The following is a 54,060-nucleotide window of genomic DNA, read 5'->3' on the forward strand; positions in this document are numbered from 1 at the left end:
ACAAGACCATGATGGTGTTCGGCGACGCTAAAAAGGTCATCGAAGACATGGTTAAAGCCGTCGAGTAACCCTCTGCGGCACACGGAACGCCCCGACTCGTCGGGGCGTTTTTGTTTGCGCAAATCGTCGGACAAACTATCCTTTTGTTACCGATCCGGTAACGGTGTTTTGCTTGAAAGGCCCGGAATAGACGCCTCGATTGCGACCTTGGTAGCGGGACAGAAGCCGGCGCAATTCACTAGACTGCACGTCCTGCTACCTGTTACCCGAGATAACAATCCATGTACCGTGACCGTATTCGCCTGCCTTCGTTGTTGGACAAAGTGATGAGCGCTGCCGACGCTGCCGCTCTGATTGAGGACGGCATGACCGTCGGCATGAGTGGCTTTACTCGCGCAGGCGAAGCCAAGGCCGTTCCCCAGGCGCTGGCCGAGCGTGCCAAGGTCACGCCGCTCAAGATCAGCCTGATGACCGGCGCAAGCCTGGGCAACGACCTCGACAAGCAGTTGACCGAAGCTGGCGTGCTGTCGCGGCGCATGCCGTTTCAGGTCGACAGCACTCTGCGCAAGGCGATCAATGCCGGCGAAGTCATGTTCATCGACCAGCACTTGTCGGAAACCGTGGAGCAATTGCGCAACCAGCAATTGAAGCTGCCGGACATTGCCGTGATTGAAGCCGTGGCGATCACCGAGCAAGGGCATATCGTGCCAACCACCTCGGTCGGCAACTCGGCCAGCTTCGCGATTTTCGCCAAGCACGTGATCGTCGAAATCAACATGGCGCACAACCCGAATCTCGAAGGTCTGCACGACATCTACATTCCGACCTACCGTCCGACCCGTACACCGATTCCGCTGGTCAAGGTCGACGATCGCATTGGCAGCACCGCCATCCCGATTCCACCGGAAAAAATCGTCGCCATCGTGGTCACCAACCAGGCTGACTCGCCCTCCACTGTGCTGGCGCCGGACGTCGAGACCCAAGCCATTGCCGACCACCTGATCGACTTCTTCAAACAGGAAGTGGCAGCAGGGCGCATGACCAACAAGCTCGGCCCGCTACAAGCCGGTATCGGCACCATCGCCAACTCGGTGATGTGTGGCCTGATCGACTCGCCGTTCGAAGACCTGACAATGTATTCCGAGGTGCTGCAGGACTCGACCTTCGACCTGATCGACGCGGGCAAGCTGAGTTTTGCCTCGGGCAGTTCGATCACCCTGTCGAGCCGGCGCAATGCCGACGTGTTCGGCAATCTGGAGCGCTACAAGGACAAACTGGTTCTGCGTCCGCAGGAGATCTCCAACCACCCTGAAGTCGTGCGTCGCCTTGGCATCATCGGCATCAACACGGCACTGGAGTTCGACATCTATGGCAACGTCAACTCCACTCACGTCTGCGGCACGCGGATGATGAACGGCATCGGCGGCTCGGGCGACTTCGCGCGCAACGCGCACCTGTCCGTGTTCGTGACCAAGTCGATCGCCAAAGGCGGTGCGATTTCCAGCGTGGTGCCGATGGTCAGCCATGTTGACCACACCGAACATGACGTCGACATCCTCGTGACCGAAGTGGGCCTGGCAGACTTGCGCGGCCTGGCACCCCGGGAGCGTGCCCGGGTCATCATCGACAAGTGCGTGCACCCGGATTACCGCCAGGCGCTAAATGATTACTTCACCACCGCGTGCGGCATCGGCGGGCACACCCCGCACATCCTGCGTGATGCCCTGAGCTGGCACATCAACCTGGAAGAAACCGGGCAAATGCTGAAGAAGTAATTGGTACAGATAGCAGCTGGCGCAAACACAGTTTCGTCAGCTTGCTCTTGCTACTTCACACTCTGAAAAAAACTGTACTACTGTACCGGTAATTTCCTAGGGGAAATTCCTACCTCATCGAGTCAAAACAGCAATTTTGCACCTTAACAGTGCAGATAGGTACAGTTGCCTCAAATTCGACCAGTACACCCCCTATAAACAGTTAACTGAGCTCGCACAATACAGATGAACTGTATCTACAGAGACTAGGCAAACGAGAGGATCATGGGCACCAGTTAAGCCACTACCTAATCCCGCCATAAGCGGAAGGATGAAAACCATGGAACGTACACTCAGTTCCGAACTGTTCTTCGAAGACACCGCTGCAAAAACCCAGGCTTCCCTGCCTCTGCGCGTTATCGCCAACTTGATGCTGTGGCAGCGCCGCATCACCAGCCGCCATCAACTGGCTCGTCTGGATTCGCGCCTGCTGGCTGACGCCGGGATTAGCGAAGCACAACGCTACGAAGAGCTGAGCAAGCCGTTCTGGCGCTAAGTTAGCGTCGCTGGCTCTGACCTGAAGGTCCACCGCCAGCAACCCGAATTGAAAAAACAAAACCCGTCGTGGGAAGCCACGACGGGTTTTGTCGTTTTGGCCTGTCAAATCCGCTTTTACAGTAGGGAACCCTGAACACCAGTACAGTTTGCAAAAACCACAAACTGGATGAGTACAATATCGTCGCAGTGTGTCTGCATCGGAGATTCGACCGGTGTCAGCATGGAGCCCTCCACTTATCAGGACAGGGAACGCGCCATGAGTTCTTTACAGGATGTTTCGACCCCATCATTTCGATCAAGACCTTGCCTGCACTGGGTCAGAGATCTGCTGACAGGATTCTTCGCTAGCCTGGAAAGGGCGAGAACACGACGTTTACTGGCTCAACTCGATGATCGTCAGCTATCGGATCTTGGCATCAGCGACGCTGAGCGCATCAATGAACTGGATAAACCGTTCTGGCGCTGACTGCCTGTTTGCATGACGGGCTGTTCGAACTGACACACTCAGGCCTAATATCAAGTCAGAACGTGGCGAGCGCCAAGCGCCTGGCGTCTGACTTTGCAGACACTGCGCCATTTTTCAACTGGTTTACCCAAAGGAGTTACCCATGTCCCGTCTCCGCCTGCTCAGCGCTGCAGCCCTGTTTGCCGTGGCAGCCAATGCCAGCGCAACCAGCTTCATCGTGACCACCGACGCTGTAGTTAACGCGCTCAAAGCCACATCCGATGCGACCTCCGACGTCATATCGTCGTCCTTCAAGGATGACAAGATCGTCCTCGCGGCCCGTGATGACGCCGCCAGTTTCGTCGCCAGCGAAGGTTCCATTCGCGGAGTGAAACTGGAAAGCGCCATCGACCACATTCACCGCCAGGCGCCACAGCTGAACGCAACCGACGCACAACTGGCGCAGGCGATCCTGACGATCTAAACGACTGCACAAGACATGGGGCACGCCCGACGTGCCCCAATGTTTCGGCGCTGGCTCTAGAACGGGCCTTGCGCTAGCCTTGGGACTCACTTTCAACTGTCGAGTCTCATGCGTTTTCCTTCAAGTTTCTTGATCGCCCCAGCCTTTCTTACCCTTGGTTACTGCGGATCGGCCCACGCTTATGACGCCTTCAACCTGTCCACCCAAGGCATCGTCGCCAGCGGTTACGCCACAAGTTTGGTGACCTCCGCCCCCTTCGACCATAAACTGCTGCTCGCTGCCCATGATGACGCCGCGGCATTCATTGCCAGTGACGGCCAACTGAGAGGCGCACGACTGGAGTCGGCCTTGCGGTATCTGCGTCGAACCCAGGCAAAACTTCGTGCCAACGACCTTGAACTGGCACAAGCAATTCTCGTCCAATAGTTATCCCTGTTTTTTCTGGAGTCATTCCATGCGTAACCCGCTGATTGCTGCCACCTTAGGTCTGCTGCTGTTGGCCGATGTGGCCCAGGCACATACTCTGGTTGCCACCAGTAATATTCTGATCCGTGCTACCCAGCGCACCCTCGATTTCACCTCCGACACCACCACGTCCATTCGCGATTCGAAAATCGTGCGCGAAGCCCAGGACGATGCCGCCAGTTTCGTTGCCAGCAATGGCGACATTCGTGGCGCTCACCTGGAATCCGCCTTCGATTTACTGCGTACCCGTGTGCCGGAAGCTCGTGACGCCAGTGACCAGGATCTCGCCGAAGCCATCCTCGCACTGTGAAGCGTCAAGGTGCCTGGCTGCTGGCCGGGGCCATGTTGCTGCTCGGCAACATGGCCCACGCTGGCCTTCAATTACAGCTCAAGACCGAAGGTCTGACTCCCGCGCAACAGCAAGCCAGCCAGGCGTTGCTCGATGAAGCCATGCAGGCACTGCCGCCACGCTTTATCGAGCAACTCGATCGACGCATCGACGTCGACTGGACGGATGACATGCCGGGCAACGCCTACGGTCAGGCGTCACTGGTGTCCGAACTCGATCTGAACCGCAACCTGCTGGCCAGCCTCACCGATGGCAGCGCCGCGACCAAGAAAACCCTTCGCCCCCATGGCACCGTGCGCCGGGAAATGCTGGCCACGGTGGTGCACGAGCTGACTCACATCTATGATCGCTCGCGCCTGTGGTCGGATGCCGAACGCAAGCTGATTCAGCGCTGCACCCAGCGCAACAACAGCTCAGGGCTGGTTGGCATTCCCGACCAATGCCGGGGCCAGTCCGATCGGCGTTTTACCCTCAGTGACGATCCGCGTCTGCTCGACCTCGCCGGCTGGCAGCAATACGTAGGCCGTCGCGGTGAACGCGAACAGCACAATCGCCAGATTGCCCGCAGCCCGGACATCTACGAGACCAGCAGTCCAAAGGAGTTCGTCGCGGTCAACATGGAGTATTTCCTCCTCGACCCGAGCTACGCCTGCCGCCGTCCCTCGCTGTATCGCTACTACCAGGAACATTTCGGCTGGGCGCCTGCCGCCAAAGACGCCTGCAGCAAGACCTTCGCGTTCCTCAATGCCGGCAGCGACTTCGCCAAGACACCTTTGGGCCAGGTCGATCCGGAGCGAGTCTATGCCGTTGACTATCTGCTGGCCGAGGCCAACCAGAACCTGTTCAGCCGCTGGGGTCACAGCATGTTGCGCCTGGTGATCTGCGCGCCAGGCCGACCACGCGGACCGGATTGCCGATTGGATCTGGACCAGCATCTGGTGCTGTCTTACCGCGCCTTCGTCGGCGACGTGCAGCTGTCGAGCTGGGATGGCCTGGTCGGTAAATACCCGTCGCGACTGTTTATCCTGCCGCTATCCCAGGTCATCGACGAATACACCAAAACCGAACTGCGCAGCCTGGCCTCCGTGCCCCTGAACCTGTCGCGCAGAGAGATTGAAGACGTGGTCGGACGTGCCGCCGAGATGCACTGGAGCTACGACGGCAACTACTTCTTCCTGTCGAACAACTGCGCGGTGGAAGAGCTGAAGTTACTGCGTGGCGGCACCAATAACCCGCAATTGGTGGGACTCGACAACATCATGCCCAACGGTTTGCTCGAAGTGCTGAAGGGCCGCGGACTGGCGGACGCCAGTGTGCTGGACGATCCACGAGAAGCCTTGCGCCTGGGTTATCGTTTCGACTCCTTTCGCGAGCGTTATCAGGCGATGTTCGAGATCCTGAAAAAGCACTTGCCGATCAAACAGGAAACCGTCGAAGACTGGCTCGAATTGAAAGCGGCAGAGCGTCGGCAATGGTTCGAGCAGGCCAATTTGCGCACCAGCGCGGCGTTGTTGCTATTGGAACAAGCCAGCTTCCGTCAGCAGTTGCTGCTGGCCCAGGATGAAGTGAAGCAGCGCTATCTTGGCGCCCGAGAACTAAAGAATGGCGGCATGGACAAGGCCAACGAGACGCTCAAGGACATTCTGGCCAACAGTGGTTTCCTCAGCCGACCGGCAGAACTGCTGGGCACCAAGGGTTATGGCCTGCCGCAACCGAGCGAGTGGGAGCATCTGGAATCGGAAAGCAGCCAGCGCCAGAAGCAGCTCCTGGCGCTGTCCGGGGATCTGGACAAGGAAGTGAGGGCATTGCTTGAACCAGGCCGCGCCGCCGAAATGGCCGCCAACGAGGCCAACGTGAAGCAGATTGGTGAACACCTGCGCAAACTGCACAAGGCATCAGGCGGGATAGAGTTGCCTTGATACCGCAACCTGTGGGAACGAGCTCGCTCCCAAAAAGATTTACAGCGTTTAGCCACACATAGCAAAAAGGGCTTCAGAACTCAGTCCTGAAGCCCTTTTTGCTGTTCAGCCTGTGCCGCGCGGCACTAATTCCTCTGTATCAGGAACTTTACCTTCAGCTGACGCGAGCTTTGCGCACGCCTTCGGCCAACGCTGAGCACAAGCTCAGCACGCCATCCACGGCTTGTTCCGAGGAGGTGGCATTGGCGATGTGATCAATCAAAGCCGAGCCCACCACAACACCGTCGGCCAGACGCGCGATGGACGCCGCCTGTTCCGGAGTCCGGATACCGAAACCGATGCTGATCGGCAGGTCGGTATGGCGACGCAGACGGGCGACCGCTTCCTCGACATGCTCCAGCGTGGCGGCACCGGCGCCGGTCACACCGGCCACCGATACGTAGTAGACGAAGCCGGAACTGCCGTTGAGAACGGTCGGCAGGCGCACATCGTCGGTGGTTGGCGTGGTCAGGCGAATGAAGTCCAGGCCCGCGGCCTGCGCCGGGTCGCACAGTTCGCCGTTATGCTCTGGCGGCAGGTCGACCACGATCAGGCCGTCAACGCCGGCTTCCTTGGCTTCGGCGATGAAGCGCGGTACGCCGTACATGTGGATCGGGTTGAAGTACCCCATCAGCACCAGCGGTGTTTCGTTGTTGTCCTGGCGGAACTCGCGAACCATTTGCAGAGTTTTCGCCAGATTCTGCTTGGCACCCAACGCACGGATGTTGGCGAGCTGGATTGCCGGGCCGTCAGCCATCGGATCGGTGAAGGGCATGCCCAGTTCGATCACATCGGCGCCAGCCGCCGGCAAGCCCTTGAGGATAGCCAGGGACGTGTCATAGCCCGGGTCGCCGGCTGTCACGAAGGTCACCAGAGCGGCACGGTTCTGTTCCTTGAGTTCGGCAAAACGCGTTTGCAGGCGGCTCATCAGTGTTTCTCCTGCTTTGATTGTTCCATGTGGTGCATCACGGTCTGCATGTCTTTATCGCCACGGCCGGACAGGTTGACCACCATCAGGTGATCCTTTGGCAGGGTCGGGGCGCGCTTGAATACTTCAGCCAGGGCATGGGCGCTTTCCAGGGCAGGGATGATCCCTTCCAGGCGGCAGCACTGGTGGAACGCAGCGAGGGCTTCGTCGTCGGTCACCGAGGTGTACTGAACTCGGCCGATGTCATGCAACCAGGCGTGTTCCGGGCCGATGCCCGGGTAGTCCAGGCCGGCGGAGATCGAGTGGGCATCGATGATCTGGCCATCGTCGTCCTGCAGCAGGAAGGTGCGGTTGCCGTGCAACACACCGGGTACGCCGCCGTTCAGACTGGCCGCATGCTTGCCGGTCTCGATGCCATAGCCGGCGGCTTCAACGCCGATGATCTCGACACTCTTGTCGTCGAGGAACGGGTGGAACAGGCCCATGGCGTTGGAACCACCGCCGATGCACGCCACCAGGCTGTCCGGCAGGCGACCTTCCTGGGCTTGCAGCTGCTCGCGGGTTTCCTTGCCGATTACGGCCTGGAAGTCGCGAACCATCGCCGGGTAAGGGTGCGGACCAGCCACGGTACCGATCAGGTAGAAGGTGCTGTCGACGTTGGTCACCCAGTCACGCAGGGCTTCGTTCATCGCGTCTTTCAGCGTGCCGGTACCGGCTACCACCGGGATCACTTCGGCACCCAGCAGCTTCATGCGGAACACGTTGGCCTGCTGACGCTCGATGTCAGTGGTGCCCATGTAGATCACGCAATCCAGACCGAAACGCGCAGCAACAGTGGCCGTGGCCACACCATGCATGCCGGCGCCAGTCTCGGCGATGATGCGCTTCTTGCCCATGCGCCGCGCCAGCAGGATCTGGCCGATGCAGTTGTTAATCTTGTGCGCGCCGGTGTGGTTCAGCTCTTCACGCTTGAGGTAGATCTTCGCGCCGCCGCAGAACTCGGTCAGACGCTCGGCGAAGTACAGCGGGCTTGGACGTCCGACGTAGTCGCGCTGGAAGTAGGCCAGTTCTTCCTTGAATGCAGGATCTTCCTTGGCCAACTCATATTCGCGGGCCAGGTCGAGGATCAACGGCATCAGGGTTTCGGCAACGTAGCGGCCGCCGAACGCGCCAAACAGGCCGTTGGCATCAGGGCCGTTGCGCAGATTAGTCTGGGTCATGGGGCGCTCCAGTTGAATGCATGAAGTGATGCATAAAGAGATAGTGGGCTTCACTCTACCCCTGACGCCCCGGCCTGAAAACCGATAAGATCGCCACAACCTGTCAGGAAAACTCACAGATCAAATGAGCCATGACCTTCCTCCGCTGAACGCGCTTCGCGCCTTCGAAGCCACTGCCCGCTTGAACAGCGTCAGTCAGGCGGCCGAACAGCTGCACGTCACCCACGGCGCAGTCAGTCGGCAACTCAAGTTACTTGAAGAACACCTCGGCGTAAGCCTGTTCATCAAGGACGGTCGCGGCCTGAAACTCACAGATGCCGGGTTACGCCTGCGTGACGCCAGCAGCGAAGCCTTCGAGCGCCTGCGCGGCGTATGCGCCGAACTCACACAAAGCTCCGCCGATGCGCCATTCGTGCTCGGTTGCTCTGGAAGTCTGCTGGCGCGCTGGTTTATCCCAAGACTGGGGAGACTCAATGCCGACCTGCCGGACTTGCGCTTGCACCTGTCGGCCGGAGAAGGCGATCTGGATCCGCGAAAACCGGGGCTGGATGCCTTGCTCGTATTTGCCGAGCCACCCTGGCCGGCGGACATGCAGGTTTTTGAGCTGGCCAGCGAACGTATCGGCCCGGTCATGAGCCCGCGGTTCGCCGGCTATGAACGGCTCAAGCAGGCGCCTGAAACTGCACTGCTGAACGAACCCTTGCTGCACACCACCTCACGCCCGCAAGCCTGGCCGAACTGGGCGCAACCACGCGGGCTCGACGCCAGGGCGCTGAAGTACGGTCAGGGATTTGAACATTTGTATTACTTGCTGGAAGCCGCCGTCGCAGGTCTGGGCGTGGCGATTGCCCCCGAACCCTTGGTGACGGAGGACTTGAAGGCCGGCCGCCTGGTTGCGCCTTGGGGCTTCAGTGAAACCCCGGCGCAACTGGCGTTGTGGCTACCCAAGCGCGCCGCGGACGGACGCGCCCGGCAACTGGCGCAGTGGCTCAAGAACGAGCTGCGTCGCGCGGATTAATCACGCTTGCACAACAGATAAGCGGCCAGCAAGCCTAATGCACCCACGGCGACACCAGCTGTTGTCCAAGGATGTTCCTGGGCGTAGTCCCGGGTGGCAATCCCGGTTTCACGGGTTTTGACCTTGACCTCTTCATAGGCATCGCCAAGCAAATGGCGCGAGTGCTTCAAGGCATTCTCGGCGTTGCTTTTCAGGGTCTTGAGGGTTTTACGCGACTCGTCCGAGGCGTCGTCCTTCAGGCTTTCCAAAGACTTGAGCAGACTCTCGATCTCGGCTTCCATGCTTTGCAATGAGGCTTTGCGTAACGAGTTGTTGGCCATGGTGGCTCTCCTGCATTGGTGATGAGTGGCGTGTGTTGGTTGGGACTTCATGGGTTCGAGAAAGTGCAGAAAATCTGAACTTCACCCTCAGAACGACCAACAGAAGAAATAGGAAAAATCACTGCTAGTCTGTAATTCACACGCCGAGGAGAACGCCATGTCTGACCATCACACCTACAAGAAAATCGAGCTGATCGGCTCGTCCACCAGCAGTATCGAAGATGCGATCAACAACGCGCTGGCCGAAGCCAGCAAAAGCATCAAGTACATGGAATGGTTTGAAGTGACCGAGACCCGTGGGCACATAAGGGACGGCAAGGCTGCGCACTTTCAAGTGACCTTGAAAGTCGGGTTCCGGATTGCCAGCAGCTGACTTTGGGCTAGTCTTCTGAACTTGCACGCCGGTCGAATGCCATAGGGAATGGCAAAGCACTACATGAGTGCGTCCGGCTGACGGCTGGTTACCCCCTATGATCCGACCAGGGAATGCAACCGATGAAGAAGTTTATGTTGGCAGTAGGTTTGTTGAGCCTTGCGGGGAGCGCGTTGGCGGGCGGCAAGCCATGCGAAGAGCTGAAAGCCGAAATCGCAGCGAAACTTGATGCCAAGGGCGTTTCCGGTTACTCGCTGGAGATTGTCGACAAAGGTGCCGCTGGCGGCGGAAAAGTTGTTGGCAAATGCGAAGCGGGTGCCAAAGTGATCGTCTATAAAAAGTAGGCCTATTCTCGCCCGAATGAAAAAGCCGACGCCGTGGCGCCGGCTTTTTTATGCCTGCCGTTTGAGCATCAACCCCGCATGACCTGCGCCAGCAGTTCGTAGGAATGCACGCGATCGGCATGTTCGTACAGGTCACAGGTGAAAATCAGCTCGTCAGCCTGGGTCTGTTCGATCAGGACCTCGAGTTTGGCGCGGATTTTCTGCGGACTGCCGATCATCGCCAGGCCAAGGAAATCGTGCACGGCATCTTTCTCATGGGGCAGCCACAGGCCGTCCATGGTCTTCACCGGCGGACGCTGTACCAGGCTTTGGCCACGCATCAGGGCGAGAATCCGCTGGAACACCGAGGTCGCCAGAAAATCGGCCTGCTCGTCGGTATCGGCGGCCACCAATGGCACGCCGAGCATCACGTAGGGCTTGTCCAAAACGGCTGACGGCTTGAAGTGATTGCGGTAGACCCGAATCGCTTCATGCATGTAGCGTGGTGCGAAATGCGATGCGAAGGCGTAGGGCAAACCGCGCTCACCGGCCAGTTGCGCACTGAACAGGCTCGATCCCAACAACCAGACCGGCACATTGGTCCCGGTCCCCGGCATGGCGATGATGCGTTGGTCCGGGGTACGTGGCCCAAGGTAGCGCACCAGTTCCGCCACGTCTTCCGAGAAATCGTCGGCGCTGCCGGAGCGTTCGCGGCGCAGCGCACGTGCGGTCATCTGGTCGGAACCGGGGGCACGCCCCAGGCCCAGATCGATCCGGCCCGGATAAAGGCTTTCCAGGGTGCCGAACTGTTCGGCGATCACCAACGGTGCGTGGTTGGGCAACATTACCCCGCCCGAACCGACTCGAATAGTCGACGTGCCACCGGCCAGGTAACCGAGTAGCACCGAAGTCGCGGAACTGGCGATGCCATCCATGTTGTGGTGCTCAGCCACCCAGAAGCGGTTGTAACCGAACTTCTCGACATGCTGCGCCAGGTCCAGCGAGTTGCGCAGCGATTGGGCCGCGCTCCCGTTCTCGCGCACGGGCACCAGATCGAGGGTCGAGAACTTGATATCGGACAGTCGTTTCATAAACCTGCTTCTCCAATTGAGGGCGCAGGTTTGTTCTTGCGAACGCAAACCTGCCGAATCCAAAAGCGTATTCATGCAATGTGGGCATATACCCGAGTTTCAATAGCCCGGTAAAAAATCCCGCGAAAAAAGCAGACTGATCGGGCGAGATGAACTTTGCGCCACTGTCTATCCTCACAACCCTGGCAAGTGAAAACCACGAAGGCGCGACGTTTCGCGCCAATCTTGAGGAGACAGGCATGGCTATCGTTAAGAAAGCATCGGCCCATTGGGAAGGTGATCTGAAAACCGGCATCGGCTCGATTTCCACAGAAACCGGCGTGCTCCGGGAAGCACCCTATGGCTTCAAGGCGCGCTTCGAGGGCGGTCGTGGCACCAACCCGGAAGAGTTGATCGGCGCGGCCCACGCCGGCTGTTTCTCCATGGCGTTTTCCATGATTCTCGGTGATGCCGGCCTGAAGGCCGATAGCATCGATACCCAGGCAGAAGTCACTCTGGATCAAGTGGACGGCGGTTTTGCGATCACCGCAGTGAAATTGATTCTGAAAGCGAAAATCCCCGGGGCGACGCAGGCGCAGTTCGAAGAACTCAGCAACAAGGCCAAAGAGGGCTGCCCGGTATCCAAAGTGCTGAATGCGAAGATCAGCCTGGAGGCAACATTGGTCGGCTAGATTTTAATTGAAACGAAAAGATCGCAGCCTTGCGCAACCTGCCGGGATCATTTGGCAAAAGGTGCTCAAGGCTGCGATCTTTTTTGCGTCGCGACAGACTCGCCCGCTAAAACTGTGGTCGAATAAATGACAGCAGCGAAAACCACGATTGTGCGTGCTGCCTCAAAGGAGCTTCAACCATGAAACGTTTTGCCTTGGCGGTTATCTGTTGCGCACTGGCCACTTCGGCCTTGGCGGCACCGAAACCCTGCGAAGAGCTCAAGACCGAGATCGAAGCCAAGATCCAGGCCAGCGGCGTCACTTCCTACACGCTTGAAATCGTCACCAACGACGAGGTCCATGACCAGAACATGGTTGTGGGTTCGTGCGAAAACGGCACCAAGAAAATCATCTACCAGAAAAACGACCGCTGACCGCTCACATCAGGCAGTAGGATTCCCGGTCTTCAGCAACGATTTCGCGCTTGGCATTGTACAGCCGGGCACCGGGGGTAAAGGCGATGGAACGGCCTTCGAGCACATAACGCTGACCGGCTTCGAAATGATCGTAATTGATGGTCAGGTAGCACAGCCGTTCCGAGGGGCCGCCCATCATCCCCAATCCGCCACCGGGTACTTCAAAGTCGAAACGCACGATCAGTTCATGGCTTCCCGGCGTGACCTCGAAAAAACGCCCGTCGCGCAGGCGTTGTTTATCCAGTCGTTCGGCCATCAACAACTTGTCGTTAGGGAAGGGCGTCGAGAATTCGACCCAGGCCATCTGTGGATTGGGTGTCGGCATCGGGCTTTGGCAGCCCGCGACAACACCGACGGCGAGTAACAGCATCAACCTGCGCATGATGGATGTCCCAAGGGATATGCATCCAGCATAACGCCGATCAGGTGTGTTGACAGCCTGCCGGTGTGCCTTGGCCAATCACTTTGCGCTGTTGATCGTAGAGTTTCGCCCAAGGCCGAAAACCGATGTTCCCCGCCTGTAGTTGATAACGCTCACCCGCGTTGAAGTCGCTGAATTTCACGCTCAACTGACAATCGCGCCACAACGGCTCGGCGTCCGGGCCGATATTGGTGGGCTGGACCGCGAATTGGTAGCGGACCGTCAACTCATGGCTACCGGGATGAACCTGGAAATAGCGTTTATCGTCGGTGATTTTGTCATCGACCTCCAGCGCCTGCAGCGCCGTATCTTCCTGCTTCGAATCAAGGTCGATCCAGGCTTGCGCAGGATCATGGCGGGGTATTCCGAAACCAGCACAGCCGGCCAGCATCAGCAGGCCTCCTGACAGTATCAACATGCGCATAGCGGAGCTCCAGTCTGGCGGGATAGTCTTGTGGAAAGACTCTCCAAGGAAGAATTATTGTGATCAGGCCGCTTCCTAGCCTTGGGTTACTTGATCGCGTTTTTCGCGTTTTGTTTCCGAGCCTGTTGTTTTTGTTGCTCAACGGCTGCACCAGCACCGGCTATTACAGCCAACTGGCCAGCGGCCAACTGCAGTTGCTGCGGGCCAGGGAGCCTGTTTCCAGCGTGATTGCCGACCCGGCGCGCGATCAAAAACTGCGCACACACCTGGAGCAATCGCAAAAGGCCCGAACCTTCGCCAGCCAGCAATTGCACCTGCCGGATAACCAGAGCTACCGCCTGTACGCGGACATTGGGCGTCCCTTCGTCGTCTGGAATGTCTTCGCCACACCGGAATTTTCCCTCAAGCCCGTAAACCACTGCTTCCCCATCGCCGGTTGTGTTGCTTATCGCGGTTACTACAGCCAAAGCGCAGCCCGCGGTGCAGCGGCTTTGCAACGCTTGCAAGGCATGGACGTGTCGATTGGCGGCGTCGAGGCCTATTCGACACTTGGCTGGTTCAACGACCCGATCATCAGTTCGATGATGGGCTGGGGGGATGAGCGACTGGCCACGCTGATCTTTCACGAGCTCGCCCATCAGCGTTTCTATGTGAAGGACGACACGGAGTTCAACGAATCCTTCGCCACCTTCGTCGAGCAGGAAGGTACTCGCCAATGGCGCGCCTACCGCCACATGCCACCGGATAACAATGCGCAGGTACGTCAGCGCTACCAGTTCACTGAGTTGGTACTCAAGACCCGCACCCGACTGGAAAAGCTCTACACCTTGCCGTTGCCAACCGAACAAATGCGCCAGCGCAAGGCGGCCGAGTTCGAACGCTTGCGCAGCGAATACCGGCAATTGCGTGACAGTCAGTGGGCCGCAGACAAACGCTACGACGCGTGGATCCATGCCCCCATGAACAACGCCCGGTTATTGCCGTTTGGTTTGTACGACCAATGGGTGCCGGCTTTTGCCGCGCTGTTCCATCAGGAGGGTGGCGACTGGCTCAAATTTTACACCGCCGTGGAAAAGCTCGGCGCCTTGCCGACGGGCGAGCGCAAGGCCGCGCTGAAAGTGTTGGCTGGCGGGGTCGATCAACCAAAGAACCAGTAGCAAACCCCGATAGCCCCCAGCACCCCGGCAAGCTCCGCCAGCAATGCGCAGCCAACCGCATGGCGTGCGCGCTGGATGCCCACGGCACCGAAGTACACCGCCAGCACATAGAACGTCGTTTCGGTACTGCCCTGAATTGTTGCTGCCACCAGCGCCGGGAAGCTGTCCACGCCCGAGGTCTTCATGGTTTCAATCAGCATCGCCCGGGCGGCGCTTCCCGAGAAGGGTTTGACCATCGCCGTCGGCAGCGCATCGACGAAACGCGTGTCCCAACCGGCCCATTCCACCAGATGACGGATCCCGTCCAGACCGAAGTCCAGTGCCCCGGATGCCCGCAGGACACCCACCGCGCAGAGCATCGCCACCAGGTAGGGCAGCAAGTTCTTGGCGACATCGAAACCCTCTTTGGCACCTTCAACGAAGGCCTCGTAGACTTTCACTTGGCGCAGCGCGCCGATCACTAAAAACAGCATGATCAGGCCAAACAGCGTCAGGTTGCCGAGGATCGATGACAGGCCGGCCAGAGCGGTCGCCGAAAGGGTCGCCAGCAACGCCATGAAGCCACCGAGGGCTAGGGCGCCGGGGATCAGGTAGGCCAGCACCACGGGGTCCCAGACGCGCAGGCGCTGCATGAACGCCACCGACAGGAAGCCGACAATGGTCGAGCAACTGGTCGCCAGCAGGATCGGCAGGAACACCAACGTCGGGTCCGGCGCACCTTGCTGGGCGCGATACATGAAGATGGTCACCGGCAGCAGGGTCAGCGAGGAGGCGTTGAGCACCAGGAACAGGATCTGTGCATTGCTGGCGACGGTAGCGCTGGGGTTGAGTTCCTGCAGTGCCTTCATGGCCTTGAGGCCGATCGGTGTGGCAGCGTTGTCCAGGCCCAGGCCGTTGGCCGCGAAGTTAAGGGTGATCAGGCCGATGGCTGGATGACCCGGCGGGACTTCAGGCATCAGGCGCAAAAACAGTGGCCCCAGAGCCCTTGCCAGCCATTCGACGATCCCGGCCTTCTCGGCAATTCGCAGAAAACCCAGCCAGAGGGTGAGGGTGCCGAACAGCAGCACCATGACTTCGACCGACAGCTTGGCCATGGCAAAAATGCTTTCCACCATCGCCGCGAATATCCCGGCGTTGCCACCGATCAGCCACTGGGCCAGCGCCGATACAGCTGCCACGATGAAGAAGCCAAGCCACAGGCCATTGAGCATCAGTCAAATCCCCCCAAAAGATCCGCGAATGATAGCGGGGTAGCCAGAAACGACAAACCCCGGATTTCTCCGGGGTTTGTTGTAGGAGCGAGCTTGCTCGCGATGGACGTCAATGATGATGCGGGCATTCTGGATAAGCCCGGTGCCCCTGCCACCATCGCGAGCAAGCTCGCTCCCGCAGGTTTTGCATCAATTGCTGGAGGTTTCACCAACCGGCAGCTTCTCTTTGCTGCGCCAGTGCGGCAGGGAGTTCCAGTAGCGCTGGCCCTTGGCGTCGTCGTACATGCCTTCCCAACGAGCGATAACCAGAACGGCCAGGGCGTTGCCGATCACGTTCAGTGCGGTACGAGCCATGTCCATGACGCGGTCGACACCAGCGATGAACGCCAGGCCTTCCAGTGGAATACCGACGCTGCCCAGGGTGGCCAGCAGTACCACGAAGGACACGCCCGGTACGCCGGCGATGCCTTTGGAGGTGACCATCAACGTCAGTACCAGCAGCAGTTGCTGGCTGATCGACAGGTCGATGCCATACAGCTGGGCAATGAAGATCGCCGCGATGCTTTGGTACAGGGTCGAACCGTCGAGGTTGAACGAGTAACCGGTCGGCACCACAAAACTGCAAATGGCTTTCGGCGCGCCGTAGGCTTCCATCTTCTCAATCACGCGCGGCAGCACGGTTTCGGAGCTCGCGGTGGAGTAGGCCAGTACCAGCTCATCCTTGAAGATGCGCATCAGCTTGATCACCGAGAACCCGAACAGGCGAGCGATCAGGCCCAGGATCACGAAAGCGAAGAAGGCGATGGCGACGTAAACCAGGATCACCAGTTTGGCCAGCGGTATCAGCGACGCGAAGCCGAAGTTGGCAACGGTCACCGCGATCAGTGCGAACACGCCGATCGGGGCGTAGTTCATGATCATGTGAGTGACCTTGAACATGCTTTCCGATACGCCCTGGAACATCTTCACCAGCGGCTCGCGCAGGTCCGCCTGCAGGCTCGACAAACCGAGACCGAACAATACAGAGAAGAAGATGATCGGCAGCATTTCGCCGCGAACCATGGCCGCAAAGATGTTCGACGGGATCAGGTTGAGGATGGTTTCGATGAACGCATGTTCATGCTGAACCTCGGCCGCCGTGGCCTGGTACTTGGAAATGTCCACAGTGCCCAGGGTGCTCATGTCGATGCCGGCACCCGGATGGAACAGGTTGGCCAGCAGCAGACCGACCACGATGGCGATGGTGGTGACGATTTCGAAGTAGATGATGGTCTTGAAGCCGATGCGCCCCAGCTTCTTGGCGTCACCGACGCCGGCAATGCCGACGATCAAAGAGGAAATGACGATCGGGATCACGATCATCTTGATCAGACGGATAAAGATATCGCCTGCCGGTTGCAGGACGTTGCTGATCCACCAGGCTTTTTCGGCACTGAAATGGTTGAGCAGCGCACCGATTGCAATCCCCAATACCAGACCGATGAGGATCTGCCAGGCGAGGCTAAGCTTTGCCTTCTTCATATCTTTACCCTTACTTGTTGTTTGACTCAGGGAGATGCGCGAACTGGAACGCTTGTGGCGAAAAAGTCCAGTGCATCTGCCCCCCGTATAAGGTGCCCCGGAACGCGTGTTTACGGCTCTCTGGCAGGCGAAAAAAGGCGCAACTATTCCGATGCAAGGAAGCGCCGTCTAATGCCGTAAACGCCTACCCCATGCCGAATCGGCATGAGGTTTTTTTACCGAAACGCGCGTCCCAACCGGTTCGAATACGACATTTCGGCAGGCATAAGTGCCGTGAACCGGCCATCACAGAGCAGATTGAGTATTTTTCGAGCAGTGGCCGAGCGTTGATTTTTCAGCAAAATCGCGCAGGAGGAAGGGAAAAGTCGCGGCCAAAGAAAGGTGATTTTTCTCGATATACGGTCGCAGATGAAACACCGGGAAAAGTATTTTCCGACGTAACACGGACAAGGACGGGATAACACTGATGAAATCGAGACGAGCGCTCTATTTCAATGTGTTGCTTGATCAAGCCCTTGGCAAGTCCGTCGAACCTTGGCGGTCCGACGAACTTGCGCAGCAGCTTTTCCTGACCCGGCCCTTGCGCAGGTACTCCCTGTACCCGTAGGTCACTCCGCCCCTGAAACAGGCAGAACGTCCCGACCCCTTGGTCATGCGCCGGCCTTCCTCAGGTGGCGCAGGTGGAAAGAGGCGCTGTGGCCTCCTTCGTGTACAAATTCTGTCCGGTCAACAAGCCTGCATGGGCAGGTCAGGCATATCGGGGAAACGCCAGCCCTCATGCCATGGCACTACCGCCCAACAGCTGGGCGGCTGCCAAGTCTTGAACAACCCTTCTCATATCAGCCTCGACCGCGACGGCCCAAGAAGAAGGAGACAATGAACATCACCAGGAACACGACAAACAAAATCTTGGCGATACCCGTGGCGGTGCCCGCGATACCACCGAAGCCCAGTACAGCAGCGATGATGGCGATGATCAGGAATGTGATTGCCCAGCTCAACATGGTGATTCTCCTTACGCTTCTGTTTAAAGGTGCTGCGTTTCCTGGCGCATGGTGTGCGGCGGAAGTTTTACCTAGAACACCCAACGCTCTTGATGACGTATCTCACCCACAGGCCCGGCCTGGTCGACATCCATCATGCGCATCGGGGGGCTATCGGCCTGACCGCTGCTGACAGCGCTGAAATGGGTTTGGGTCGGATGCGGAATCGACAAACGTGGCGCTTCCGGCTGCTGGCTCTGCTCCCAGCGCAGAAACTGCTGGCCGCCGATCAGGGTGATCAACAGTGCCAGAACGGCAAACAACCCTTGCTGGATAGACACAGGCGAGAGGTGCAGGTGGGCGGCACGTTGACGGTTCATCCTGGAGCTCCTACCACTGGGGTCGGTATTCGATTGCGGGCGTTTGTTTTTGAATGCCCTGGTTAACCAGACAATTGCAGCCTGCATGCCAGCTTTTATTTTGAATAATTTCTTTTTATATCAATGCTTTACGAACATAAAAAAATTAACTTCGCACGCATCCTGCACGATGCCTCTTGTTCAGTCGTGCGTATTGCACGATTGGTTTGAAGGAAGACGTAAATTTTTTGAATTGAGAGAAGGGCGCGGATGTCAGAAATACACGCTGGCCTTTGCAGGAAACCGGGCATCCATTTAAGACCCACGAAATTAGCCGGCTAAGCGATACATGGGATGAAAGCTACCCTGCCATGACAGGAATGGCTCAGAATCAATCATGCAACATGCCCGATTTCTCCGAGACTAAATAACGATCATTCATTAAGGAGCGTAGGAAAATGGAGTCCGCCACTGAGCATCAAGGCCGCATTCTGCTGGTGGATGACGAATCCGCCATCCTGCGTACTTTCCGTTATTGCCTCGAAGACGAAGGCTACAGCGTGGCCACCGCCACCAGCGCCGCGCAGGCAGAAGCCCTGTTGCAACGGCAGGTCTTCGACCTGTGCTTCCTCGACTTGCGCCTGGGTGAAGACAACGGCCTCGATGTGCTGGCCCAGATGCGTATCCAGGCGCCCTGGATGCGGGTGGTGATCGTCACTGCGCACTCTGCCGTCGACACGGCGGTGGATGCGATTCAGGCTGGCGCCGCCGACTATCTGGTCAAGCCGTGTAGCCCCGATCAATTGCGGCTGGCAACCGCCAAGCAACTGGAAGTGCGGCAATTGTCGGCGCGACTGGAAGCCCTGGAAGGCGAGGTACGCAAGCCCATGGATGGTCTGGACTCCCACAGCCCGGCCATGAAAGTGGTACTCGAAACCGCCCGCCAGGTTGCCACGACCGATGCCAATATCCTGATTCTGGGTGAATCCGGTACCGGCAAGGGCGAACTGTCCCAAGCCATTCACGGCTGGAGCAAACGCGCGAAGAAATCCTGCGTCACGATCAACTGCCCGTCGCTGACCGCCGAGCTCATGGAAAGCGAACTCTTCGGCCACAGCCGCGGCGCCTTCACCGGCGCCAGCGAAAGCACCTTGGGCCGAGTCAACCAAGCTGACGGCGGAACGCTGTTTCTCGACGAGATCGGCGACTTTCCCCTGACATTGCAGCCGAAGTTGCTGCGTTTTATTCAGGACAAGGAATATGAGCGCGTCGGTGATCCGGTGACCCGCCGTGCCGATGTGCGCATCCTTGCGGCCACCAACCTCAACCTTGAGGACATGGTGCGCGACGGTCGTTTCCGTGAAGACCTGCTCTATCGCCTGAATGTCATTACCTTGCACCTGCCACCGCTACGCGAACGCCGCGAAGATATTCTCAACCTGGCCGACCGTTTCCTGGCACGCTTCGTCAAGGAGTACGCCCGTCCCGCGCGCGTCTTCAGCGACGAGGCCCGGGAAGCACTGCTGGGCTATCGCTGGCCGGGCAACATCCGTGAACTGCGCAACGTGATCGAACGGGCGAGTATCATCTGTCCGCAGGAGCGGGTCGAGATCAGTCATCTGGGCATGGCTGAAACCCCGGTCAACAATGCACCTCGCATCGGCGCGGCACTGAGCCTGGATGAGCTGGAGAAGGCCCACATCGGCGCGGTCCTCGCCACCGCCGATACCCTGGATCAAGCGGCGAAAACCCTGGGCATCGACGCCTCGACGCTGTACCGCAAACGCAAGCAGTACAACTTGTGAGCAATCGCCGATGAAACTGGCGATGAAATTGCGGACCCGGCTTTTCCTGAGCATCTCCGCACTGATCACCGTCGCGCTGCTCGGGCTCTTGCTCGGGCTGGTCAGCGTGATGCAGATGGCCGGCAGCCAGGAAGCACTGATCCGCAGTAACTTCATCACCCTGGACCTGGGGCTCAAGCTGCGTCAGACCCTGGGTGATCAACTGATCATCATGCTCAGCGAGAAGCCTGACTCCGCCGCTTTCGCCGCCTCGAAGCAGCGTTACTTCGAACTGCTGGAGGAAGGCATCGCCCAGGAACCGGAGGAAACCGCAAGCGAGCACGGTTTCAGAAAAGCCAAGGCCGACTACGAGCGCTTTATCCAGGCTTATGAAGCGTCCCCGGACCCGTCGAAGGTGCTCAGCAGCCACGACAACCTGACGGAAAAATTCAATGCGCTACGCAATGGCCTGATCGCCGAGCACAAGCGCGCGCTTGATAACATCAGCGATACCGAGCGCCAGGCCCGGGAGCAGGCGCTGCTGTTTGCCGGGTTGCTTGGACTGGTGGGGCTGGCGGTGCTGATCATCGGCTTCGTGACCGCACAAGCCATCGCCCGGCGTTTCGGGGAGCCCATCGAGGCCTTGGCCAAGGCGGCGGACAATATCGGCCAAGGCAATTTCGATGTCACCCTGCCGATTTCCTCGGCGGTGGAACTGAACCAGCTGACCCGGCGTTTCGGGATCATGGCCCAGGCGCTGCGTGAGCATCAGGCCACCAACGTAGATGAGCTGCTGGCCGGTCAGCAGCGCTTGCAGGCCGTGCTCGACAGCATCGACGACGGACTGCTGATGATCGACCGTCAGGGCCATCTGGAACACCTTAACCCTGTAGCCCAGCGTCAGTTGGGCTGGGAGTCCGATCGTCTGGGGCAGGGGTTGGGTACGGCGCTGGAGCGCCCCGAGCTCGATGAGCAGCTGCAACTGGTGCTGCGCGGCGGCACGCTGGAGCGGGCGCCGGAAGACTTGAGTGTCGAAGTCGATGGCGAGTCGAGACTGCTGACCTACAGCCTGACCCCGGTCAGCCATACCCAAGGCCATATTCTGGGTGCCGTGATGGTGCTGCATGACGTCACGGAGCAACGAGCGTTCGAACGGGTACGCAGCGAATTCGTATTGCGAGCCTCCCATGAATTGCGCACACCGGTCACCGGCATGCATATGGCCTTCGGATTGTTCCGTGAGCGCGCTCACTTTGCCCCGGATTCCCGGGAAGCCGACCTGCTCGATACCGTTAACGAAGAGATGCAGCGGCTGATGCAGTTGATCAATGACCTGCTGAATTTCTCCCGTTACCAGAACGGTTTGCAGAAACTCACCCTGACGCCGTGTTCTATCGAGGCGTTGCTGGAACAGGCTCGGTCACGTTTTGCCACATCGGCCGAAGAGAAGGAAATCAATCTGCTGGTGGAAGTGCAAGGGCCTTTGCCGCGGTTGCAGGCCGACCAGCCACAACTGGAGCGGGTACTCGACAATTTGCTCGACAACGCCTTGCGTCACACCGGCTCCGGCGGGCGGATACGCTTGCAGGCCCGGCGTCACGGTGACCGGGTCATCATCAGTGTCGAGGACAACGGCGAAGGTATTGCCTACGGTCAGCAGGGGCGGATCTTCGAGCCCTTCGTGCAGGTTGGACGCAAGAAGGGCGGGGCCGGGCTCGGCCTGGCCTTGTGCAAGGAAATCGTGCAATTGCATGGCGGACGGATGGGTGTCTATTCACGACCGGGGCAAGGAACTCAGTTCTACATGACGCTGACCGTTTAGGTCACCCTCACGCTTCGTCATCCAGGCGCCGGCCGGCCCGACGCCGGCCCCGGGTAATCAATTCCGTGAACTGCACTGCGCTCAACGCGCGGGCGAACAGCCAGCCCTGGCCGAACTTCACGCCTTCACTGCACAGGAACGCGGCCTGGGCCTCATGTTCGATGCCCTCGGCAATCACCTTCAGGTGCAGCGACTGGGCCATATGAATGATATGCGGGGCCACGCCGCTGCTGGCGGCGTCATGGCCCAGCGCATCAATGAACGCCTTGTCGATTTTCAGGCAATCGACCGGCAGGGTTTGCAAATAGGCGAGGCTGCAATAGCCGGTGCCAAAATCATCGATCAACACCTGATGCCCGACATCCCGTAGCGCTTGCAGGTTTTCCCGGGCCACCACCACATCGACCAGCCCGCGCTCGGTGACTTCAAAAGCAATTTGCCGCGCAGCGACGCGATGCAGGGTCAGCAGCCGCGCCATCACCTGGCCAATCCGCGGAACCATCACATCACACGCCGCGAGATTGACCGAGATGTACAGCTGCGGGTTCGCACGCAGCAACTGGCCGAGTTGCTCGAGCAGGCGCTGCAAGACGAAGTCCGTCATCTGGCGAATCTGCCCGGTGTTCTCCGCCATCGGAATGAACAGGTCGGGGCTGGTCAGGGTGCCGTCCGGCCTGCGCCAGCGCAGCAGTGCTTCTGCCCCGACACAGTTGCGGCTATCGAGGTCGAAGATCGGTTGGTACAGCACCTGCAACTCGCCACGGCGAATCGCGCCGGCCAGCTCGGCGTCCAGCGACTGCCGTTGGCGCACCAGCAAAAACACCAGGAACCCAACGCATATGCCCAGCGCAAGGCTGGCCGGCAGCAACCACCACCAGACCGCCGGGATATGCATGCCGGTGCGCGGGCTGATCAACACCAATTGATATTCCGGGTTGTCGGTGGGCATCCGGTATATCAGGCGTGCCTGGGTGATCTGCAGCGCATCACGGTTTTTCGGTGGCCAGGCCTCGGCCGGCGGCCAGACCTGAGAAGCGCCCAGCACCGGAATCGCGCGCGCGCCATGGTCCAGAACTACAAGCAGGCTGCTGCCCGGCGACAGGTCGACCATATCGGTCAAATGCCCGCGAGAGGTCGCCACCCGGAAATTCCCGCGCCCGAGCATCAGCGCGGCACGGTTTTCATCGGGTTCAGTGGTGGTATTGAGCCAATAGCTGTAAGTCGGGCCTTTGATGTCTGGCGATCGACTCAGCGACAGCCCTTCCTGACGAGGGCGATTGGAGCAGATTCGTGAAGAGTCCATGTAGGCGGCTTCGTAGACGAAGCGATAATTGAACGTAACCTGTTGCAAGGTCGCGATCATTTCAGCATCGCAGCCGCGCAACGGTTGCGCTTCAAGGTCATCAAGGCTTTCACGCAGTTGCCCGAAGAGCTGTTCGAGACGGGCGAGGAAGCGTTCGCCCTGAGCATTCATTTCTTCGCTTTCGCTTTGCTCGACCTGGTGTATGGCGACGAACAGGCTGCCGGCCATCAATAATGTTGCGCTCAAGACAGTAGACATCAGCCCCAGGAACCAGGGGCGATGGAACCAACTACGGAAGGTCTCTCGAGCAGCAGTCATTGTGCAATATCCGATGTATTACCAATGAGTTATAGCTGCTGATTGGAAAAAAGCCCTGACCGTCGGGCGGGCGTCATTATTTTGTCTGGTTCAACACCCACAGTAGCGCGGCGGTTTGCGCATCCGGAGTGCCATCGAAACGCGCCGGACGGAAATGCATCTGAAATGCCGCTATCACATGTCGTGTCGCGACATCGAGCTCGCCGGTCTGTGGCGAGGCATAACCCAGGCGGGCCAACTGCGCCTGAAACCAACTGATGCTCGGCAACTGCTCGGCGAACAACATTTGCTGGCGCGCCACCGACTGTTCATTCGGCCAGATGCCCAAGCCTTCGGCGGCCAGATGCTTCCAGGGGAACAGCGGCCCCGGGTCCAGCTTGCGCAAGGGTGCAATATCACTATGGCCAATGATCTCGCGAGGTTTTATGCCGTGACGTTTGCTAATGTCCTTGAGCAATACGATCAGCGACTGGACCTGGTCTTCGGTGTAGGGATACCACACGCGTCCGGTCGGGGTGTCCTCGAAGCCCGGGTTGACGATTTCGATACCGATGGAACTGGAGTTCAGCCAGGTGCGGCCATTCCACTCACTCTCCCCGGCGTGCCAGGCCCGCACATTTTCATCCATCAGCTTGTAGATGGTGGCGCCCTTGTCGTCGCCGATCAGGTAATGGCTGCTGACCTCACCGTGGGTCAGCAATTGCAACGAACGCTCCAGCGAGGCATTGGTGTAATGCACCACCACAAATTGCACGCGGCTGTCGTAATTGGCCGAAGAGTGGCTGGTGTTGAAACGGGGACCGCTGGCACAGCCGGCAAGCACAATCAGCGATAAGATCAGAGCAAAATATTTCATGGCGAAAGGCAGTACACGCAAGACAATAATGCAACAGTGTAACGTAATGCCTTGCGGGCGGACGGCAATCCCATCGAATTAAACAAAATGGAACAGATCACCGTCAGCTCGGTTCCACTCGGTTGCGGCCGGCATTTTTTGCGCGATACAGCGCCTGATCGGCTCTTTTAAGTACCTGATCGCTATGTTCACCCGGCCTGAACGCCGTCATTCCGATAGACACGGTAATGGTCACCGGCTCTCCCTTGAAGTGGAACGGACAGGCTTCGATGGAGGCCCGCAAGCTTTCCAGCATCTTCAGCCCCGCCGCCGGCACCGTGGATGGCATTAACAGCACAAACTCCTCGCCGCCAAACCGTGCAATGAAATCCGTTCCGCGCAGCCGCTTGCGCAACACGCTGGCGATGATTTTCAGCACTTTGTCACCGGCCAGATGCCCGTAGTTGTCATTGATGCGCTTGAAATGATCGAGGTCGAGCATGGCCAGCAACAGCGTGTTGCCATGTTGTTGCCATTGTGTGACTTCATGACCCAGGCGCTCGCTCCAGGCCGCGCGGTTGGGCAGCCCGGTCAACGGGTCGACCAATGCCTTCTGTCGTTGCTCTTCAAGGTGCTCGCGGTAACCCTGGGCCTCCTGCTCCATATGGGCGACCCGCTCGGCCAGGCTGTGCAGGCGCGCAGCGACCTCCTGCTCGCGCTCATCGCGCTGTTTCTGGTGCTGGTCCATGGTGCCCAGCAAGCCTTCGAGATGGTTTTCCAGTACGTGCTTGAGATCTTCCAGGTCCGCGGCTTCTTGCATGCTGCTTTGCAGGCCATCGACCTGTTCGCGGATCTGCGTGTCCATCTGTCGCGCAGCCGAACGGTTGTCGGCGTGTCCCGCGGTGGCGGCCTGCAAGTTGCTCTGGAACGATTCGAGACGTTCGTTCAGTCGTTGCAGATAGGCTTCGAACTCATGCTGGCCGCTGTCGGTAATGGCCAGCATCAATGTGGCGAAGTCGTCGAGAATCGGCAGCAATTCGTACCAGTTCAGACCGTTTTTCAGACGATCGCGCATGGATTCTGCTTGTGGACGATGACGCTCGGGCAGTGTCAGGTCGTCGAGCAGCCCCAGCAACGTGTCTTCGATGTGGCTGGCCACCGAGCTGTAGGAGGGCTCGGGGGAATCCGGGAGTGCGTAGAGAATGTCGTGTTCGGATGACGCCTGATCGACGACGGCCACGTCCTGCATCGGAATCGGAGGTAAGGGCAAGCTATCGGGTGATGCTTGCGCGGTCAGCTCGTCGGGGTTCGCTTGCGACTCAGGTGATATCGCGATGGTTTCCGGGGTCGGTTTCTCGGCCGATTCGATTTCCGCCGCGGCTGCACTGGGTGGTTGAGGCTCCGCAGCCGGAGGTGCAAAAGCCACGGTTGGCTCGGTCGGCGCGAACTCGTCCTCGACTCGCTCAACAGCGGGTACCTCGCAGCTTGCCGCAGGGCTCTCGGCTACAGGGGCAGCCAGCGCAGGAGCAGAGGCCGTTGATGCCTCCGTCTCCTGCGCTTCACGACCGCCGAACAACCGCTGCAGCAAGCCCGGCCGGCCGTTCTCCGTTGGGGTCTCCAGCTGGCTCAGGGCCTTGCCCTGCAAGCCACTCAGCTCGCTGAGCAGCAAGGGCATCTCGCGCGCCTGACTGACCCGCGCATCCAGGTGCTTGGCGAAATTCTTGAGTGGCCGACTCACATCCCGTGGCAATGGCAATGTTTGCAGTTGCGTGACCAGCGCAGTCAAGGCGGCACTGGTCTGGTTGACTCGGGTTTCCCGACGCTGTTCGGAGTCAAGCACGGCTTTTTCCAGGCGTGGAATCAGCGCAGCCAGGCCGGCGTCCATGTCATCGGTACGCACGACTTCGCGCATTTCCTTCATGCATTGGTCAACGGCGCGGTCCGTACCTTCCGCTGCCAGGGTGCTGCGCACCAGCCCGCGACGCAGCAAGTCGAGCCGCGCGTCCCAGCGACGTTCGAGCTTTTCCTGTTGTTCGATGCTTTTGAGGTATTTCTCTTTCCAGCGCTGTGCTTCGTCGCTCATTCATGGGATCCGCGAGGGGCAGGACTCAACGCGGGCAATGCATCGGCCGTGAGCGAACCCGGCAAACGAATCTCTACCGCGACCGGCAGGTGATCGGAAATGGGCTGTGCCAGCACCTCAACCTTTTCCAGGGTCAGGCTCGGGCTCAGCAGGATATGGTCCAGGCAGCGCTGTGGGCGCCAGCTGGGAAACGTCGCTTCCAGTTGCGGCGCAAGCAGGCCGAGATCGCGCAACGGGGAATGTTGCAGCAGGTCACTGGCATGGGTGTTCATGTCGCCCATCAGCACCTGATGCTTGTAGTCGCCGATTAACTCGCGGATGTAGGCCAATTGCAGACTGCGTGCCCGGGCGCCCAACGCCAGGTGCATCATGACCACCACCAGCGCTTCCGGGCCTTCGCCGAACCGTACCAGAATGGCTCCGCGACCCTTTGGTCCCGGCAACGGATGATCCTCAATTGCCCACGGACGCAATCGGCTGAGCACGCCATTGCTGTGCTGGGCCAGGCGACCGAGATTACGATTGAGTTGTTGATACCAGTAGGGAAAGGCGCCGAGCTGGGCCAGGTGTTCGACCTGATTGACGTAACCTGATCGCAGGCTGCCGCCATCGGCCTCTTGCAAGGCGACCAGATCGAAGTCGCCTAGCAGATTGCCGATTTTCTGCAGGTTATCGGCACGCCCCGTGTGCGGCAGCAGGTGCTGCCAGCCCCGGGTCAGGTAATGCCGATAGCGCTCGGTACTGATACCGACCTGGATATTGAAACTGAGCAAGCGCAGACGACTGTCTGCGGGCAGGCCCGTGGATTCCAGATGATGCTCGTTGACCCGCGGATCATGCAGGCCAACGATGCGTTCAGTACCCCATCGGCGCATGGCAGTGACTGCCCTTAGTTGGCGGCAGCCTTGTTAGCCGCTCGCTCTTTGTCGATCAGTTTGTCGGCCAGTTGCAGGGCCTGTTCGGCACCGCCGGCAGAACCCACGTCGAAGCGATACTTGCCGTTGACGACCAGGGTTGGAACGCCGGAGATTTCATACTTCTTGGCCAGTTCACGGGCTTGAACAACCTGGCCCTTGATAGCAAAGGAGTCGAAGGTGGCCAGGAATTTATCCTTGTCTACGCCCTGGGTAGCCAGGAAGTCAGCCATGTCATTCTTGTCGATCAGCTTCATTTTTTTGTTCTGGATCGCGTCGAATACCGCGGCATGAACCTTTTGCTCAACACCCATGGACTCAAGGGTCAAGAACATTTGGCCATGAGCATCCCAAGCTCCGCCGAACATGGCTGGAATACGCTTGAAATTCACATCGGATGGCAGTTTTTCAGCCCAAGGATTGATTGTCGGTTCAAAATGATAGCAATGCGGGCAGCCGTACCAGAACAGCTCCACCACTTCGATCTTGCCAGGCACGGCAACCGGAACCGGATTGGTCAGCTCGACATAAGGGGCGGCTGGGGCGTCGGCGGCCTGGGCAGTCATGCCAAACAGGCTGGCAGCGGCAAAAACGGCACTGATGATCAGATTACGCATGCTTTACTCCTGGACAAATTTTTTCGCCGCGCGCGATTGTTTTCAGACAGATCCTGGCGGGCTTGAGTTCTGTAGTGTAACGGCAGCGGCCACAAAAAAGGGCGGCCAAGGCCACCCTTTTTATACTTGCCGAGACGGATTAATCGAGCGTTAACGTTGCAGGCGATCAGCACGCCGTTCAACGCCCGATCCACCGGCCTTAGTGCAGGCCTTGAATGTAGCTGGACACCGCGGCGATGTCTTCGTCGCTCAGCTTCTTGGCAATGCTCTGCATCGGTTTGGTATCGCCGTCGTTGGTGCGGCCACCTTCTTCCTTGCGGAAATCGACCAGTTGCTTGCCGACGTATTGAGCGTGCTGTCCACCCAGGTGCGGGAAACCGGCAGCCGCGTTACCTGCGCCATTTGGCGAATGGCAACCGGTGCAGGCTGGCAGGCCCTTGGCCAGGTCACCACCACGGAACAGGGCCTCACCGCGAGCGACGATCTTCGGATCGGCGGCACCGACGCTGCCTTTCTGGCTGGCGAAGTAGGCAGAGATGTCCGCCAGGTCCTGATCGCTCAGGTTGGTCAGCAGGCCGGTCATTTCCAGAACGGTGCGCTTGCCCGACTTGATGTCGTGCAATTGCTTGGTCAGGTAGCGTTCACCCTGACCTGCCAGTTTCGGAAAGTTTGGCGCCATGCTGTTGCCATCCGGGCCGTGGCAGGCGCCACAGACGGCGGCTTTGGCCTGGCCGGCTTTTGCATCACCCGGTTGTACTGCCTCACCTGCAGCATGGGCCATGCCGGAGATGCCCACGGTCAACAGCAGACTCACGATCAATTTCTTCATCAGCTAATCCAACTACGGCTAAGGGTTAAGAGTTATGGACCGGGCTTACTCGCTCATCCAAAGGATGATGGCTTGGTAATCCTCGGCACTGCAGTCCATGCACAAACCACGCGGCGGCATCGCCTTGAAACCCTGGGTCACGTGTTGCACCAGCGTCTCCATACCTTTCGCCAACCTCGGCGTCCAAGCTTCCTGATCGCCTTTTTTCGGCGCCATGGGGAGTTGGCCGGAATGACAGGCACCACAAACACGGTTGTACACAGCTTCCGGATCCTGTGTAGCCTGAGCGCTGTAAAGCGGCATCAATACACCGGCAGCTAGCAGCCATTTCGTCATAAAACGACCTTTTCAGGGTTGAGAGCGAGCTGCGTTCTAGTGCGCAATCAAGGTCTGTCGCTCTCGTGAACTTCGTCCTACGCTGGGACAAAGCGCACACAAAATCTGCGGCATTATATACTGGCGTCACTGAAACGGAAGCGACACTGCTTGCCGCACCCATTCCTGGCGCCGCCCACATCGGAAATCCCATGCAACTCAAGAATCCCATCCTCGGTCTGTGCCAACAGTCCACCTTCATGCTCAGCGCCGCCAAAGTCGATCAATGTCCGGATGACGAGGGCTTCGAAGTCGCCTTCGCCGGGCGTTCCAACGCCGGCAAGTCGAGTGCCTTGAACACCCTGACCCACGCCAGCCTGGCGCGCACCTCGAAAACCCCGGGACGCACGCAGCTGTTGAACTTCTTCAAGCTAGACGATGAACGCCGTCTGGTCGACCTGCCGGGCTACGGTTATGCAAAAGTACCGATCCCGCTCAAGCAACACTGGCAGCGTCACCTGGAGGCATATCTGGGTGGTCGCGAGAGTTTGAAGGGGCTGATCCTGATGATGGACATCCGCCATCCGATGACCGATTTCGACCTGCTGATGCTCGACTGGGCCGTGGCTGCAGGCATGCCGATGCACATTCTGCTGACCAAAGCGGACAAGCTGACCTATGGCGCGGCCAAGAACACCCTGCTCAAGGTTCAGGCGGAAATCCGCAAGGGTTGGGGCGATCTGGTGACAATCCAGCTGTTTTCGGCCCCCAAACGCATGGGCCTGGAAGATGCCTACACCGTATTGGCTGGATGGATGGAGCTGGCGGACAAGGGTGCCGAAGCAGAAGCTCAGTAAGTGCCGAAAACTGCCTGCGGCGCACGCAGGCAGTTTTCTCGGGGCAAAAAAAACCCCGGGCTTCATATGGGGAGGGAGAAGTTCCGGGGTTGAAGCTCTAGACCGCTAGGGCGGGGTCCAGATATCTGCCAACACTTAACACAACATAGGAGCATCGAAGGGCTTCACCAGCCATTCAGTAACTCTGAGTGGTGGTGCGCAAGATTAGTTCAGATTTTTTTCAGATAGCTTTGAAATTACTCTGATAGCCCTCCGGACCAAGCTGTTTTTTTTGCGCCCTTCTGCCGCGGCACTATGCCGCAGCAGAACTCGACAATTTTCTGTAGGCGCGAGCTTGCTCGCGATGGAATTTCAGTCGAAATCGATGTGTCTGACACTCCATCGCGAGCAAGCTCGCTCCTACAAGAAGGCTCAGTGAGCCTCATCCCAGTTATTTCCAACACCCACTTCGACCAGCAACGGCACATCCAGCTTCGCCGCTTCGCTCATGTGTACGCGAATTTCATCGCGAACCTGGTCGACCAGGTCTTCACGCACCTCGAGCACCAGTTCATCGTGCACCTGCAAGATGACTTTGGCGTCGAGGCCCGACGCGGTCAGCCAGTTATCCACCGCGACCATGGCTTTCTTGATGATGTCCGCAGCGGTGCCTTGCATCGGTGCGTTGATTGCCGTGCGCTCGGCAGCGGCGCGCTCTTGCGGCTTGTTGGAGTTGATGTCCGGCAGGTACAGACGACGGCCGAAGAACGTCTCGACATAACCTTGCTCGGCGGCCTGGGCACGCGTGCGATCCATGTACTGGCGAACGCCTGGGTACCGGGCAAAGTAGGTATCGATGTAGGCCTTGGCGGTCTTGGTGTCGACGCCGATGTCCTTGCCGAGCTTCTGCGCGCCCATGCCGTAGATCAGGCCGAAGTTGATCGCTTTGGCGCTGCGGCGCTGGTTGGAGGTCACTTCGGCCAGTTCGACCTTGAACACTTCGGCGGCGGTCGCGGTGTGTACGTCCAGATTGTGGCGGAAGGCGTTCATCAGCCCTTCATCCCGGGACAGGTGCGCCATGATCCGCAGTTCGATCTGCGAATAGTCCGCCGCCAGCAGCTTGTAACCGACCGGGGCCACGAAGGCCTGGCGGATGCGACGCCCTTCGGCGGTGCGCACCGGGATGTTCTGCAGGTTCGGATCGCTGGAGGACAGCCGCCCGGTGGACGCCACCGCCTGGTGATACGAGGTATGGATCCGCCCGGTACGCGGGTTGATCTGCTCCGGCAGACGGTCGGTATAGGTGCTTTTCAGCTTGCTCATGGAGCGATATTCCATGAGCACTTTCGGCAATCGATAGTCGTCTTCTGCCAGTTTGGCCAGCACTTCTTCGGCGGTTGATGGCTGGCCCTTGGCGGTTTTCTTCAGTACCGGCAGGCCGAGCTTCTCGTATAGGATCACGCCAAGTTGCTTGGGCGAACCGAGGTTGAATTCCTCGCCGGCAATCTCGAAGGCTTCACGCTCCAGCGCCACCATCTTGTCGCCCAGTTCGATGCTTTGCACGCCCAGCAAGGCGGCGTCGACCAATGCGCCCTGGCGCTCGATACGCGCCAATACCGGCACCAACGGGATTTCGATGTCGGTCAGTACGCTGGCCAGGCTCGGAATAGCCGAGAGTTTTTCGAACAGGGCATGGTGCAGACGCAAGGTGATATCTGCATCTTCGGCGGCGTAAGGCCCGGCCTGCTCCAGGGCGATCTGGTCGAACGTCAGCTGTTTCACGCCTTTGCCGGCGATGTCCTGGAAACTTACCGTGGTGTGGTCCAGATACTTCTGCGCCAGGCTGTCCATGTCATGGCGGGTGGCCGTGGAGTTGAGCACGTAGGACTCAAGCATGGTGTCGAAGGCGATGCCACGCACGGTAATGCCGTTGTCCTGATCGCCGCCGATGGCGCAGTTGGCCAGGATGTTCATGTCGAACTTGGCGTGTTGGCCGACCTTGAGCTTGTTCGGATCTTCCAGAATCGGCTTGAGCGCGCGCAGGACCGTGTCACGATCCAGCTGCTGCGGCACACCGATGTAGGAATGGGTCAACGGGATGTAGGCCGCTTCGTTAGCCTGAACCGCGAACGACAGCCCCACCAGTTGCGCCTGCTGCGCATCGATGCCGGTGGTTTCGGTGTCGAAGGCAAACAGTTTGGCGTTGTTCAGTTTTTCCAGCCAGGCATCGAACCGCGCTTGATCGAGGATGGTTTCATAGGCGGCTTCAGCAGCGACGGCCGGTGCTTCGGCCTCTGGTTCGCTGAACAGATCGGCGGCCGGTGCTGGCTCGGCGGCAGCGCTCAGTTCCAGGCGTTTGGCGTCGCGATCAAGGTCGTTCAGCCAGCTCTTGAACTCCAGCAGGGAGTACAACTCGTAGAGTTTCGCAGGATCTTCCGCGCCCATTTTCAGGTCGTCGAGGCCAACGTCCAGTGGCACGTCAACCTTGATGGTCGCCAGCTGATAGGACAGGAAGGCCATTTCCTTGTGCTCTTCGAGCTTGGCCGGCAAGGTTTTGGCGCCGCGAATCGGCAGGGTCGGTACGATGTCGAGTTGCGCATAGAGCTCGGTCAGACCGCCGTTCACACCGACCAGCAAGCCGGAAGCCGTCTTCGGACCGATGCCTGGAACACCCGGAATGTTGTCGGAAGAATCGCCCATGAGCGCCAGATAATCGATGATCTGCTCCGGAGCGACGCCGAATTTCTCCTTCACGCCCTCCACGTCCATGCTGCTACCGGTCATGGTGTTGACCAAGGTAATGTGACCGTCGACCAGTTGCGCCATGTCCTTGTCACCGGTGGAGATGATCACCGGACGATCCGCCGCCGCACTGCTGCGGGCCAGGGTGCCGATCACGTCATCGGCCTCGACGCCTTCGACGCACAGCAGCGGGAAGCCCAGGGCGATCACGCTCTGGTGCAGCGGCTCGATCTGCACGCGCATATCGTCGGGCATGCTCGGACGGTTGGCCTTGTATTCGGCGAACATCTCATCGCGAAAAGTCCCACCCTTGGCGTCGAACACCACGGCGAACGGACTGTCCGGATATTGCTTGCGCAGGCTCTTGAGCATGTTCAGCACGCCCTTGACCGCACCGGTCGGCAGGCCTTTGGACGTGGTCAGCGGTGGCAGCGCGTGAAAGGCGCGGTACAGGTAAGAAGAACCGTCCACCAGGACGAGGGGGGCTTGGCTCATGAGCAGGATCAACCTTTTCGGCGGGTCCGGCGCTAGAATAGCGGGACCGTTGACGACAAAGGGACAAGGTTATCATGCGCACACTAAATCGCCTGTTGCTGGCTGGCTTGTTTGCAATCGCACCATCGGCCGTGATGGCGGCGGACGATGCGCCATCGGCGGACCCGGATGTCACCATTCGCACGGAAGGCGATAAACTCATTCAGGAATACCGGCAAAACGGCTTTTTGTACGCCATCAAGGTCACCCCAAAGGTTGGCAAACCGTATTTCCTGGTGCGCGCGGATGGCTCGGAGGGAAACTTCGTCCGCTCCGACTACCCGGATATGCTGATTCCGGCGTGGGAAATTTTTAAGTGGTAAGTCGTCCTTAACTTTAATCGGCGCCGGCTCAACAGCGGCGCCCGTACTGGCAGCTTAAACATGTCTGTGTTCACCCCCCTGGCTCGGCCCGAGCTGGAAGCTTTTCTCGCCCCTTATGGCCTCGGCCGCCTGCTTGATTTCCAGGGGATTGCCGCCGGTAGCGAAAATACCAATTTCTTTATCAGCCTGGAGCAGGGCGAATTTGTCTTGACCCTGGTCGAGCGCGGTCCGGTTCAGGAGATGCCATTCTTCATTGAACTGCTCGACGTACTGCACGGCGCTGACCTGCCGGTGCCTTACGCCTTGCGCACCACAGACGGCGTGGCCTTGCGCGAACTGGCGGGCAAACCTGCGTTGCTGCAACCGCGCCTGGCCGGCAAGCACATCAAGCAAGCCAACGCGCAACATTGCGCGCAGGTGGGTGAGTTGCTCGGCCATCTGCACCTGGCGACCCAGGCCAACATGATCAAACGCAAAACCGATCGCGGCCTGGACTGGATGCTGGAAGAGGGCACGCAGTTTCTGTCGCACCTCGGCGCCGAACAGAAAGACCTGCTGCAACGGGCGCTGGAAGAAATCACCCGGCAGAAGGAAAAAATCCTGGCACTGCCGCGGGCGAACATTCACGCCGACCTGTTCCGCGACAACGCGATGTTCGAAGGCACGCACCTGACCGGGCTGATCGACTTCTACAACGCCTGCTCCGGGCCGATGCTCTACGACGTGGCGATTGCCTTGAACGACTGGTGCTCGGACGACAATGGCGTAATCGATGGACCGCGAGCGCGGGCCTTGCTGGGCGCTTACGCGGCCTTGCGACCGTTCACCGCCGCCGAAGCCGAGTTGTGGCCGACCATGCTGCGGGTGGCTTGCGTACGGTTCTGGTTGTCACGCCTGATCGCGGCGGAGTCGTTTGCCGGACAGGATGTGTTGATTCACGATCCGATGGAGTTCCAGTTGCGCCTGGCGCAGCGACAGACAGTCAACACGCCTTTGCCTTTCGCCCTTTAAAGGCTTTGACCTGTGGGAACGAGCTTGCTCGCGATAGCGGCGGGTCAGTCAACATTGATATTGATGTAATGCCGCCTTCGCGAGCAAGCTCGCTCCCACAGGGTCTGGTGTCGGTTACAACGACTCCAGGCACCCCGCCAGATCATTCCCCAATTTCTCCAACACCTGCTCATAGCCCTGGCCAGTCGCCGGCGTGTACCCGCCCAGCGCATCCAGTTCAGCCAGTTTCACCGGCAAACCCGCCACCAGAGTTTCCGCCAGACGGGGCCGCAGCGGCGGTTCGCTGAACACGCAGGTCTTGCCGACTTCCTGCAATCGCGCGCGCATCGCCGCGACATGCTGGGCACCGGGTTGCACTTCGGCCGCGACGCTGAACACACCCACGTGCTTGAGGCCGTAGGCGTCTTCGAAGTAGTCGAAGGCTTCGTGGAAAACGAAGTAGGGCTTGCCCTGAACATCGGCCAGGCGTTTCTTCAGGCGCGCATCCAGTGCATCGAGACGCTCGTCGAAGGCTTTCAGATTGCTCTGATAGCGCGCGGCATTTGCAGGATCTGCGGCACTCAGGTCAGCCGCCATTTTCGTGGCGATGACCCGGGCGTTGACCGGCGACAGCCACAAGTGCGCATCCAGGCTGCCCGGACGGTGATCGTGGTCGTGTTCGTCGGCTTCTTCAGCGTGGGAGTGGTTATCTTCGGCAAAGTGACGCAGTTTCATGCCCGGCAAATCCTGCACGGCGACGTTGGGCAACGTACGACCATTGAGCACACGTGGCAGGAAGCCCTCCATGTCCGGGCCGATCCAGTACAGCAGGTCCACCGATTGCACCTTGCGTACGTCGGAAGGGCGCAACGCATAGTTATGCGGTGAGGCACCCGGTGGCAGCAAAACCTCGGGGATCGCCACGCCATCCTGCACCGCCGCGGCGATCAGTTGCAGAGGCTTGATGCTGGTAAGGACCTTGACCTCGGCCTGCGCCGAACCGATCAGCAGAAAACTTGCGATAAATGCGACAAAAACAGAAAAAAGTCGGGACACGATGACCACTCGAAGAGGCGAGAACGGGTAACATAATAACGTCTCTCACAAACCTCGTCGCCGCTCATGCTAAAAACACCGATCGCCAGCCGTCCCCACGACCACTCACATTGCGTTCACAGCGCTTTGTCCGAGGCCGATGCCCTGTGCGCACGTCAAGGTCTGCGCCTGACCGCGTTGCGCCGGCGAGTGCTGGAGCTGGTGTGGCAAAGCCACAAGCCTTTGGGTGCCTACGACATTCTCGCGGTCCTCAGCGAGCAGGACGGTCGTCGCGCCGCGCCGCCGACGGTGTACCGCGCGCTGGATTTCCTGCTGGAAAACGGCCTGGTCCATCGGATTTCCTCGCTCAACGCCTTCATCGGCTGCAATCACCCGGAACATGCTCACCAGGGTCAGTTCCTGATCTGCCGTGTGTGCCACGCCGCGATCGAACTTGAGCAAAAATCCATCAGCGACGCGATCATCGCCAGCGCCAGGGATGTCGGGTTTGTCGTCGAAGGCCAGACCGTTGAAGTGGTCGGTCTCTGCTCCGGTTGCCAGGGGGCTTGATGAGCAACGCGCTGATCCGTCTTGAGCAGGTTGCCGTCACGTTCGCCGGGCAACCGGTGCTGGACAACATCGAACTGAGCGTCGAGCCGGGGCAGATCGTTACCCTGATCGGCCCCAACGGCGCAGGCAAAACCACCCTGGTGCGTGCCGTGCTCGGCCTGTTGAAACCGGACAGCGGCAGCGTCTGGCGCAAGCCGAAACTGCGGGTCGGTTACATGCCGCAAAAACTCCATGTCGATCCGACCCTCCCGCTGTCGGTCCTGCGTTTCCTGCGCCTTGTACCGGGGGTGGACCGTGCGATGGCCTTGGCTGCACTCAAGGAAGTCGGCGCCGAACAGGTGATCGACAGCCCGGTGCAAAGCGTTTCCGGTGGCGAAATGCAACGTGTGTTACTGGCCCGTGCCTTGTTGCGCGAACCGGAACTGCTGGTACTCGACGAACCGGTACAGGGCGTCGACGTGGCCGGCCAGGCCGAGCTGTACAGCCTGATCACCCGCCTGCGTGACCGTCATGGTTGCGGTGTGCTGATGGTCTCCCACGATTTGCATCTGGTGATGAGCACCACGGACCAGGTGGTTTGCCTCAATCGTCACGTATGCTGTTCCGGCCATCCCGAGCAGGTCAGCGGCGATCCGGCTTTCGTCGAGCTGTTCGGAAAGAACGCACAAAGCCTGGCGATTTATCACCACCATCACGACCACGCCCACGACTTGCATGGCTCGGTGGTCAAGGCGCCCGCGTCGGGCCAACCCCATGTTCACGGAGATAGCTGCAAGCATGGCTGATTTTCTGCTCTACGCCCTGCTTGCAGGCCTGGCCCTGGCCGTCGTCGCAGGCCCGCTGGGGTCTTTCGTGGTCTGGCGGCGCATGGCCTATTTCGGCGACACCCTGTCCCACGCGGCATTGCTCGGCGTGGCCCTGGGTTTTCTGCTGGATGTCAGCCCGACCGTTGCCGTCACTGTTGGCTGCTTGCTGTTGGCGGTGATGCTGGTGACGTTGCAACAACGCCAGCCGCTGGCATCCGACACACTTTTGGGAATTCTCGCACCCAGCACGCTCTCTCTGGGCCTGGTGGTACTAAGCTTCATGCACGAAGTGCGGATCGACCTGATGGCCTATCTGTTCGGTGACCTGCTGGCGATCAGCCCGACCGATCTGGCCTGGATTCTTGGCGGCAGCGCGGCGGTACTGGTCTTGCTGGTTACGTTGTGGCGCCCATTGCTGGCGATCACGGTGCATGAAGAACTGGCCAGGGTCGAAGGTTTGCCCGTGGCGGGATTGCGCCTGGCGTTAATGCTGTTGATCGCCGTGGTAATTGCCGTGGCGATGAAAATCGTTGGCGTATTGCTGATCACTTCGTTGCTGATTATCCCGGCGGCTGCGGCACAACGTCATGCTCGCTCGCCGGAACAGATGGCACTGGGCGCGAGCCTGCTGGGCATACTCGCCGTGTGTGGCGGGCTGGCGCTGTCCTGGTTCAAGGACACCCCGGCCGGCCCGTCGATTGTGGTGACGGCCGCCGCGCTATTTCTGCTGAGTTTTGTTCTGCCCCGTCGAGGGGTGTAGACTTGCTCGTTTTTTGCGCAAATAGAGAGTCGCAGGAATGAAGTCGTTCGCCTCCCGTTATCTGCTCCTTGTCGCATTTTCTTTGCTGCTGGGCGCCTGCCAAAGCACGCCACCGGCGGCCACCGAGGCCGCCGATGCGCGGGCCGCGGCCATCGTACAACTGGAACAAAACATCGCCAGCGATGAACTGGCCATCGCCGAAGACCAATTGGCAGCCTTGCAGGCCGAATCGCCCAACGATGCTTCCCTTGAGCAATACCAGCGGCAGCTGGCCGAAGCCTATCTGCGCCGCAGCCAGATCGTGCTGCAAAAGGGTGACGTGGATGCCGCAGCAACTGCCCTGAGCCGTGCCCGCGCGTTGATGCCCAAGGCTCCGGCACTGACCGGCGGAGTCAACGGCTCGATTGCCCAGGCGCGCAAGGCCGAACTGGAAAGAGCCGAAGCCGCCCTCAAGGCTGCCGAAGCCAAGCCAAAAGCCAAGGTTATCGACCTGACGGCTGAAAGCACCACGGTCGTGCTCAATATCAACGATATGGGCAAACTGCGTCGCCAACTGGATGCCATTGCCGCCGATGTGGTGAATTTTCAGTGCGACGTGAGCATTCAGGCTCCACGCACTAATGATTACCCTTGGCTGGCCAACTTGCTGACCAAACGGGTGAAGAAACTCGATCCTGAGTTTGATCTGAAGCTGGAGCGGCAGATTTTGCGCAGTGTCCCGGCACAGATGGTTCTAACGCCTCGTAAATCTTAAAAGCATCGCGAGTACGCTCGCTCCCACAGGGTTTCGGGTTGCCCACACATTTTGTGACCAACACATCTCTACTGTAGGAGCGAGCTTGCTCGCGATGGCGGTCTCCCTGGCTCCGCAGATCTTCAGGCCGGAATCGCCTTGGCCTTCGCCTCCCTGTCCCAAACCCGATGCTGCCCACCATGTCGAAGTTGCCTTCGGCCTTGGGTGAGTTTCTTCAGCCGTTCCTTTTTTCTGACCTTTGATCGCGTTATTGCCAAATGACAGGACAAATACGAAATAAATGCTAAGAACCTCTATACGGACAGGCTAAAATGCGCGCCCGGCTAACCGCTGATCCTTTTCTAACGCGCCCCACAAGGTTCGCTACGTGATCGAGTTTCAAAACGTCCATAAAACCTACCGCGTCGCCGGTAAGGAAATCCCCGCCCTGCATCCGACCAGTCTGACGATTGAGAACGGGCAGGTTTACGGCTTGATCGGTCATTCCGGCGCAGGAAAAAGTACCCTGCTGCGTCTGATCAATCGCCTGGAAAACGCCAGTGGCGGCAAAATCACCGTCGACGGTGAAGAAGTCACTGCACTCGACGCCAACGGCCTGCGCCGCTTCCGTCAGCAGGTCGGGATGATTTTCCAGCACTTCAACCTGCTGGCCTCCAAGACTGTCGCCGACAACGTCGCGCTGCCTCTGACCCTGGCCGGCGAATTGTCGCGCAGCGAGATCGATTCGCGCGTGGCCGAGTTGCTGGCGCGGGTCGGCTTGTCCGACCACGCGAAAAAGTACCCGGCGCAATTGTCCGGCGGGCAGAAGCAGCGTGTCGGCATTGCCCGTGCGCTGGCGACCAAGCCAAAAATCCTGCTGTGCGACGAAGCCACCAGCGCCCTCGACCCGCAAACCACCGCATCGGTCCTGCAATTGCTGGCCGAGATCAATCGCGAGCTGAAACTGACCATCGTGTTGATCACCCACGAGATGGACGTGATCCGCCGGGTCTGCGACCAGGTAGCCGTGATGGACGCCGGCGTGATCGTCGAGCAAGGCTCGGTGGCCGAAGTGTTCCTGCATCCGAAGCACCCGACCACCAAGCGCTTCGTGCAGGAAGACGAGCAGATCGACGAAAGCGAACAGCGTGACGACTTCGCTCACGTGCCAGGCCGCATCGTGCGTCTGACCTTCCAGGGCGACGCGACCTACGCGCCGTTGCTGGGCACCGTCGCCCGGGAAACCGGTGTGGACTACAGCATCCTGGCCGGTCGCATCGACCGCATCAAAGACATCCCCTACGGGCAACTGACCCTGGCCGTGACCGGCGGTGACATGGAAGCAGCCTTCGCCCGCTTCACCGCAGCCGACGTCCACATGGAGGTGCTGCGCTAATGGAAGCCCTGACAAGTTTCTTCGCCAATATCGACTGGTTCGAAATCTGGCTGGCCACCGGTGACACCTTGCTGATGCTGGGTGGTTCGCTGTTGTTCACCGTACTGCTTGGCCTGCCGCTGGGTGTGCTGCTGTTCCTGTGCAGCCCGCGCCAGTTGCTGGAAGCCAAAGGCATCTACGCGATGTTGTCGCTGGTGGTGAACATCCTGCGCTCGCTGCCGTTCATCATCCTGCTGATCGTGATGATTCCGTTCACCGTGTTGATCACCGGTACCTCCCTTGGTGTCGCCGGTGCAATTCCGCCGCTGGTAGTGGGTGCCACGCCGTTTTTCGCGCGCCTGGTGGAAACCGCCCTGCGTGAAGTGGATCGCGGCATCATCGAAGCGACCCAGGCCATGGGCGCGACTACACGACAGATCATCACCAATGCCTTGCTGCCTGAGGCTCGTCCGGGCATCTTCGCGGCGATTACGGTGACCGCCATTACACTGGTGTCCTACACGGCGATGGCCGGTGTCGTTGGCGCTGGTGGTCTGGGTGACCTGGCGATCCGTTTCGGTTACCAGCGTTTCCAGACCGATGTGATGGTGGTGACAGTGGTGTTGCTGCTGGTACTGGTCCAGGTACTGCAAACCGTTGGCGACAAATTGGTCGTCCACTTTTCCCGTAAGTAAGACATGAGCCGGCCATTCGCTGGCAGGCGCCAAACGGGCGCCTCACATGGAGTTAGCTGAATGAAAAAACTACTCGTTGCCTTCGCGGCCGTTGCGGCATTCTCTGCCCACGCTGAAACCCTGACCGTCGCGGCCACTCCGGTTCCGCACGCCGAGATCCTCGAATTCGTGAAGCCGGCCCTGGCCAAAGAAGGCGTGGACCTGAAGGTCAAGGTATTTACCGACTACATCCAGCCGAACGTGCAGGTCGCGGAAAAACGCCTGGACGCCAACTTCTTCCAGCACCAACCGTACCTGGATGAGTTCAACAAGGCCAAGGGCACCCATCTGGTTTCTGTGGCTGGCGTGCATCTGGAGCCCCTGGGCGCTTACTCCAGCAAGTACAAGACCATCGCTGAACTGCCTGGCGGTGCCAACGTGGTCATCCCGAACGACGCTACCAACGGCGGCCGTGCGCTGTTGCTGATGGCCAAGGCCGGCCTGATCAAGTTGAAGGATTCGAACAACATCCTGTCGACCGTCAAGGACATCACCGAGAACACCAAGGATCTGAAAATCCGCGAACTGGAAGCCGCGACCATCCCGCGCGTGCTGACTCAGGTCGACCTGGCGCTGATCAACACCAACTACGCGCTGGAAGCCAAGCTTGATCCGGCCAAGGACGCGCTGTTCATCGAAGGCAGCGACTCGCCTTACGTGAACATCCTCGTTGCCCGTCCAGACGACAAGGACACCGATGCGATGAAGAAACTGGTGGCTGCCCTGCACAGCCCGGAAGTGAAGGCCTTCATCCTCGAGAAGTACAAAGGCGCGGTGGTGCCGGCGTTCTGATCGAACTGCTGCAATGCAAAAGGGGATGCCAAGTGCATCCCCTTTTTTGTGCCTGGAAATACGGCCCCAGTGGGAGCGAGCTTGCTCGCGATGGGGCCATAACATTCAACATCCAAGCTGACTGATACACCGCCATCGCGAGCAAGCTCGCTCCCACAGGGTTTGGTGGTGTTTTCAGTTGCGCTTGAGCATCACCGGCAACTGCGCCACCAGCTTCGCATTGTTCAACGGCGCCCGAATGAACCCACGCTGTGTCCCATCCGGCCCGATCACCGCGAGGTTGCCGCTGTGATCAACGGTGTAGTTCGGCTTGCTCGTGTCCGCCGGAATGAACGGAATGCTCACTGCGTTGGCGATCGTTTGCAGTTCATCGGTCGACGCCGGGGTCAGGCCGATGAACTGCGGGTCGAAGTAGCCCAGGTACTGCTTGAGCTGCTTGGGCGTATCGCGGTTCGGGTCGACGCTGACCAGCACAATCTGCAATTTATCCACCGCCTCGGGCGGCAATTCGCTCTTGATCTGCCGCAACTGGGCGAGGGTGGTCGGGCAGATGTCCGGGCAGAAGGTATAGCCGAAGAACAGCAGGCTCCACTTGCCTTTCAATTCATTGATCGCGACCGGCTGGCCGTCCTGATTGGTCATCATCACGTCCGGCAGATTACGGCTCTGCGGCAGCAAGATGATGCCGGCGTCGATCAGCGCCGTCGGATCGCCCTGGTTTTTCCCGGACAGCACCTTGTTGACGGTCAGGCCCAGGATCAGTGCGACCAGGGCGACAAGTATGAAGACGGTTTTCTGGGTTCGAGTCATAGGTTCAACAATAGGTAGTGGTCTACGAGCAGGGCGATAAACAGCAGGAACAAGTAGTAGATAGAGTACTTGAACGTGTTGATTGCCGCGTGCGGCCGAGTGCCACGGTACAGCACCACGGCCCATTGCAGAAACCGCGCGCCCAACCCGAGCGCGCAGACCAGGTAGAGCGTGCCGCTCATGTGGATCACATAAGGCATCAGGCTGACGGCAAGCAATGCGAAGGTATAAAGCAGGATGTGAATCTTGGTGTAGTGCTCGCCATGGGTGACCGGCAACATCGGGATGTCAGCCTTGGCGTATTCCTCCTTGCGATGGATCGCCAGCGCCCAGAAGTGCGGCGGGGTCCAGGCGAAAATGATCAGCACCAGCAGCAGCGGTTCGGCGCTGACGTGACCGGTGGCGGCGGTCCAGCCGAGCAATGGCGGCGCGGCACCGGCCAGACCACCGATGACGATGTTCTGCGGGGTCGCGCGCTTGAGGAATCCGGTGTAGACCACCGCGTAGCCGAGCAACGAGGCGAGGGTCAGCCACGCGGTCAGCGGGTTGGTGAACGCCAGCAGCATGGCTTGCCCGAGGACCGCCAATACCAGCGCGAACGTCAGCGCGGCGGTCGGCGAAACCCGGCCTTCGGCGAGCGGCCGCTTGTGGGTGCGCGCCATCACCGCGTCGATGCGCCGGTCCACCACATGATTGACCGCCGCCGCGCCACCGGCACACAGGGCGATGCCCAGGTTGCCGAAAATCAGCACCGTCCACGGCACGCCCGCACGGGTCGCGAGGAACATCCCCACCAGTGAAGTGATGAGCATCAGCACCACCACTTTGGGCTTGGTCAGTTCCAGGTAGTCACGCCAGATCGCCTGACTGGGACGTTCGCCGATCAGAATCGCCATGGCATTTCTCCTTTTATTGTTATGGGCCCGGCTGAGTGTTTACGTGGGCTGAAGTGCCAGCGCGCTTGCTTGACCCGGACCAGACTGGTTCGGGCGTGGTAATTGACCAGCACCATGGTCAGCAACAGCGCCGCGCCGCCCGCGTTATGCGCGACGGCCACCGGCAGCGGCAGATGGAACAACACGTTGCTGATGCCCAGGGTGATTTGTGCGCCGAGTGCGATCAGCACCAGGCCTGCCAGGCGCGTCATGCCAACCGCCTTCAGTTGCCAGGCCAGACCGAGCAATACCAGGGTGACCAGTAACGCGCCGATGCGATGAGTCAGGTGAATGGCCGTACGGGCATCGCTGTCCAGTTGCCCGCCGAGGTAGTTCGGGCCGATGTGCTGGGTCAGGTGAAAGCCGTTGGCGAAGTCCGCCGCTGGCAACCACTGGCCGTGGCAGGTCGGAAAGTCGATGCAGGCCACGGCGGCGTAATTGGAACTGACCCAGCCCCCGAGGGCGATTTGCCCGATCACCAGCAACAGCCCTGCCGTCGCCCAGTGCTGTAAACGTCGTGGCACCGTCAACGCCGGCAGTACGCCGGACAGGCGCAAGGTCAGCAGAAACAACAGGCTCAAGGTCGCGAAGCCGCCCAGCAAATGCCCGGTGACCACCTGCGGCCAGAGCTTGAGCGTTACCGTCCACATGCCGAACGCGGCCTGACCAAAAACCACCGCCAACAGGAACAACGGCAGCTTCACCGGCTGTCCGGGATGGCGGCGATGCCCCCACGCACGACCGGCCAACACCGCGATCAACAGCCCCAGCGTGCCGGCGGTGTAGCGGTGGATCATCTCGTTCCAGCCCTTGTGGGCCTCGACCGGAGCGTCCGGGAAATGCAATTCGGCATGGGCCAGTTGGGCTTCGCTTTTCGGCACGCTGATGAAGCCATAGCAGCCGGGCCAGTCCGGGCAGCCGAGGCCGGCGTGGGTCAGGCGCGTGTAGGCGCCGAGCAACACCACAATCAGTGCCAGCAAGGTGGCAAACAACGCGAGGCGAAATCCAGGCTTGGCCATGACGATGCCCTTATCCGATGTTCGACAGTTTCAGCAGGTGGCGCAGATCGTTGAGCAAGTCCTTGCCCTTCACCGACGGGTCGTAGCGCAGAACCAGATTGCCGTGGGGGTCGATGATCCACAGGTGCGGCACGTCATTGCTCTGAGCGCCTTTTGTGTAGGCAGGCAAGTCCAGTGAATAACGTTGCAACTGCGGGTACTCGCGTTGAAGTTTAGTCTCGTAATCGCTGTTCAGCGTCTGCGCGGTGGCCAATGCATGGCTGGCGCGGGACGCATCGCGGCCCAGGCCGATCTGGATTTGCCGCGCCAGATACACCAGTTGCTGGCAGTCCACCGCGCAATCCTTGGGCGCGGTCACCAGTATCTGCCAACGCTCTTCCTGGGCCTGCACGCCGATGTCCGCCCGGGTCTGACCGTTACCGATCAGCTCGCCGTGATAACTGCGGCCCTCGGGCACCCAGAAATTCAGCTTGTACATGCCGGTGGCAAGGATCATCGGACCGATCACCCCGAGCAGGATCAGCAGCAGTTGCATACGGCCCTTGCGCCGGTTCACCAACGGTTTCGCCTCAGACATGCTGGGTGGATTCATGGCCGCTCCCATGGTGTTTCTCCTTTGCGTTGTGCCAGCCGAGATAGAGATAAAGACCGAACAGGACGATCGCCATGGCGAACCACTGCACGGCATAAGCGATGTGTTTTTCCGGGCCCATGGCGACTACGGGCCAGTCGGCCTGGTAGATGGCGGGTCCGGTTTCGGCACGTAGTTCGTAGGCAAAGCCTTCGCGATTCAGTGCTGTCCAGAGCTTGTCTGGCTCAACGGCCGTAATCAGCTTCGGCCATGTCAACGTTGTGGGATCTGCGTGCAATTGGAACGTCGCCCCAGGGGAGACGTAGACCCACGCGTCAAGGCTTACCGCCTCGGTGGGTGTCTTGAATTGCGGTGGTGTGCGGCGCTCCGGCCAAGGCAACCAGCCGCGATTGACCAGCAGCCAAAGCCCGGTGGCCTGATCGTGAAAGGGTTGCAACAGCTCGACGCCAACCCTGCCGTTGCGCTGACTGTTATCCAGCAGCAGGCTGTGTTCGGCATCGAACCGGCCGTACAGGTGAACCCGACGGAAGGCCGGGTCTGTCGTGTGTTGCAGTTCGGTGCTGGCCATCGGCTCGGCGGCCCGCCGCTCGGTGTAGCTTTGCAGCAGCGCGCTTTTCTCCGCGCCCCGACTCAACTGCCAGAACCCCAGGGACACCAGTAGCGGCAGCAGCAGCGCCACCACCAGCGTTGGCACGATACCTGGCCGAAAGCACTTCATGGCATTGCCAGAAAATCGGTCATCGCGATAGCTATACTCAAGTACATCGCTTGTCCCCCCGGAGTCTCACCATGCTCAAAGCAGCCATCGTCCTGATGCTGATTGCCACGGTTGTCAGCCTGTTCAGCGGCCTGTTTTTTCTGGTCAAGGACGACAGCCGCTCAAACCGCCTCGTCATTGCCTTGAGTGTTCGTGTGACCCTGGCCGCCCTTACCCTTGGCTTGATTGCCTGGGGCTTTTTCAGCGGCCAGCTGGTTTCCAATGCCCCCTGGTAACTGCTGCTTTAAAGCACATAGACGAAAACAAACAGCCCGATCCACACCACATCCACGAAGTGCCAGTACCAGGTCGCCGCTTCGAAACCGAACTGGTGCTCGTTGTCGAAGTGCCCGCGCATGATCCGCATCAGCATCACGAACAGGATGATGGTGCCGATGGTGACGTGGGCGCCATGGAACCCGGTGAGCATGAAGAAGGTCGCGCCGTAGATGCCCGAGCCCAGGGTCAGGCCCAGTTCGCGGTAGGCGTGCATGTACTCTTCGGCCTGGAAGATGAGGAACGCACTGCCGAGCAATACAGTGAGCGCCAGCCAGAGTTTCAGTGCGCCGCGATGGCCCTTTTTCAAGGCATGGTGGGCGATGGTCACGGTCACGCTGGAACTGACCAGCAACACGGTATTGAGCAGCGGCAGGCCCCAGGGGCTAATGACTTCCTTGGGCGGCGGAAACAGTTTCGAGTCGGGGTTGCTCAGCAGCGGCCAGGTGAACTGGAAGTTCGGCCACAGCATATGCGCCATGCCTTTGGCGCCTTCACCACCGAGCGCCGGTCCGGAGATTTGACGCACATAAAACAGCGCGCCAAAAAAGGCGATGAAGAACATCACCTCCGAGAAAATGAACCAGCTCATGCCCCAGCGGAACGAGCGATCCATCTGTGCGCTGTACAAGCCGCCGCGACTTTCCTTGATCACCGTGCCGAACCAGCCAAACAGCATGTAGGCCAGCAACAGGCCACCGACGAAAAAGATCAGCGGCCCGTGGGATTCCGGACGCGCTGCTTTCAGATCATTGAACCAGGTGGCCAGGCCAAACACCGTGACGAACATCCCGACCGTGGCGATGATCGGCCATTTGCTCTGGGCCGGGACGTAATAATGTTCATGAGTTGCCATTTATTGTTCTCCTTATCGGGCACGCTCAGCCGCCAGTGTTTACAGCTACCGGTGGATGTCGGGCGGTGATATCGAACAGCGTGTAGGACAGCGTCAGGTGCTTCACATCCTTGGGCATGTCACGATCAACGATGAAACGTACCGGCATTTCGATCCGCTGACCGGGCTGCAGCACTTGCTGGGTAAAGCAGAAACATTCGGTCTTGTGGAAGTACGCCGCCGCATTGCTGGGCGCGATACTCGGCACGGCTTGGGCGCTCATCGGCTTATCGGTGGGGTTGTGGGCGATGAAGATCATCTCGTTCACCGCCCCCGGGTTCGCGGTCAATTCGTCATGTTTGGGATAAAAGTCCCACGGCATGTCGGCGGTGTTGGTCGACAGAAACTGCACGCGTACCTGCCGCGAGGTGTCGACCGTTTGCTCACCCTCGTACTGCCCGCCGGTCTTGCCATTAATGCCGAAGGCCTTGCACATCACGTCGTAGATCGGCACCAGGGCAAAGCCGAACACAAACATTGCCACCACCACGGTCAGCAGGCGCGTGACCAGTTTCTTCATCGAAATCGAGTCAGCCATGATTTCCGCACAACCCTGCAGGAGCGAGCTTGCTCGCGAAAAACTTGAGAGCGCCGTGGTGTGTCAGGCTTCCAGCGTCATCGTTGACGACCATCGCGAGCGAGCTCGCTCCTGCAAAGGGCCAGGCGTTCATTTCACTTCCGGCGGCGTGGTGAAGGTGTGATACGGCGCCGGCGACGGGATGCTCCACTCCAGACCTTCAGCCCCATCCCACGGCTTGGCCGGTGCCGGCGCGCCGCCTCGAATGGTCTTGATCACGATGAACAGGAAGAAGATCTGCGTGGCGCCGAACATGAATGCGCCGATCGACGACACCATGTTGAAGTCGGCGAACTGCAGGTTGTAGTCCGGAATCCGTCGTGGCATGCCCGCCAGCCCCACAAAGTGCATCGGGAAGAAGGCCAGGTTCATGCCGATGAACGACAGCCAGAAATGCAGCTTGCCGAGGGTTTCGTCGTACATGTGGCCGGTCCATTTCGGCAGCCAGTAGTAGGCCGAGGCGAAGATCCCGAAGATCGCCCCCGGCACCAGCACGTAATGGAAGTGCGCGACCACGAAGTAGGTGTCCTGGTACTGGAAGTCCGCCGGGGCGATGGCCAGCATCAACCCGGAGAAACCGCCGATGGAGAACAGGATCACGAACGCCACGGCAAACAGCATCGGCGTCTCGAACGTCAACGAGCCCTGCCACATGGTGCTGGCCCAGTTGAACACCTTCACGCCCGTCGGCACCGCAATCAGCAACGTGGCGTACATGAAGAACAACTCGCCCACCAGCGGAATGCCGACCACGAACATGTGGTGCGCCCAGACGATGAACGACAGGAACGCGATACTCGCCGTGGCGTAGACCATCGAGGTGTAGCCGAACAATGGCTTCCGCGAAAAGGCCGGAATGATCGAGCTGACGGCGCCGAACGCCGGCAGGATCATGATGTACACCTCGGGGTGACCGAAGAACCAGAACACATGCTGGAACAGCACCGGGTCTCCGCCACCGGCGGCACTGAAGAAACTGGTGCCGAAGTGGATGTCCATCAGCATCATCGTCACGCAACCGGCCAGTACCGGCATCACCGCAATCAGCAGGAACGCGGTGATCAGCCAGGTCCAGACGAACAGCGGCATTTTCATCAGCGTCATGCCGGGGGCGCGCAGGTTGAGGATGGTGGCGATCACGTTGATCGCGCCCATGATCGAACTGATCCCCATCAAGTGGATGGCGAAAATGAAGAAGGTCACGCTTTCCGGCGCGTAGGTCGTCGACAGCGGCGCATAGAACGTCCAGCCGAAGTTCGGCCCGCCACCGGCAGTGAACAGGGTCGACACCAGCATCAGGAACGCCGCCGGCAACAGCCAGAAGCTGAAGTTGTTCATGCGCGGCAGGGCCATGTCCGGCGCGCCGATCATCAGCGGGATCATCCAGTTGGCGAGGCCGACGAAGGCCGGCATCACCGCACCGAAGACCATCACCAGACCGTGCATGGTGGTCATCTGGTTGAAAAATTCCGGCTGGACGATCTGCAGCCCCGGCTGGAACAGCTCGGCGCGAATCACCATCGCGAACGAACCGCCAAGCAGGAACATGGAGAACGCAAACCACAGGTACAACGTACCGATGTCCTTGTGGTTGGTGGTCAGCACCCAGCGCATCAGGCCTTTTGCGGGGCCATGGGCGTGGTCGGTGGCGGTATGAACATGCTCATCGATTACAGCAGTCATGTCCTGTCTCCTGCAAACAGATGGACTGGGCAGGCCGGGGTGCGTAGCCCCGACCGGTTCCTTACGTGCGCAATAGACCGGGTCATTTGCTTTCCGCCTGTTTCAGCTCCAGCACTTCTTTAGGCGTGACCATGTCGCCCTTGTTGTTGCCCCAGGCGTTACGTTCATAGGTCACGACCGCCGCGATATCGACCTCCGAGAGTTGCTTGCCGAATGCGGCCATGGAAGTGCCAGGCTTGCCGTGGAAAACAATGCTCAGGTGAGCGTCTTTCGGTCCGGTGGCGATTTTCGAGCCCTTGAGTGCCGGGAACATCGGCGGCAGACCCTGGCCTTCGGCCTGGTGACAGGCCACGCAGGTGGTGTGATAGACCTTGTCGCCGCGTTCCTTGAGCTCCTCGAGCGTCCATTCCTTGCTGGTCAGCTCTTTGAGCTGCGCGGCCTCGGCCTTGCGATCGGCCAGCCACTTTTCGTAATCGGCCTTTTCCTTGACCTCGACCACGGTCGGCATGAAGCCGTGATCCTTGCCGCACAACTCGGCGCACTGGCCACGGTAGATGCCGGGCTTGTCGATACGGGTCCAGGCTTCATTGACGAACCCGGGAATCGCATCGCGCTTGACCGCGAAAGCCGGCACCCACCAGGAGTGGATCACGTCGGCGGAGGTCACAAGGAAGCGCACCTTGGCACCGACCGGCAGCACCAATGGCTTGTCGACTTCGAGCAGATAGTGCTCGCCCTTGGCTTCCTTGTTGTGGATCTGATCCTGGGGGGTGGTCAGGTTGCTGAAGAACTCGACGTCCTGGCCCAGGTATTTGTAGTGCCACTTCCACTGGTAACCGGTGATCTGGATGTCGATTTCCGGCTCACTGGCGTCGTACATCTTGATCAGGGTCGCGGTAGCGGGAACCGCCATGGCCACCAGGATCAGGAAGGGCACGATGGTCCAGAGAATTTCGACGGTGGTGCTTTCATGAAATTTGGCGGCCACCTGCCCGGTCGAGCGGCGGTGGAGAATCATCGACCAGAACATGGCACCAAATACGATGATGCCGATCACCACACAGATCCAGAAAATGATCATGTGCAGGTCGAATACTGCGTGACTGATTTCAGTCGCTCCAGGCGCCATATTCACAGTCCAGGCCGCTTGCGCCTGACTGAAAATCGACCACAACAGGAGGCCCATCCAGACATGTGGATGTCGCATCATTGCGGGTTCCCCTTATCGTTCTTGTTATCCCGCCGGCTTTCACCTGCGGCAAGGGAGCGGCTGCATCAGACTACGAACTTGAGCACCGGGCCTTGCTGCATATGCAGTCGGGCGTCATCAGCTAACTCCATTCCACCCCGAGTATAGACAGCGACTCTCACCTCGCAATGCGAAGGCGTAAATGATCTGAAACAGCATTAACTTGCGTTGCAGGGCACGAATGGAGAAGGATGCAGACGAGTGGTGGCAAATCGATATAACGGGACCGTCTCAAGGATGAAATAATTATGACAAATGCGTCTTAGCATTTTTCGTAAGCCAGCTAAGTTATGTCTTCCCTATTTCATTGCCTTGTTTCCTGGAGTTTTCATGAACACCGCCGCATTGCGCGAGCAGATCCAAACAGCCCAACAACACGAAGCCGAGACCGGTCTGCTGACGCGTCAACTGGAAAGCAAACTGGCTCATCTGCACCCGGCGATCCAATTACCGGAGGCCGATACCAAAGGCGTACTGACGCGATTTGTCGCCGCCTACATCGAAGAAGTGCCTGATCTGCTGGATGCAGCCAATGAAGTCGCCAGGGAAGCGGGCATTGAGTCACAGATCAAACCGGTGCTGAAAATCGCCGAGCAATACTTCCTCCAGCCGCCAGCCATCATGGCCGGCCATGCCGGGCTCGACAGTCTGCTGGATGAAGCCTATCTGGCGCACCGGTTTGTCGAAGAGGTCAACGACCTGTACATCAAGCATCTTGGCCAGCCACTGATCCCCTTGGACATGACTGTCGCCAACCTGATTGCTCACCAATTGATCGGTGAGACGTTCGCCAACCAACTGGACGAAGTGGTGCATCACGCCATCGACGAGATGCTCAACGACGAAACCTTCGCACTGGAGTCCGTGGAAGCCTACCGCGAGAAGCTCAACAGCCCGGACACCGGCGCCGCGTGGAAACGCTGGCCGTGCATGTCCCGCCGTTTGGGCGTAGGCCTGGAACTGGATCAACCGGCGGCTTGATTCACCGGTAAACACAATCCCCTGTGGGAGCGAGCTTGCTCGCGATGAGGCTATGTCATTCAACATCAAAGTTGACTGATCTACCGCCATCGCGAGCAAGCTCGCTCCCACATCGGGCCTCAGCCAGCCGCACCTATGCCCGTGTTGGTACGAACCCTGCCTTCAAGTCTGCGCTTCAGCCCCCGCGATTCAATCAACAGCTTCGAACCCTTGGCCGCATTCGCCCGGCCCCACTCCTCCAGAAGCTCCAGACACGAGTGATCGATGTAGCTCAGGTTGTTAAGCGGCACATGCACCGTCGCGCCTGGTGGAATACTACCCAGCACCTGGGTCAGCGCCGGCACTTTGAGGAAGGTCGCCGCGCCCACCAGGCGCAATTCCATTTCCCCTTCCTGAGGCAGGTCGATCAGGCTGATTTTCAACCGCGAAGCTTTCAGCGCCAGTTTCACCAGCGTCAGGCCGAAGCCAATCAATACGCCAGTCAGCAGGTCCGTGAAAACGATGGCGAGCGCGGTTGCCGCATAGGTGAACATCGGCGCCCGACCATACCGGCCCAAACCACGGAATACCTTGAGATCCACCAGCTTGAAACCGGTGTACACCAGCACGCCCGCCAGGCTCGCCACCGGAATGCTTTGCAGCACGCTGGACAGCAACAGTACGAACGCCAACAACCACAGGCCGTGGAAAATGGTCGAAAACCGCGTGGTTGCGCCAGCCTGAACATTCGCCGAACTGCGTACGATAACGCCGGTCATCGGCAACGCTCCAAGCAGGCCACACAGCATGTTGCCGATACCTTGCGCCGACAATTCCCGGTCGAAGTCCGAGCGCTGACCACTGTGCATGCGATCAACCGCGGCGGCTGAGAGCAAGGTTTCGGCGCTCGCGATGAAAGCCACGGCAAACGCCGCGATCAGCAAGGTCGGATCAGCCAGGTTGAGCAGATCCTCTGGCTTGAGCCAGTCGATGGCCTCCGTCAGGTTGGCCGGAACCTCAACCCGTTTGACCTGCAACGCCAGCATCAGGCTGGCAAGCGTGGCCAGACCGACGCCAAGTAGCGCGCCAGGAACGAAGCGCAGGGATTGCGGACGGAATTTATCCCACAGCCACATGACGGCGATTGTCGACAAACCGAGCAACCCGGCTTGCCAGCCAAACGTGGGCAACGCCAGAGACAGCGCCGCCGGGAAGGCCGCCAGGTTATCCAGACCCGAAGGTTTGGGCACGGCATCCAGCATCACATGCACCTGAGACAGGATGATCAGCACGCCAATCCCGGCCAGCATGCCGTACACCACCGCGGGTGCCGTCACTCGAAACCAGCAGCCCAGCTTCAATCGGCCAGCCACCAGTTGCAGCAAACCCGCCAACAACAGTATCGGCCCGAGCATGGTGATGCCGTGCTGGCGGACCAACTCGAACACCAGAACGGCCAGGCCCGCCGCCGGGCCGCTGACTTGCAGTGGCGAACCGGCCAACCAGCCGACCACCAGACCACCGATGATGCCGGTGATCAGGCCTTTGGCCGGCGGCAGCCCCGAAGCAATCGCGATGCCCATGCACAGAGGCAGGGCGACCAGAAACACAACCACCGAAGCCAGTAGCTCCCGTGGCAGAACAGCTTTGAGTCGAGCAGCACGCATGGTGAGTCTCCCGAAATTTTTCTTCAGGCATGGCAAAGCCAGGCTGCCTGAACGGCAGCCTCGGCTGAACCACACAACGATTTAGGAGGATTTAGAAGCGCGCTTTGGGCGTCGCCACGGGAATTGGCAGGCTGCCATTGAGCGGCAGGAAACAGCCTTGATCGGCGTCGTACGCTTTGATTTCGCTGGTTTCGATGTTGTAGACCCAGCCGTGAATAAATAGCTGACCGTTGGCCATGCGCGAAGCAACCGACGGATGGGTGCGCAGATGCTGCAACTGGGCGATCACATTCTCTTCAGTGAGGATGTGCATGCTTTCGCTTTCGCTGGAGCAGTTGCAGTTCTCTTGCACCATGGTTTTGGCCACTTCGGCATGACGCAGCCAGGCTTTGACCGTGGGCATTTTTTCCAGACTGTCCGGGTTGAGCACCGCGCGCATGGCGCCGCAGTCGGAATGCCCGCAAATGATGATGTGATGCACCCCAAGAGCCAGTACGGCGTACTCGATGGCCGTGGAAACACCACCGTTCATTTGCCCGTAAGGCGGCACGACGTTGCCGACGTTACGGGTCACGAACAGGTCGCCGGGGGAGCTCTGGGTAATCAACTCGGGAACGATGCGCGAATCGGCGCAGGCGATGAACATCGCTCGTGGCCGCTGGGCCGTGGCGAGTTTCTTGAAGAGCTCTTCCTGTTGAGGAAAGATCTCATGATGAAAATGCAAAAAGCCGTCAACGATATGCTGCAACGCTGCATCGGCGGTTTCGGCCTCGGGTTGGGCTGAAGCCGACGCAGCCAACGGCTGTTTATCCTTGTCACTCATCAATTCATCCTCATTGGCGGGCTCAGGGAGTCATCCCGTGTGGTCCGGTGTGAAGCCAGTGGCTGGTTAAAAAACATCCAGGCCAAACATCTCGACCCATCAGTCACTCGATGAACAAGGTAGCGGCCGAATCTTAATTGAAACTGAATAAAACGCTCTAGAATGCGTGTTGCAGGTCACAAAAAACGTGACCAGCCTAAGACGCAAGCGCGATCTTCAGTACTCAACCATAGGCCAATTGTCCTCAAATCAATGACATTTGGCGACCGGGCGGACAAA

59 protein-coding genes and 1 pseudogene (1 of these 60 only partly in view) are annotated in these 54,060 nt (G+C 59.4%); 28 read left to right on the forward strand and 32 right to left on the reverse strand.

Annotated features, from left to right (window positions below):
• The 8 genes from AC1RS8_RS02725 to AC1RS8_RS02760 all read left to right on the forward strand — a co-directional run.
• The coding region (locus tag AC1RS8_RS02725; protein WP_371047206.1) for a hypothetical protein at positions 1-68 on the forward strand (68 nt) is incomplete at its 5' end.
• 213 nt (positions 69-281) lie between these two features.
• Positions 282-1,775, forward strand: coding sequence for a succinyl-CoA:acetate CoA-transferase ScpC (gene scpC, locus AC1RS8_RS02730; RefSeq protein WP_090452357.1), 1,494 nt, complete (start codon positions 282-284; stop codon positions 1,773-1,775).
• 319 nt (positions 1,776-2,094) lie between these two features.
• The gene (locus tag AC1RS8_RS02735) at positions 2,095-2,310 is read left to right on the forward strand and encodes a DUF1127 domain-containing protein (RefSeq protein WP_008018491.1); all 216 of its coding nucleotides are present in this window, start codon (positions 2,095-2,097) and stop codon (positions 2,308-2,310) included.
• A 258-nt stretch (positions 2,311-2,568) separates the two neighbouring features.
• Positions 2,569-2,778 (forward strand): DUF1127 domain-containing protein, encoded by a 210-nt coding sequence (locus tag AC1RS8_RS02740; RefSeq protein ID WP_079246815.1) that lies wholly within the window; start codon positions 2,569-2,571, stop codon positions 2,776-2,778.
• Positions 2,779-2,920: 142 nt separating this feature from the next.
• The gene (locus tag AC1RS8_RS02745; RefSeq protein WP_057712572.1) at positions 2,921-3,241 is read left to right on the forward strand and encodes a DUF2388 domain-containing protein; all 321 of its coding nucleotides are present in this window, start codon (positions 2,921-2,923) and stop codon (positions 3,239-3,241) included.
• Between the two features lie 108 nt (positions 3,242-3,349).
• Complete coding sequence (locus AC1RS8_RS02750) at positions 3,350-3,667, forward strand: DUF2388 domain-containing protein (RefSeq protein ID WP_057712573.1); 318 nt, start codon at positions 3,350-3,352, stop codon at positions 3,665-3,667.
• Positions 3,668-3,695: 28 nt separating this feature from the next.
• Entirely contained in the window at positions 3,696-4,016 is a 321-nt protein-coding gene (locus tag AC1RS8_RS02755; RefSeq protein WP_057712574.1) for a DUF2388 domain-containing protein, read from the forward strand.
• On the forward strand, positions 4,013-5,974 hold the full coding sequence (locus tag AC1RS8_RS02760) for a DUF7844 domain-containing protein (protein ID WP_489339509.1): 1,962 nt from the start codon (positions 4,013-4,015) through the stop codon (positions 5,972-5,974). The genes AC1RS8_RS02755 and AC1RS8_RS02760 overlap by 4 nt, the downstream gene beginning before the upstream one ends.
• Before the next feature lie 154 nt (positions 5,975-6,128).
• Here AC1RS8_RS02760 and trpA read toward each other — a convergent pair whose 3' ends face one another.
• A complete protein-coding gene (gene trpA, locus AC1RS8_RS02765; protein ID WP_057712576.1) occupies positions 6,129-6,941 on the reverse strand; it encodes a tryptophan synthase subunit alpha in 813 nt (270 codons plus the stop codon).
• A complete protein-coding gene (trpB, locus tag AC1RS8_RS02770) occupies positions 6,941-8,161 on the reverse strand; it encodes a tryptophan synthase subunit beta (RefSeq protein ID WP_008002146.1) in 1,221 nt (406 codons plus the stop codon). Before trpB ends, trpA begins: the two co-directional genes overlap by 1 nt.
• A 124-nt stretch (positions 8,162-8,285) precedes the next feature.
• Here trpB and AC1RS8_RS02775 point away from each other — a divergent pair, with 124 nt between their 5' ends.
• Complete coding sequence (locus AC1RS8_RS02775; RefSeq protein ID WP_090452351.1) at positions 8,286-9,179, forward strand: LysR family transcriptional regulator; 894 nt, start codon at positions 8,286-8,288, stop codon at positions 9,177-9,179.
• On the opposite strand, the gene AC1RS8_RS02780 is transcribed toward AC1RS8_RS02775, so the two are convergent.
• On the reverse strand, positions 9,176-9,499 hold the full coding sequence (locus AC1RS8_RS02780) for an ElaB/YgaM/YqjD family protein (protein WP_150812634.1): 324 nt from the start codon (positions 9,497-9,499) through the stop codon (positions 9,176-9,178). The genes AC1RS8_RS02775 and AC1RS8_RS02780 overlap by 4 nt on opposite strands.
• Before the next feature lie 157 nt (positions 9,500-9,656).
• Here AC1RS8_RS02780 and AC1RS8_RS02785 point away from each other — a divergent pair, with 157 nt between their 5' ends.
• Positions 9,657-9,872 (forward strand): dodecin, encoded by a 216-nt coding sequence (locus tag AC1RS8_RS02785; protein WP_057712579.1) that lies wholly within the window; start codon positions 9,657-9,659, stop codon positions 9,870-9,872.
• 122 nt (positions 9,873-9,994) lie between these two features.
• On the forward strand, positions 9,995-10,216 hold the full coding sequence (locus AC1RS8_RS02790) for a DUF1161 domain-containing protein (protein ID WP_218494518.1): 222 nt from the start codon (positions 9,995-9,997) through the stop codon (positions 10,214-10,216).
• Positions 10,217-10,284: 68 nt separating this feature from the next.
• On the opposite strand, the gene AC1RS8_RS02795 is transcribed toward AC1RS8_RS02790, so the two are convergent.
• Positions 10,285-11,286: an LLM class flavin-dependent oxidoreductase gene (locus AC1RS8_RS02795; protein ID WP_489339508.1), complete on the reverse strand. Its 1,002-nt coding sequence runs from the start codon at positions 11,284-11,286 to the stop codon at positions 10,285-10,287.
• Between the two features lie 239 nt (positions 11,287-11,525).
• Here AC1RS8_RS02795 and AC1RS8_RS02800 point away from each other — a divergent pair, with 239 nt between their 5' ends.
• Positions 11,526-11,957, forward strand: coding sequence for an OsmC family protein (locus AC1RS8_RS02800; RefSeq protein WP_090452349.1), 432 nt, complete (start codon positions 11,526-11,528; stop codon positions 11,955-11,957).
• A 179-nt stretch (positions 11,958-12,136) separates the two neighbouring features.
• Positions 12,137-12,370: a DUF1161 domain-containing protein gene (locus AC1RS8_RS02805; RefSeq protein ID WP_489339507.1), complete on the forward strand. Its 234-nt coding sequence runs from the start codon at positions 12,137-12,139 to the stop codon at positions 12,368-12,370.
• Between the two features lie 4 nt (positions 12,371-12,374).
• On the opposite strand, the gene AC1RS8_RS02810 is transcribed toward AC1RS8_RS02805, so the two are convergent.
• A complete protein-coding gene (locus AC1RS8_RS02810) occupies positions 12,375-12,794 on the reverse strand; it encodes a PA0061/PA0062 family lipoprotein (RefSeq protein ID WP_057712582.1) in 420 nt (139 codons plus the stop codon).
• Between the two features lie 40 nt (positions 12,795-12,834).
• Complete coding sequence (locus AC1RS8_RS02815) at positions 12,835-13,257, reverse strand: PA0061/PA0062 family lipoprotein (protein ID WP_090452343.1); 423 nt, start codon at positions 13,255-13,257, stop codon at positions 12,835-12,837.
• Between the two features lie 59 nt (positions 13,258-13,316).
• Between AC1RS8_RS02815 and AC1RS8_RS02820 the strand changes: the two genes are divergently transcribed.
• Positions 13,317-14,414 (forward strand): aminopeptidase, encoded by a 1,098-nt coding sequence (locus AC1RS8_RS02820; RefSeq protein WP_090452341.1) that lies wholly within the window; start codon positions 13,317-13,319, stop codon positions 14,412-14,414.
• On the opposite strand, the gene AC1RS8_RS02825 is transcribed toward AC1RS8_RS02820, so the two are convergent.
• The 4 genes from AC1RS8_RS02825 to AC1RS8_RS02840 all read right to left on the reverse strand — a co-directional run bounded on the left by AC1RS8_RS02825 (position 14,396) and on the right by AC1RS8_RS02840 (position 18,509).
• The gene (locus AC1RS8_RS02825; RefSeq protein WP_057712585.1) at positions 14,396-15,625 is read right to left on the reverse strand and encodes a nucleoside recognition domain-containing protein; all 1,230 of its coding nucleotides are present in this window, start codon (positions 15,623-15,625) and stop codon (positions 14,396-14,398) included. The two genes, AC1RS8_RS02820 and AC1RS8_RS02825, sit on opposite strands and share 19 nt — an antisense overlap.
• A 189-nt stretch (positions 15,626-15,814) precedes the next feature.
• Complete coding sequence (gene gltP / locus AC1RS8_RS02830) at positions 15,815-17,146, reverse strand: glutamate/aspartate:proton symporter GltP (protein WP_090452339.1); 1,332 nt, start codon at positions 17,144-17,146, stop codon at positions 15,815-15,817.
• 839 nt (positions 17,147-17,985) lie between these two features.
• Positions 17,986-18,150: a DUF1328 domain-containing protein gene (locus tag AC1RS8_RS02835; RefSeq protein WP_090452337.1), complete on the reverse strand. Its 165-nt coding sequence runs from the start codon at positions 18,148-18,150 to the stop codon at positions 17,986-17,988.
• 71 nt (positions 18,151-18,221) lie between these two features.
• A complete protein-coding gene (locus tag AC1RS8_RS02840; RefSeq protein WP_057712587.1) occupies positions 18,222-18,509 on the reverse strand; it encodes a hypothetical protein in 288 nt (95 codons plus the stop codon).
• Between the two features lie 437 nt (positions 18,510-18,946).
• On the opposite strand from AC1RS8_RS02840, the gene algB reads away from it, so the two are divergent.
• Entirely contained in the window at positions 18,947-20,293 is a 1,347-nt protein-coding gene (gene algB / locus AC1RS8_RS02845) for a sigma-54-dependent response regulator transcription factor AlgB (protein ID WP_057712588.1), read from the forward strand.
• A gap of 10 nt (positions 20,294-20,303) precedes the next feature.
• Positions 20,304-22,094, forward strand: a complete 1,791-nt coding sequence (locus tag AC1RS8_RS02850) for a KinB sensor domain-containing domain (RefSeq protein WP_090452335.1) — start codon at positions 20,304-20,306, stop codon at positions 22,092-22,094.
• 7 nt (positions 22,095-22,101) lie between these two features.
• Here the strand turns inward: AC1RS8_RS02850 and AC1RS8_RS02855 are convergent, their stop codons facing one another.
• From AC1RS8_RS02855 to AC1RS8_RS02885, 7 genes are all read right to left on the reverse strand, one after another.
• Entirely contained in the window at positions 22,102-23,715 is a 1,614-nt protein-coding gene (locus tag AC1RS8_RS02855) for an EAL domain-containing protein (RefSeq protein ID WP_057712590.1), read from the reverse strand.
• 76 nt (positions 23,716-23,791) lie between these two features.
• The gene (locus AC1RS8_RS02860) at positions 23,792-24,571 is read right to left on the reverse strand and encodes an N-acetylmuramoyl-L-alanine amidase (RefSeq protein ID WP_489339506.1); all 780 of its coding nucleotides are present in this window, start codon (positions 24,569-24,571) and stop codon (positions 23,792-23,794) included.
• 103 nt (positions 24,572-24,674) lie between these two features.
• Positions 24,675-26,633, reverse strand: a complete 1,959-nt coding sequence (locus tag AC1RS8_RS02865) for a GGDEF domain-containing protein (protein WP_340312671.1) — start codon at positions 26,631-26,633, stop codon at positions 24,675-24,677.
• The gene (locus AC1RS8_RS02870; RefSeq protein ID WP_057712592.1) at positions 26,630-27,508 is read right to left on the reverse strand and encodes an endonuclease/exonuclease/phosphatase family protein; all 879 of its coding nucleotides are present in this window, start codon (positions 27,506-27,508) and stop codon (positions 26,630-26,632) included. Before AC1RS8_RS02870 ends, AC1RS8_RS02865 begins: the two co-directional genes overlap by 4 nt.
• A 14-nt stretch (positions 27,509-27,522) precedes the next feature.
• Positions 27,523-28,164, reverse strand: a complete 642-nt coding sequence (dsbA, locus tag AC1RS8_RS02875) for a thiol:disulfide interchange protein DsbA (RefSeq protein WP_057712593.1) — start codon at positions 28,162-28,164, stop codon at positions 27,523-27,525.
• Between the two features lie 199 nt (positions 28,165-28,363).
• Entirely contained in the window at positions 28,364-28,993 is a 630-nt protein-coding gene (locus AC1RS8_RS02880; RefSeq protein WP_057712594.1) for a c-type cytochrome, read from the reverse strand.
• A gap of 45 nt (positions 28,994-29,038) precedes the next feature.
• Complete coding sequence (locus AC1RS8_RS02885) at positions 29,039-29,329, reverse strand: c-type cytochrome (RefSeq protein WP_008002190.1); 291 nt, start codon at positions 29,327-29,329, stop codon at positions 29,039-29,041.
• A 191-nt stretch (positions 29,330-29,520) separates the two neighbouring features.
• Here AC1RS8_RS02885 and yihA point away from each other — a divergent pair, with 191 nt between their 5' ends.
• Complete coding sequence (yihA, locus tag AC1RS8_RS02890) at positions 29,521-30,165, forward strand: ribosome biogenesis GTP-binding protein YihA/YsxC (protein WP_046042671.1); 645 nt, start codon at positions 29,521-29,523, stop codon at positions 30,163-30,165.
• Between the two features lie 411 nt (positions 30,166-30,576).
• On the opposite strand, the gene polA is transcribed toward yihA, so the two are convergent.
• Complete coding sequence (polA, locus tag AC1RS8_RS02895; protein ID WP_489339505.1) at positions 30,577-33,381, reverse strand: DNA polymerase I; 2,805 nt, start codon at positions 33,379-33,381, stop codon at positions 30,577-30,579.
• A 74-nt stretch (positions 33,382-33,455) separates the two neighbouring features.
• On the opposite strand from polA, the gene AC1RS8_RS02900 reads away from it, so the two are divergent.
• Together AC1RS8_RS02900 and AC1RS8_RS02905 are read left to right on the forward strand one after the other, a co-directional pair.
• Complete coding sequence (locus AC1RS8_RS02900; RefSeq protein ID WP_057712597.1) at positions 33,456-33,743, forward strand: DUF2782 domain-containing protein; 288 nt, start codon at positions 33,456-33,458, stop codon at positions 33,741-33,743.
• A gap of 60 nt (positions 33,744-33,803) precedes the next feature.
• Positions 33,804-34,754 carry a homoserine kinase gene (locus tag AC1RS8_RS02905; protein ID WP_057712598.1) on the forward strand — a complete coding sequence of 317 codons (951 nt, stop codon included), beginning with the start codon at positions 33,804-33,806 and terminating at the stop codon, positions 34,752-34,754.
• 114 nt (positions 34,755-34,868) lie between these two features.
• Here the strand turns inward: AC1RS8_RS02905 and znuA are convergent, their stop codons facing one another.
• On the reverse strand, positions 34,869-35,789 hold the full coding sequence (gene znuA / locus AC1RS8_RS02910; RefSeq protein ID WP_174245497.1) for a zinc ABC transporter substrate-binding protein ZnuA: 921 nt from the start codon (positions 35,787-35,789) through the stop codon (positions 34,869-34,871).
• A 66-nt stretch (positions 35,790-35,855) separates the two neighbouring features.
• Here znuA and zur point away from each other — a divergent pair, with 66 nt between their 5' ends.
• The 7 genes from zur (at position 35,856) to AC1RS8_RS02945 (ending at position 41,538) form a co-directional block, all read left to right on the forward strand.
• On the forward strand, positions 35,856-36,338 hold the full coding sequence (gene zur, locus AC1RS8_RS02915; protein ID WP_008045818.1) for a zinc uptake transcriptional repressor Zur: 483 nt from the start codon (positions 35,856-35,858) through the stop codon (positions 36,336-36,338).
• Positions 36,338-37,123 carry a zinc ABC transporter ATP-binding protein ZnuC gene (gene znuC / locus AC1RS8_RS02920; protein ID WP_007989407.1) on the forward strand — a complete coding sequence of 262 codons (786 nt, stop codon included), beginning with the start codon at positions 36,338-36,340 and terminating at the stop codon, positions 37,121-37,123. The genes zur and znuC overlap by 1 nt, the downstream gene beginning before the upstream one ends.
• Entirely contained in the window at positions 37,116-37,904 is a 789-nt protein-coding gene (znuB, locus tag AC1RS8_RS02925) for a zinc ABC transporter permease subunit ZnuB (RefSeq protein ID WP_057712600.1), read from the forward strand. The genes znuC and znuB overlap by 8 nt, the downstream gene beginning before the upstream one ends.
• 37 nt (positions 37,905-37,941) lie before the next feature.
• Positions 37,942-38,658 (forward strand): PA5502 family lipoprotein, encoded by a 717-nt coding sequence (locus AC1RS8_RS02930; protein ID WP_057712601.1) that lies wholly within the window; start codon positions 37,942-37,944, stop codon positions 38,656-38,658.
• Between the two features lie 367 nt (positions 38,659-39,025).
• The gene (locus AC1RS8_RS02935) at positions 39,026-40,033 is read left to right on the forward strand and encodes a methionine ABC transporter ATP-binding protein (RefSeq protein WP_057712602.1); all 1,008 of its coding nucleotides are present in this window, start codon (positions 39,026-39,028) and stop codon (positions 40,031-40,033) included.
• Positions 40,033-40,707 carry a methionine ABC transporter permease gene (locus tag AC1RS8_RS02940; RefSeq protein WP_057712603.1) on the forward strand — a complete coding sequence of 225 codons (675 nt, stop codon included), beginning with the start codon at positions 40,033-40,035 and terminating at the stop codon, positions 40,705-40,707. The genes AC1RS8_RS02935 and AC1RS8_RS02940 overlap by 1 nt, the downstream gene beginning before the upstream one ends.
• Before the next feature lie 60 nt (positions 40,708-40,767).
• Complete coding sequence (locus AC1RS8_RS02945) at positions 40,768-41,538, forward strand: MetQ/NlpA family ABC transporter substrate-binding protein (RefSeq protein ID WP_223501678.1); 771 nt, start codon at positions 40,768-40,770, stop codon at positions 41,536-41,538.
• Between the two features lie 174 nt (positions 41,539-41,712).
• Here AC1RS8_RS02945 and AC1RS8_RS02950 read toward each other — a convergent pair whose 3' ends face one another.
• Genes AC1RS8_RS02950 through AC1RS8_RS02970 form a run of 5 tightly spaced genes read right to left on the reverse strand, consistent with a single transcriptional unit; the run spans position 41,713 to position 45,612 of the window.
• On the reverse strand, positions 41,713-42,348 hold the full coding sequence (locus tag AC1RS8_RS02950) for an SCO family protein (protein ID WP_057712605.1): 636 nt from the start codon (positions 42,346-42,348) through the stop codon (positions 41,713-41,715).
• Complete coding sequence (cyoE, locus tag AC1RS8_RS02955) at positions 42,345-43,244, reverse strand: heme o synthase (RefSeq protein WP_008045805.1); 900 nt, start codon at positions 43,242-43,244, stop codon at positions 42,345-42,347. Before cyoE ends, AC1RS8_RS02950 begins: the two co-directional genes overlap by 4 nt.
• On the reverse strand, positions 43,232-44,302 hold the full coding sequence (locus AC1RS8_RS02960; protein WP_489339504.1) for a COX15/CtaA family protein: 1,071 nt from the start codon (positions 44,300-44,302) through the stop codon (positions 43,232-43,234). The genes cyoE and AC1RS8_RS02960 overlap by 13 nt, the downstream gene beginning before the upstream one ends.
• Before the next feature lie 10 nt (positions 44,303-44,312).
• Positions 44,313-44,906 carry a PA_0111/PP_0108 family redox-active disulfide protein gene (locus AC1RS8_RS02965; RefSeq protein WP_090457722.1) on the reverse strand — a complete coding sequence of 198 codons (594 nt, stop codon included), beginning with the start codon at positions 44,904-44,906 and terminating at the stop codon, positions 44,313-44,315.
• Positions 44,872-45,612, reverse strand: a complete 741-nt coding sequence (locus AC1RS8_RS02970) for an SURF1 family protein (RefSeq protein WP_218494531.1) — start codon at positions 45,610-45,612, stop codon at positions 44,872-44,874. Before AC1RS8_RS02970 ends, AC1RS8_RS02965 begins: the two co-directional genes overlap by 35 nt.
• A 71-nt stretch (positions 45,613-45,683) precedes the next feature.
• Between AC1RS8_RS02970 and AC1RS8_RS02975 the strand changes: the two genes are divergently transcribed.
• Positions 45,684-45,887: a twin transmembrane helix small protein gene (locus tag AC1RS8_RS02975; RefSeq protein ID WP_057712609.1), complete on the forward strand. Its 204-nt coding sequence runs from the start codon at positions 45,684-45,686 to the stop codon at positions 45,885-45,887.
• A gap of 8 nt (positions 45,888-45,895) precedes the next feature.
• On the opposite strand, the gene AC1RS8_RS02980 is transcribed toward AC1RS8_RS02975, so the two are convergent.
• The 5 genes and pseudogenes from AC1RS8_RS02980 to coxB form a co-directional block, all read right to left on the reverse strand.
• Positions 45,896-46,783, reverse strand: a complete 888-nt coding sequence (locus AC1RS8_RS02980; RefSeq protein WP_057712610.1) for a cytochrome c oxidase subunit 3 — start codon at positions 46,781-46,783, stop codon at positions 45,896-45,898.
• A gap of 25 nt (positions 46,784-46,808) precedes the next feature.
• Complete coding sequence (locus tag AC1RS8_RS02985; protein WP_056726726.1) at positions 46,809-47,360, reverse strand: cytochrome c oxidase assembly protein; 552 nt, start codon at positions 47,358-47,360, stop codon at positions 46,809-46,811.
• A gap of 7 nt (positions 47,361-47,367) precedes the next feature.
• A pseudogene (locus tag AC1RS8_RS02990) lies at positions 47,368-47,493 on the reverse strand (outer membrane lipoprotein carrier protein LolA); the annotation flags it as partial.
• Positions 47,490-49,082 carry a cytochrome c oxidase subunit I gene (gene ctaD, locus AC1RS8_RS02995; RefSeq protein ID WP_057712611.1) on the reverse strand — a complete coding sequence of 531 codons (1,593 nt, stop codon included), beginning with the start codon at positions 49,080-49,082 and terminating at the stop codon, positions 47,490-47,492. The pseudogene AC1RS8_RS02990 and the gene ctaD, both read right to left, overlap by 4 nt.
• An 82-nt stretch (positions 49,083-49,164) precedes the next feature.
• A complete protein-coding gene (gene coxB / locus AC1RS8_RS03000; RefSeq protein WP_057712612.1) occupies positions 49,165-50,292 on the reverse strand; it encodes a cytochrome c oxidase subunit II in 1,128 nt (375 codons plus the stop codon).
• Positions 50,293-50,661: 369 nt separating this feature from the next.
• Here coxB and AC1RS8_RS03005 point away from each other — a divergent pair, with 369 nt between their 5' ends.
• Positions 50,662-51,312, forward strand: coding sequence for a hypothetical protein (locus AC1RS8_RS03005; RefSeq protein ID WP_057712613.1), 651 nt, complete (start codon positions 50,662-50,664; stop codon positions 51,310-51,312).
• A gap of 119 nt (positions 51,313-51,431) precedes the next feature.
• Here the strand turns inward: AC1RS8_RS03005 and AC1RS8_RS03010 are convergent, their stop codons facing one another.
• The 3 genes from AC1RS8_RS03010 to AC1RS8_RS03020 form a co-directional block, all read right to left on the reverse strand.
• Positions 51,432-52,958 carry a SulP family inorganic anion transporter gene (locus AC1RS8_RS03010; RefSeq protein ID WP_489339503.1) on the reverse strand — a complete coding sequence of 509 codons (1,527 nt, stop codon included), beginning with the start codon at positions 52,956-52,958 and terminating at the stop codon, positions 51,432-51,434.
• Positions 52,959-53,049: 91 nt separating this feature from the next.
• Positions 53,050-53,781: a carbonic anhydrase gene (locus AC1RS8_RS03015; RefSeq protein WP_008045785.1), complete on the reverse strand. Its 732-nt coding sequence runs from the start codon at positions 53,779-53,781 to the stop codon at positions 53,050-53,052.
• 244 nt (positions 53,782-54,025) lie between these two features.
• A protein-coding gene (locus AC1RS8_RS03020; protein WP_489339502.1) for a PA0069 family radical SAM protein crosses the window boundary here: on the reverse strand, positions 54,026-54,060 show its final stretch. 1,024 nt of this gene lie beyond the right edge of the window; the window shows 35 of its 1,059 coding nt (coding positions 1,025-1,059); its start codon lies beyond the right edge, outside the window; it ends in the stop codon at positions 54,026-54,028.

The sequence above is a fragment of the Pseudomonas sp. GW821-FHT12A04 genome, from assembly GCF_058807755.1.

Excerpts from the sequence above, each read along its gene's own strand:
- AC1RS8_RS02885 (WP_008002190.1), bottom strand. The coding sequence starts at position 29,329 with ATGACGAAATGGCTGCTAGCTGCCGGTGTATTGATGCCGCTTTACAGC.
- ctaD (WP_057712611.1), bottom strand. The coding sequence starts at position 49,082 with ATGACTGCTGTAATCGATGAGCATGTTCATACCGCCACCGACCACGCC.
- AC1RS8_RS02795 (WP_489339508.1), bottom strand. The coding sequence starts at position 11,286 with ATGAAACGACTGTCCGATATCAAGTTCTCGACCCTCGATCTGGTGCCC.
- coxB (WP_057712612.1), bottom strand. The coding sequence starts at position 50,292 with ATGATGCGACATCCACATGTCTGGATGGGCCTCCTGTTGTGGTCGATT.
- AC1RS8_RS02800 (WP_090452349.1), top strand. The coding sequence starts at position 11,526 with ATGGCTATCGTTAAGAAAGCATCGGCCCATTGGGAAGGTGATCTGAAA.
- dsbA (WP_057712593.1), bottom strand. The coding sequence starts at position 28,164 with ATGCGTAATCTGATCATCAGTGCCGTTTTTGCCGCTGCCAGCCTGTTT.
- AC1RS8_RS02880 (WP_057712594.1), bottom strand. The coding sequence starts at position 28,993 with ATGAAGAAATTGATCGTGAGTCTGCTGTTGACCGTGGGCATCTCCGGC.
- algB (WP_057712588.1), top strand. The coding sequence starts at position 18,947 with ATGGAGTCCGCCACTGAGCATCAAGGCCGCATTCTGCTGGTGGATGAC.
- AC1RS8_RS02950 (WP_057712605.1), bottom strand. The coding sequence starts at position 42,348 with ATGACTCGAACCCAGAAAACCGTCTTCATACTTGTCGCCCTGGTCGCA.
- AC1RS8_RS02735 (WP_008018491.1), top strand. The coding sequence starts at position 2,095 with ATGGAACGTACACTCAGTTCCGAACTGTTCTTCGAAGACACCGCTGCA.
- AC1RS8_RS02980 (WP_057712610.1), bottom strand. The coding sequence starts at position 46,783 with ATGGCAACTCATGAACATTATTACGTCCCGGCCCAGAGCAAATGGCCG.
- AC1RS8_RS02975 (WP_057712609.1), top strand. The coding sequence starts at position 45,684 with ATGCTCAAAGCAGCCATCGTCCTGATGCTGATTGCCACGGTTGTCAGC.
- AC1RS8_RS02960 (WP_489339504.1), bottom strand. The coding sequence starts at position 44,302 with ATGGCCAAGCCTGGATTTCGCCTCGCGTTGTTTGCCACCTTGCTGGCA.
- AC1RS8_RS02945 (WP_223501678.1), top strand. The coding sequence starts at position 40,768 with ATGAAAAAACTACTCGTTGCCTTCGCGGCCGTTGCGGCATTCTCTGCC.
- scpC (WP_090452357.1), top strand. The coding sequence starts at position 282 with ATGTACCGTGACCGTATTCGCCTGCCTTCGTTGTTGGACAAAGTGATG.
- AC1RS8_RS02855 (WP_057712590.1), bottom strand. The coding sequence starts at position 23,715 with ATGACTGCTGCTCGAGAGACCTTCCGTAGTTGGTTCCATCGCCCCTGG.
- gltP (WP_090452339.1), bottom strand. The coding sequence starts at position 17,146 with ATGAAGAAGGCAAAGCTTAGCCTCGCCTGGCAGATCCTCATCGGTCTG.
- zur (WP_008045818.1), top strand. The coding sequence starts at position 35,856 with ATGCTAAAAACACCGATCGCCAGCCGTCCCCACGACCACTCACATTGC.
- AC1RS8_RS02755 (WP_057712574.1), top strand. The coding sequence starts at position 3,696 with ATGCGTAACCCGCTGATTGCTGCCACCTTAGGTCTGCTGCTGTTGGCC.
- AC1RS8_RS02775 (WP_090452351.1), top strand. The coding sequence starts at position 8,286 with ATGAGCCATGACCTTCCTCCGCTGAACGCGCTTCGCGCCTTCGAAGCC.
- trpB (WP_008002146.1), bottom strand. The coding sequence starts at position 8,161 with ATGACCCAGACTAATCTGCGCAACGGCCCTGATGCCAACGGCCTGTTT.
- AC1RS8_RS02740 (WP_079246815.1), top strand. The coding sequence starts at position 2,569 with ATGAGTTCTTTACAGGATGTTTCGACCCCATCATTTCGATCAAGACCT.
- AC1RS8_RS02785 (WP_057712579.1), top strand. The coding sequence starts at position 9,657 with ATGTCTGACCATCACACCTACAAGAAAATCGAGCTGATCGGCTCGTCC.
- AC1RS8_RS02965 (WP_090457722.1), bottom strand. The coding sequence starts at position 44,906 with ATGGGAGCGGCCATGAATCCACCCAGCATGTCTGAGGCGAAACCGTTG.
- AC1RS8_RS02825 (WP_057712585.1), bottom strand. The coding sequence starts at position 15,625 with ATGCTCAATGGCCTGTGGCTTGGCTTCTTCATCGTGGCAGCTGTATCG.
- AC1RS8_RS02860 (WP_489339506.1), bottom strand. The coding sequence starts at position 24,571 with ATGAAATATTTTGCTCTGATCTTATCGCTGATTGTGCTTGCCGGCTGT.
- AC1RS8_RS02970 (WP_218494531.1), bottom strand. The coding sequence starts at position 45,612 with ATGAAGTGCTTTCGGCCAGGTATCGTGCCAACGCTGGTGGTGGCGCTG.
- AC1RS8_RS02850 (WP_090452335.1), top strand. The coding sequence starts at position 20,304 with ATGAAACTGGCGATGAAATTGCGGACCCGGCTTTTCCTGAGCATCTCC.
- AC1RS8_RS02905 (WP_057712598.1), top strand. The coding sequence starts at position 33,804 with ATGTCTGTGTTCACCCCCCTGGCTCGGCCCGAGCTGGAAGCTTTTCTC.
- AC1RS8_RS02790 (WP_218494518.1), top strand. The coding sequence starts at position 9,995 with ATGAAGAAGTTTATGTTGGCAGTAGGTTTGTTGAGCCTTGCGGGGAGC.
- AC1RS8_RS02985 (WP_056726726.1), bottom strand. The coding sequence starts at position 47,360 with ATGGCTGACTCGATTTCGATGAAGAAACTGGTCACGCGCCTGCTGACC.
- AC1RS8_RS02900 (WP_057712597.1), top strand. The coding sequence starts at position 33,456 with ATGCGCACACTAAATCGCCTGTTGCTGGCTGGCTTGTTTGCAATCGCA.
- AC1RS8_RS02840 (WP_057712587.1), bottom strand. The coding sequence starts at position 18,509 with ATGAACCGTCAACGTGCCGCCCACCTGCACCTCTCGCCTGTGTCTATC.
- AC1RS8_RS02745 (WP_057712572.1), top strand. The coding sequence starts at position 2,921 with ATGTCCCGTCTCCGCCTGCTCAGCGCTGCAGCCCTGTTTGCCGTGGCA.
- AC1RS8_RS02805 (WP_489339507.1), top strand. The coding sequence starts at position 12,137 with ATGAAACGTTTTGCCTTGGCGGTTATCTGTTGCGCACTGGCCACTTCG.
- AC1RS8_RS03015 (WP_008045785.1), bottom strand. The coding sequence starts at position 53,781 with ATGAGTGACAAGGATAAACAGCCGTTGGCTGCGTCGGCTTCAGCCCAA.
- AC1RS8_RS02930 (WP_057712601.1), top strand. The coding sequence starts at position 37,942 with ATGAAGTCGTTCGCCTCCCGTTATCTGCTCCTTGTCGCATTTTCTTTG.
- AC1RS8_RS03005 (WP_057712613.1), top strand. The coding sequence starts at position 50,662 with ATGAACACCGCCGCATTGCGCGAGCAGATCCAAACAGCCCAACAACAC.
- AC1RS8_RS02780 (WP_150812634.1), bottom strand. The coding sequence starts at position 9,499 with ATGGCCAACAACTCGTTACGCAAAGCCTCATTGCAAAGCATGGAAGCC.
- AC1RS8_RS02815 (WP_090452343.1), bottom strand. The coding sequence starts at position 13,257 with ATGCGCATGTTGATACTGTCAGGAGGCCTGCTGATGCTGGCCGGCTGT.
- yihA (WP_046042671.1), top strand. The coding sequence starts at position 29,521 with ATGCAACTCAAGAATCCCATCCTCGGTCTGTGCCAACAGTCCACCTTC.
- AC1RS8_RS02835 (WP_090452337.1), bottom strand. The coding sequence starts at position 18,150 with ATGTTGAGCTGGGCAATCACATTCCTGATCATCGCCATCATCGCTGCT.
- AC1RS8_RS03010 (WP_489339503.1), bottom strand. The coding sequence starts at position 52,958 with ATGCGTGCTGCTCGACTCAAAGCTGTTCTGCCACGGGAGCTACTGGCT.
- znuC (WP_007989407.1), top strand. The coding sequence starts at position 36,338 with ATGAGCAACGCGCTGATCCGTCTTGAGCAGGTTGCCGTCACGTTCGCC.
- polA (WP_489339505.1), bottom strand. The coding sequence starts at position 33,381 with ATGAGCCAAGCCCCCCTCGTCCTGGTGGACGGTTCTTCTTACCTGTAC.
- trpA (WP_057712576.1), bottom strand. The coding sequence starts at position 6,941 with ATGAGCCGCCTGCAAACGCGTTTTGCCGAACTCAAGGAACAGAACCGT.
- AC1RS8_RS02750 (WP_057712573.1), top strand. The coding sequence starts at position 3,350 with ATGCGTTTTCCTTCAAGTTTCTTGATCGCCCCAGCCTTTCTTACCCTT.
- cyoE (WP_008045805.1), bottom strand. The coding sequence starts at position 43,244 with ATGGCGATTCTGATCGGCGAACGTCCCAGTCAGGCGATCTGGCGTGAC.
- znuB (WP_057712600.1), top strand. The coding sequence starts at position 37,116 with ATGGCTGATTTTCTGCTCTACGCCCTGCTTGCAGGCCTGGCCCTGGCC.
- AC1RS8_RS02940 (WP_057712603.1), top strand. The coding sequence starts at position 40,033 with ATGGAAGCCCTGACAAGTTTCTTCGCCAATATCGACTGGTTCGAAATC.
- AC1RS8_RS02810 (WP_057712582.1), bottom strand. The coding sequence starts at position 12,794 with ATGCGCAGGTTGATGCTGTTACTCGCCGTCGGTGTTGTCGCGGGCTGC.
- AC1RS8_RS02865 (WP_340312671.1), bottom strand. The coding sequence starts at position 26,633 with ATGAGCGACGAAGCACAGCGCTGGAAAGAGAAATACCTCAAAAGCATC.
- AC1RS8_RS02870 (WP_057712592.1), bottom strand. The coding sequence starts at position 27,508 with ATGCGCCGATGGGGTACTGAACGCATCGTTGGCCTGCATGATCCGCGG.